Origin of the sequence: Streptomyces glomeratus (genome assembly GCF_021462825.1) — a bacterium.
In the GTDB taxonomy this organism is placed as follows: domain Bacteria; phylum Actinomycetota; class Actinomycetes; order Streptomycetales; family Streptomycetaceae; genus Streptomyces; species Streptomyces glomeratus.
This window is the reverse complement of record NZ_JAKEEB010000033.1, coordinates 1-55,602: the sequence shown is the minus strand read 5'-3', so window position 1 is coordinate 55,602 and position 55,602 is coordinate 1. Positions and strand designations below refer to the sequence as shown.

General features: G+C 71.1%; 56 protein-coding genes, 3 tRNA genes and 1 pseudogene (1 of these 60 only partly in view). 32 read left to right on the top strand and 28 right to left on the bottom strand.

Annotated features, from left to right (window positions below; all coding sequences use genetic code 11):
* The 3 genes from LZ604_RS28375 to LZ604_RS28365 form a co-directional block, all read left to right on the top strand.
* Positions 1-1,395: the 3' portion of a DUF445 domain-containing protein gene (locus tag LZ604_RS28375; protein WP_372482216.1), read on the top strand. Its footprint begins 30 nt before the window's first position; only the last 1,395 of its 1,425 coding nucleotides appear in the window; its start codon lies off the left edge, out of view; the stop codon is at positions 1,393-1,395.
* Between the two features lie 142 nt (positions 1,396-1,537).
* Positions 1,538-3,019: an MFS transporter gene (locus tag LZ604_RS28370; RefSeq protein ID WP_234518523.1), complete on the top strand. Its 1,482-nt coding sequence runs from the start codon at positions 1,538-1,540 to the stop codon at positions 3,017-3,019.
* Between the two features lie 148 nt (positions 3,020-3,167).
* A complete protein-coding gene (locus tag LZ604_RS28365; protein WP_234518522.1) occupies positions 3,168-3,623 on the top strand; it encodes a hypothetical protein in 456 nt (151 codons plus the stop codon).
* Positions 3,624-3,752: 129 nt separating this feature from the next.
* Here the strand turns inward: LZ604_RS28365 and LZ604_RS28360 are convergent, their stop codons facing one another.
* Positions 3,753-4,217, bottom strand: coding sequence for a DUF2269 family protein (locus LZ604_RS28360; RefSeq protein ID WP_234518521.1), 465 nt, complete (start codon positions 4,215-4,217; stop codon positions 3,753-3,755).
* A gap of 195 nt (positions 4,218-4,412) precedes the next feature.
* On the opposite strand from LZ604_RS28360, the gene LZ604_RS28355 reads away from it, so the two are divergent.
* Positions 4,413-5,405, top strand: coding sequence for a GlxA family transcriptional regulator (locus LZ604_RS28355; protein ID WP_234518520.1), 993 nt, complete (start codon positions 4,413-4,415; stop codon positions 5,403-5,405).
* A 6-nt stretch (positions 5,406-5,411) separates the two neighbouring features.
* Here the strand turns inward: LZ604_RS28355 and LZ604_RS28350 are convergent, their stop codons facing one another.
* Positions 5,412-5,714, bottom strand: a complete 303-nt coding sequence (locus LZ604_RS28350; RefSeq protein ID WP_234518519.1) for a hypothetical protein — start codon at positions 5,712-5,714, stop codon at positions 5,412-5,414.
* Between the two features lie 220 nt (positions 5,715-5,934).
* Between LZ604_RS28350 and LZ604_RS28345 the strand changes: the two genes are divergently transcribed.
* From LZ604_RS28345 to LZ604_RS28335, 3 genes are all read left to right on the top strand, one after another.
* On the top strand, positions 5,935-6,357 hold the full coding sequence (locus tag LZ604_RS28345; RefSeq protein ID WP_234518518.1) for an Hsp20/alpha crystallin family protein: 423 nt from the start codon (positions 5,935-5,937) through the stop codon (positions 6,355-6,357).
* Positions 6,358-6,608: 251 nt separating this feature from the next.
* Positions 6,609-7,058, top strand: a complete 450-nt coding sequence (locus tag LZ604_RS28340) for a DUF2267 domain-containing protein (RefSeq protein ID WP_372482218.1) — start codon at positions 6,609-6,611, stop codon at positions 7,056-7,058.
* A gap of 189 nt (positions 7,059-7,247) precedes the next feature.
* On the top strand, positions 7,248-7,721 hold the full coding sequence (locus LZ604_RS28335) for a carboxymuconolactone decarboxylase family protein (protein WP_234518517.1): 474 nt from the start codon (positions 7,248-7,250) through the stop codon (positions 7,719-7,721).
* A gap of 72 nt (positions 7,722-7,793) precedes the next feature.
* Here the strand turns inward: LZ604_RS28335 and LZ604_RS28330 are convergent, their stop codons facing one another.
* Together LZ604_RS28330 and LZ604_RS28325 are read right to left on the bottom strand one after the other, a co-directional pair.
* Positions 7,794-10,940, bottom strand: coding sequence for a DEAD/DEAH box helicase (locus tag LZ604_RS28330; protein WP_234518516.1), 3,147 nt, complete (start codon positions 10,938-10,940; stop codon positions 7,794-7,796).
* Between the two features lie 161 nt (positions 10,941-11,101).
* Positions 11,102-12,118, bottom strand: coding sequence for a tetratricopeptide repeat protein (locus LZ604_RS28325; protein ID WP_234518515.1), 1,017 nt, complete (start codon positions 12,116-12,118; stop codon positions 11,102-11,104).
* A gap of 342 nt (positions 12,119-12,460) precedes the next feature.
* Here LZ604_RS28325 and LZ604_RS28320 point away from each other — a divergent pair, with 342 nt between their 5' ends.
* Complete coding sequence (locus LZ604_RS28320; RefSeq protein ID WP_234518512.1) at positions 12,461-12,973, top strand: DUF6023 family protein; 513 nt, start codon at positions 12,461-12,463, stop codon at positions 12,971-12,973.
* A gap of 1 nt (position 12,974) precedes the next feature.
* Positions 12,975-13,505: a hypothetical protein gene (locus LZ604_RS28315; RefSeq protein WP_234518511.1), complete on the top strand. Its 531-nt coding sequence runs from the start codon at positions 12,975-12,977 to the stop codon at positions 13,503-13,505.
* Between the two features lie 12 nt (positions 13,506-13,517).
* Here LZ604_RS28315 and LZ604_RS28310 read toward each other — a convergent pair whose 3' ends face one another.
* Positions 13,518-14,906: an MFS transporter gene (locus tag LZ604_RS28310; protein WP_234518509.1), complete on the bottom strand. Its 1,389-nt coding sequence runs from the start codon at positions 14,904-14,906 to the stop codon at positions 13,518-13,520.
* Between the two features lie 164 nt (positions 14,907-15,070).
* Here LZ604_RS28310 and LZ604_RS28305 point away from each other — a divergent pair, with 164 nt between their 5' ends.
* From LZ604_RS28305 to LZ604_RS28290, 4 genes are all read left to right on the top strand, one after another.
* Positions 15,071-15,598: a winged helix-turn-helix transcriptional regulator gene (locus LZ604_RS28305; protein ID WP_234518507.1), complete on the top strand. Its 528-nt coding sequence runs from the start codon at positions 15,071-15,073 to the stop codon at positions 15,596-15,598.
* Between the two features lie 74 nt (positions 15,599-15,672).
* Complete coding sequence (locus tag LZ604_RS28300; protein WP_234518505.1) at positions 15,673-15,984, top strand: DUF6412 domain-containing protein; 312 nt, start codon at positions 15,673-15,675, stop codon at positions 15,982-15,984.
* A gap of 142 nt (positions 15,985-16,126) precedes the next feature.
* Positions 16,127-16,837: a YidC/Oxa1 family membrane protein insertase gene (locus LZ604_RS28295; RefSeq protein WP_234518571.1), complete on the top strand. Its 711-nt coding sequence runs from the start codon at positions 16,127-16,129 to the stop codon at positions 16,835-16,837.
* A gap of 242 nt (positions 16,838-17,079) precedes the next feature.
* Positions 17,080-17,937, top strand: a complete 858-nt coding sequence (locus LZ604_RS28290; RefSeq protein WP_234518503.1) for a fumarylacetoacetate hydrolase family protein — start codon at positions 17,080-17,082, stop codon at positions 17,935-17,937.
* A gap of 25 nt (positions 17,938-17,962) precedes the next feature.
* Here LZ604_RS28290 and LZ604_RS28285 read toward each other — a convergent pair whose 3' ends face one another.
* Together LZ604_RS28285 and LZ604_RS28280 are read right to left on the bottom strand one after the other, a co-directional pair.
* Positions 17,963-18,496, bottom strand: a complete 534-nt coding sequence (locus LZ604_RS28285; protein ID WP_234518502.1) for a heme-degrading domain-containing protein — start codon at positions 18,494-18,496, stop codon at positions 17,963-17,965.
* Positions 18,493-19,578 carry a Gfo/Idh/MocA family protein gene (locus LZ604_RS28280; RefSeq protein WP_234518501.1) on the bottom strand — a complete coding sequence of 362 codons (1,086 nt, stop codon included), beginning with the start codon at positions 19,576-19,578 and terminating at the stop codon, positions 18,493-18,495. The genes LZ604_RS28285 and LZ604_RS28280 overlap by 4 nt, the downstream gene beginning before the upstream one ends.
* On the opposite strand from LZ604_RS28280, the gene LZ604_RS28275 reads away from it, so the two are divergent.
* From LZ604_RS28275 to LZ604_RS28220, 12 genes are all read left to right on the top strand, one after another.
* A complete protein-coding gene (locus tag LZ604_RS28275) occupies positions 19,577-20,902 on the top strand; it encodes an ROK family transcriptional regulator (RefSeq protein WP_267971924.1) in 1,326 nt (441 codons plus the stop codon). The genes LZ604_RS28280 and LZ604_RS28275 overlap by 2 nt on opposite strands.
* Positions 20,903-21,294: 392 nt before the next feature.
* Entirely contained in the window at positions 21,295-22,245 is a 951-nt protein-coding gene (locus LZ604_RS28270) for a hypothetical protein (protein WP_234518499.1), read from the top strand.
* A gap of 52 nt (positions 22,246-22,297) precedes the next feature.
* A complete protein-coding gene (locus LZ604_RS28265; protein ID WP_234518498.1) occupies positions 22,298-23,053 on the top strand; it encodes a GntR family transcriptional regulator in 756 nt (251 codons plus the stop codon).
* Positions 23,054-23,196: 143 nt separating this feature from the next.
* On the top strand, positions 23,197-24,318 hold the full coding sequence (locus LZ604_RS28260; protein ID WP_234518497.1) for a TIGR03364 family FAD-dependent oxidoreductase: 1,122 nt from the start codon (positions 23,197-23,199) through the stop codon (positions 24,316-24,318).
* 8 nt (positions 24,319-24,326) lie between these two features.
* Positions 24,327-25,019, top strand: coding sequence for a phosphonatase-like hydrolase (locus LZ604_RS28255; RefSeq protein ID WP_234518495.1), 693 nt, complete (start codon positions 24,327-24,329; stop codon positions 25,017-25,019).
* Positions 25,016-26,065 carry an ABC transporter ATP-binding protein gene (locus LZ604_RS28250; RefSeq protein ID WP_234518494.1) on the top strand — a complete coding sequence of 350 codons (1,050 nt, stop codon included), beginning with the start codon at positions 25,016-25,018 and terminating at the stop codon, positions 26,063-26,065. Before LZ604_RS28255 ends, LZ604_RS28250 begins: the two co-directional genes overlap by 4 nt.
* Positions 26,058-26,876: a 2-aminoethylphosphonate ABC transporter permease subunit gene (locus tag LZ604_RS28245; protein ID WP_234518493.1), complete on the top strand. Its 819-nt coding sequence runs from the start codon at positions 26,058-26,060 to the stop codon at positions 26,874-26,876. Before LZ604_RS28250 ends, LZ604_RS28245 begins: the two co-directional genes overlap by 8 nt.
* On the top strand, positions 26,863-27,660 hold the full coding sequence (locus tag LZ604_RS28240) for an ABC transporter permease (protein WP_234518492.1): 798 nt from the start codon (positions 26,863-26,865) through the stop codon (positions 27,658-27,660). Before LZ604_RS28245 ends, LZ604_RS28240 begins: the two co-directional genes overlap by 14 nt.
* Before the next feature lie 57 nt (positions 27,661-27,717).
* Entirely contained in the window at positions 27,718-28,779 is a 1,062-nt protein-coding gene (locus tag LZ604_RS28235; RefSeq protein ID WP_234518491.1) for a 2-aminoethylphosphonate ABC transporter substrate-binding protein, read from the top strand.
* A gap of 48 nt (positions 28,780-28,827) precedes the next feature.
* Positions 28,828-29,607: an HAD-IIA family hydrolase gene (locus LZ604_RS28230; protein WP_234518490.1), complete on the top strand. Its 780-nt coding sequence runs from the start codon at positions 28,828-28,830 to the stop codon at positions 29,605-29,607.
* A 142-nt stretch (positions 29,608-29,749) separates the two neighbouring features.
* The gene (locus tag LZ604_RS28225; protein ID WP_234518489.1) at positions 29,750-30,385 is read left to right on the top strand and encodes a hypothetical protein; all 636 of its coding nucleotides are present in this window, start codon (positions 29,750-29,752) and stop codon (positions 30,383-30,385) included.
* 45 nt (positions 30,386-30,430) lie between these two features.
* A complete protein-coding gene (locus LZ604_RS28220) occupies positions 30,431-31,054 on the top strand; it encodes a class F sortase (protein WP_234518570.1) in 624 nt (207 codons plus the stop codon).
* Between the two features lie 98 nt (positions 31,055-31,152).
* Here LZ604_RS28220 and LZ604_RS28215 read toward each other — a convergent pair.
* Positions 31,153-31,226: transfer RNA gene (locus tag LZ604_RS28215), tRNA-Lys, on the bottom strand.
* A 217-nt stretch (positions 31,227-31,443) separates the two neighbouring features.
* On the opposite strand from LZ604_RS28215, the gene LZ604_RS28210 reads away from it, so the two are divergent.
* The 4 genes from LZ604_RS28210 (at position 31,444) to LZ604_RS28195 (ending at position 35,249) form a co-directional block, all read left to right on the top strand.
* On the top strand, positions 31,444-32,601 hold the full coding sequence (locus tag LZ604_RS28210) for a peptidoglycan-binding protein (protein WP_234518488.1): 1,158 nt from the start codon (positions 31,444-31,446) through the stop codon (positions 32,599-32,601).
* 122 nt (positions 32,602-32,723) lie between these two features.
* Positions 32,724-33,869 carry an SPFH domain-containing protein gene (locus LZ604_RS28205; RefSeq protein WP_234518486.1) on the top strand — a complete coding sequence of 382 codons (1,146 nt, stop codon included), beginning with the start codon at positions 32,724-32,726 and terminating at the stop codon, positions 33,867-33,869.
* A 151-nt stretch (positions 33,870-34,020) separates the two neighbouring features.
* The gene (locus tag LZ604_RS28200; protein ID WP_234518485.1) at positions 34,021-34,644 is read left to right on the top strand and encodes a lytic polysaccharide monooxygenase auxiliary activity family 9 protein; all 624 of its coding nucleotides are present in this window, start codon (positions 34,021-34,023) and stop codon (positions 34,642-34,644) included.
* Positions 34,645-34,784: 140 nt separating this feature from the next.
* Positions 34,785-35,249 carry a DUF3592 domain-containing protein gene (locus LZ604_RS28195; protein WP_234518483.1) on the top strand — a complete coding sequence of 155 codons (465 nt, stop codon included), beginning with the start codon at positions 34,785-34,787 and terminating at the stop codon, positions 35,247-35,249.
* Positions 35,250-35,395: 146 nt separating this feature from the next.
* On the opposite strand, the gene LZ604_RS28190 is transcribed toward LZ604_RS28195, so the two are convergent.
* The 7 genes from LZ604_RS28190 to LZ604_RS28160 all read right to left on the bottom strand — a co-directional run bounded on the left by LZ604_RS28190 (position 35,396) and on the right by LZ604_RS28160 (position 40,627).
* A tRNA-Lys gene (locus LZ604_RS28190) sits at positions 35,396-35,472 on the bottom strand.
* Positions 35,473-35,549: 77 nt separating this feature from the next.
* A complete protein-coding gene (locus tag LZ604_RS28185) occupies positions 35,550-36,308 on the bottom strand; it encodes an IclR family transcriptional regulator (RefSeq protein WP_234518482.1) in 759 nt (252 codons plus the stop codon).
* A 204-nt stretch (positions 36,309-36,512) separates the two neighbouring features.
* Positions 36,513-37,289: an ectoine/hydroxyectoine ABC transporter ATP-binding protein EhuA gene (ehuA, locus tag LZ604_RS28180; RefSeq protein ID WP_234518481.1), complete on the bottom strand. Its 777-nt coding sequence runs from the start codon at positions 37,287-37,289 to the stop codon at positions 36,513-36,515.
* Positions 37,290-37,299: 10 nt separating this feature from the next.
* The gene (gene ehuD / locus LZ604_RS28175) at positions 37,300-37,950 is read right to left on the bottom strand and encodes an ectoine/hydroxyectoine ABC transporter permease subunit EhuD (protein ID WP_234518480.1); all 651 of its coding nucleotides are present in this window, start codon (positions 37,948-37,950) and stop codon (positions 37,300-37,302) included.
* On the bottom strand, positions 37,947-38,645 hold the full coding sequence (gene ehuC / locus LZ604_RS28170; RefSeq protein ID WP_234518479.1) for an ectoine/hydroxyectoine ABC transporter permease subunit EhuC: 699 nt from the start codon (positions 38,643-38,645) through the stop codon (positions 37,947-37,949). The genes ehuD and ehuC overlap by 4 nt, the downstream gene beginning before the upstream one ends.
* Positions 38,642-39,547: an ectoine/hydroxyectoine ABC transporter substrate-binding protein EhuB gene (gene ehuB / locus LZ604_RS28165; RefSeq protein WP_234518478.1), complete on the bottom strand. Its 906-nt coding sequence runs from the start codon at positions 39,545-39,547 to the stop codon at positions 38,642-38,644. Before ehuB ends, ehuC begins: the two co-directional genes overlap by 4 nt.
* A gap of 120 nt (positions 39,548-39,667) precedes the next feature.
* Positions 39,668-40,627: a D-2-hydroxyacid dehydrogenase gene (locus LZ604_RS28160; RefSeq protein ID WP_234518477.1), complete on the bottom strand. Its 960-nt coding sequence runs from the start codon at positions 40,625-40,627 to the stop codon at positions 39,668-39,670.
* Between the two features lie 323 nt (positions 40,628-40,950).
* Here LZ604_RS28160 and LZ604_RS28155 point away from each other — a divergent pair, with 323 nt between their 5' ends.
* Entirely contained in the window at positions 40,951-41,712 is a 762-nt protein-coding gene (locus LZ604_RS28155; protein WP_234518476.1) for a maleate cis-trans isomerase family protein, read from the top strand.
* A gap of 108 nt (positions 41,713-41,820) precedes the next feature.
* Positions 41,821-42,903 (top strand): LLM class flavin-dependent oxidoreductase, encoded by a 1,083-nt coding sequence (locus LZ604_RS28150; protein WP_234518474.1) that lies wholly within the window; start codon positions 41,821-41,823, stop codon positions 42,901-42,903.
* On the opposite strand, the gene LZ604_RS28145 is transcribed toward LZ604_RS28150, so the two are convergent.
* Positions 42,882-44,837 (bottom strand): putative bifunctional diguanylate cyclase/phosphodiesterase, encoded by a 1,956-nt coding sequence (locus tag LZ604_RS28145; protein ID WP_267971929.1) that lies wholly within the window; start codon positions 44,835-44,837, stop codon positions 42,882-42,884. The genes LZ604_RS28150 and LZ604_RS28145 overlap by 22 nt on opposite strands.
* A 473-nt stretch (positions 44,838-45,310) precedes the next feature.
* Here LZ604_RS28145 and LZ604_RS28140 point away from each other — a divergent pair, with 473 nt between their 5' ends.
* Positions 45,311-46,681 carry a M6 family metalloprotease domain-containing protein gene (locus LZ604_RS28140; RefSeq protein WP_234518471.1) on the top strand — a complete coding sequence of 457 codons (1,371 nt, stop codon included), beginning with the start codon at positions 45,311-45,313 and terminating at the stop codon, positions 46,679-46,681.
* Positions 46,682-46,893: 212 nt separating this feature from the next.
* Here LZ604_RS28140 and LZ604_RS28135 read toward each other — a convergent pair.
* The 12 genes and pseudogenes from LZ604_RS28135 to LZ604_RS28080 form a co-directional block, all read right to left on the bottom strand.
* Positions 46,894-46,967: transfer RNA gene (locus LZ604_RS28135), tRNA-Lys, on the bottom strand.
* Positions 46,958-47,566, bottom strand: a complete 609-nt coding sequence (locus LZ604_RS28130; RefSeq protein ID WP_234518469.1) for a bifunctional DNA primase/polymerase — start codon at positions 47,564-47,566, stop codon at positions 46,958-46,960. The genes LZ604_RS28135 and LZ604_RS28130 overlap by 10 nt, the downstream gene beginning before the upstream one ends.
* Before the next feature lie 133 nt (positions 47,567-47,699).
* Positions 47,700-48,065 (bottom strand): DUF8844 domain-containing protein, encoded by a 366-nt coding sequence (locus tag LZ604_RS28125; RefSeq protein WP_234518467.1) that lies wholly within the window; start codon positions 48,063-48,065, stop codon positions 47,700-47,702.
* 683 nt (positions 48,066-48,748) lie between these two features.
* Complete coding sequence (locus tag LZ604_RS28120; RefSeq protein WP_234518465.1) at positions 48,749-49,234, bottom strand: hypothetical protein; 486 nt, start codon at positions 49,232-49,234, stop codon at positions 48,749-48,751.
* An 83-nt stretch (positions 49,235-49,317) separates the two neighbouring features.
* Positions 49,318-49,542, bottom strand: a complete 225-nt coding sequence (locus LZ604_RS28115; RefSeq protein ID WP_234518463.1) for a DUF397 domain-containing protein — start codon at positions 49,540-49,542, stop codon at positions 49,318-49,320.
* A gap of 104 nt (positions 49,543-49,646) precedes the next feature.
* Entirely contained in the window at positions 49,647-49,895 is a 249-nt protein-coding gene (locus LZ604_RS28110) for a hypothetical protein (RefSeq protein WP_234518461.1), read from the bottom strand.
* A gap of 256 nt (positions 49,896-50,151) precedes the next feature.
* On the bottom strand, positions 50,152-50,967 hold the full coding sequence (locus LZ604_RS28105) for a helix-turn-helix domain-containing protein (protein ID WP_234518459.1): 816 nt from the start codon (positions 50,965-50,967) through the stop codon (positions 50,152-50,154).
* A gap of 25 nt (positions 50,968-50,992) precedes the next feature.
* Positions 50,993-51,529: a DUF6879 family protein gene (locus LZ604_RS28100; RefSeq protein ID WP_234518457.1), complete on the bottom strand. Its 537-nt coding sequence runs from the start codon at positions 51,527-51,529 to the stop codon at positions 50,993-50,995.
* Positions 51,510-51,728: a hypothetical protein gene (locus tag LZ604_RS28095; RefSeq protein WP_234518455.1), complete on the bottom strand. Its 219-nt coding sequence runs from the start codon at positions 51,726-51,728 to the stop codon at positions 51,510-51,512. Before LZ604_RS28095 ends, LZ604_RS28100 begins: the two co-directional genes overlap by 20 nt.
* A gap of 200 nt (positions 51,729-51,928) precedes the next feature.
* Positions 51,929-53,275 (bottom strand): AAA domain-containing protein, encoded by a 1,347-nt coding sequence (locus LZ604_RS28090; protein WP_234518569.1) that lies wholly within the window; start codon positions 53,273-53,275, stop codon positions 51,929-51,931.
* A 2-nt stretch (positions 53,276-53,277) separates the two neighbouring features.
* The gene (locus tag LZ604_RS28085; RefSeq protein WP_234518454.1) at positions 53,278-54,936 is read right to left on the bottom strand and encodes a hypothetical protein; all 1,659 of its coding nucleotides are present in this window, start codon (positions 54,934-54,936) and stop codon (positions 53,278-53,280) included.
* A pseudogene (locus LZ604_RS28080) lies at positions 54,927-55,602 on the bottom strand (hypothetical protein); the annotation flags it as partial. The gene LZ604_RS28085 and the pseudogene LZ604_RS28080, both read right to left, overlap by 10 nt.

The window sequence follows — 55,602 nt, the reverse complement described above, 5'->3', positions numbered from 1 at the left end:
ACCATCGGGCGATCCGCCCGCGCCGGGCGGTCCGTGGGCGGCCCGTCCGCGGGCGCCGGGGGATCCGCCGGCAAGGACACCGCCGCCACGGGCCGAGCGGCCGCCGTGAGCGCGGCCGTTCCGAGCCGCGCGATGACCTCCTTCAGCCCCGCCGACGAGGAGAAGCGCCGGGGCGTGCGCCGTATGAAGACCACGGCCACGGGACTGCTGCTGCTCGTCGCGCTCGTGTACGCCCTCGCCACCTGGGGGCGGCACGCCGGCGCGGGCCCCTGGGCCGGTTATCTGGCGGCGGCCGCCGAGGCCGGCATGGTCGGCGCGCTCGCCGACTGGTTCGCGGTCACGGCGCTCTTCCGCCACCCGCTCGGCCTGCCCATCCCGCACACGGCGATCATCCCGAACAAGAAGGACCAGCTCGGCGTGTCCCTGGGCGAGTTCGTCGGGGAGAACTTCCTCTCCGAGGAGGTCGTACGGCTGCGGCTGCACGCCGTCGGCATCAGCAGCCGCCTGGGTGCCTGGCTCGCCCGGCCGGAGAACGCCGACCGGGTGACGGCCGAGCTGGCGACCGCTCTGCGCGGGGCCCTGACCGTGCTGCGCGACTCCGACGTCCAGGCGGTGGTCGGCGAGGCCATCACCCGCCGCGCCGACGCCCAGGAGATCGCACCCGGGCTCGGCAAGATGCTGGAGAGGGTCGTCGCGGACGGCGGCCACAAACGGATAGTCGACCTGGTCTGCATCCGTGCCCACGACTGGCTCGTCCTGCACGACGACCAGGTCATGGCCGCCGTCCAGGGCGGCGCCCCCGGCTGGACCCCCCGGTTCGTCGACAAGAAGGTCGGCGAGCGCGTCTACAAGGAGTTGCTGCGGTTCGTCACCGAGATGCGCGACTCGCCCTCGCATCCCGCACGCGGCGCCCTCGACCGGTTCCTCGGCGACTTCGCCTCCGATCTGCAGTCCGACACGGACACCCGGGCGCGTGTGGAGCGGCTCAAGGGCGAGGTGCTGGGCCGCGGCGAGGTCCAGGACCTGATCGCCTCCGCCTGGACCGCCGTCCGCTCCATGATCGTCTCCGCCGCGGAGGACGAGCGGAGCGAGCTGCGGGTGCGGGTTCGGGCGTCTCTGCTGTCGCTGGGCAGCCGTATGGCGGACGAACCGAGGACCCAGGCCAAGGTGGACCGCTGGGTGGAGGGCGCGGCGGTGCACGTCGTGACGACGTACCGCAAGGAGATCACCTCCCTGATCACGGACACGGTCGCGAGCTGGGACGCCGGACACACCACGCGGAAGATCGAGGCGCACATCGGCCGGGACCTGCAGTTCATCCGGATCAACGGCACGGTGGTGGGTTCGCTCGCGGGACTGCTGATCTACACGGTGTCGCGGCTCCTCGGGGCGTGAACCGCCGACGGGCGCGGGATCCGGCGCGGGTCCTCCGTCCGGGGACCTGCCGTAGGCCGGTGCGGCAGCCGCAGGGCGTAAGGCGCTGGTGAGCGGGCACTCGGGCCCGTGCGGCGTCACCCGGCGTCCCGAGGAGGAAACCATGCCCATCACCGCGCCACAGCCCGGCACGGTCACCACCGCAATACCCGCTCGACTCGATCGGCTGCCCTGGTCACGCTGGCACTGGACGATCGTGATCGGACTCGGCACGGTATGGATCCTCGACGGCCTGGAGGTCACGGTCGTCGGCAACATCGCCAGCCGGCTCTCGGAGCCCGGCAGCGGGCTGCCGATCAGTTCCGGCCAGGTCACCGGCCTGGCGGCGGCGCTGTATGTCGCGGGCGCCTGCTCCGGCGCCCTTTTCTGGGGCCGCCTCACCGACCGCTACGGCCGCAAGAAGCTGTTCATGATCACCCTCGCGGTCTACCTCGGTGCCACCGCCCTGACCGCGGTCTCCTTCCAGCCGTGGTGGTTCTTCCTCTTCCGCTTCCTCACCGGCTTCGGCATCGGCGGTGAGTACGCGGCCATCAACTCCGCGATCGACGAACTGATCCCGGCGTACTACCGCGGCCGTGTCGACCTGGTCATCAACGGCAGCTTCTGGGTGGGCGCCGTCGGCGGCTCCCTGCTGTCGATCCTCGCGCTGAACACGGGCATCCTGGCGAAGGACGTGGGCTGGCGGCTGACGTTCGCGCTGGGAGTCGTCCTCGGCCTGGTCATCCTCCTGGTGCGGCGGCACGTACCCGAGAGTCCCCGCTGGCTGCTGATCCACGGCAGGGAGCAGGAGGCGGAACAGGTGGTGTCCGCCATCGAACGGCAGGTCGTGGAGGAGAAGGGCGAGCCGCTGCCGCGGCCCCTGGGCGAGATCACCATCCATCAGCGCCAGAGCATCGGCTTCCTCACCATCGCCCGCACGGTCTTCTCCCGGTACCGCAAGCGCGCCGTTCTGGGCTTCGCCCTCTTCATCGGCCAGGCGTTCCTCTACAACGCCATCACCTTCGGCTTCGGCGCGATCCTCACCAAGTTCTACGACATCCCGGCCGACCACACCGGCTACTACTTCGCAGTCATCGCGGTCGGCAACTTCCTCGGCCCGCTGCTGCTCGGCAAGCTCTTCGACACGGTCGGCCGCCGGGTGATGATCTCCTCGACGTATCTGCTGTCCGGGCTGCTCCTGTTCGGCACGGCATGGCTCTTCGGCCGGGGCTCGCTGGACGCGGGCACGCTGACGGCCTGCTGGTGCGCGGTGCTGTTCTTCGCCTCGGCGGGCGCCTCCAGCGCCTATCTGACCGTCTCCGAGGTGTTCCCGATGGAGACCCGGGCCATGTCCATCGCCTTCTTCTACGCCATGGGCACCGCCGCCGGCGGAGTCAGCGGCCCCCTGCTGTTCGCGGATCTCACCGGCACCGGCAAGGTCGGCGACACGGTCCTCGCCTTCCAGATCGGCGCGGCCCTGATGTGCGTGGCCGGACTGGTCGCGGCCCTGCTCGCGGTCCGTGCGGAACGCCGCTCGCTGGAGGACATCGCCCAGCCGCTGACGGCGGTGACGGGCGGCGCCGCGAGCGCGAGCGCGACACCGTAGGCGCCCCCCGTGCGTCCATAAGGCCTCCGGAATTTGCAGGCCATCCGTAGGCCATCCGTACGCCATCCATACGCCGGGCCGAATGAGTACGGGTACTTGAGTACCCGTACTCTCCCGGCTCCGCCGCTCCACCGGGACCCTCGTACGCATGACCGAGAAGCTGCTCCGCCCCATGCGAACGCGGCCCTGGCCCGAGCGCTGGCTGATCCGCCTGCTCGGCGCGGCCCTCTCCGCCACGGCCTACCTGCTGTGCCTGCCCTGGGATCTGCGCAACCGGCCCGCGACCCCGGGAGCCACCGAGGAGACGACCCCCGTGACAGCGGTCGGCGTCGTCCTCCTAGGGCTGGCCCTGCTGCTCCTAGCGGCCTACTTCGGCCACTGGGACCGGCTCGGCTGGCCGCTGCTGCTGGTCGCGGTACCCCCCGTCACGCTGATGCACGTCTCCTTCCGCACCCACCCGGAACCCGACGCCTCGCTGTGGCCGCTGGCCTGGGGCTTCTTCACCCTGCTGATCGCGGCCGGGGTGCTGGTGGCGGCCGCCGTGGCGCACGCGCTCCGGGGGGAGTGGGCCCGAGAGGACCTGTCCCTGACGAACCCGCTCTGACCCCCGAGACAACGTGCTGGTCCCGGCGAAACGTGCTGATCCCGATGACGGAGTTCTGCTCCAGGCGGCGTTCTGCACCAGACGGCGTTCTGCTCCCGGAGACAACGTCAGACCCCGGCCCTCGTGCGGCTAGGCCCCCGTGGTGGACCCGGGACGCACGATCATCAGCACGGTGACGGCTGCCCACAGAAGGTTGAAGACCCCGGTCACCATGGCGAGCCGCACGGTGGCCCGCGCGCCGGCCGTCCCCCCGTCTCCCTCGTCGACGCCCGCGAGGATCCTGCCCTGCCAGGGCAGCACCAGCGCGGCGAGGACGACCGCGGCGAGGGCGGTCAGCACGATCGACACGATCAGCCAGGTGTCACCGAGTACCCCCATGGTGTTCGCCGTGGCCAGCCCGAACACCGGGACGACGACCCCGGCGACGGCGTACACCCGGCAGATGCGGTGCAGGAGCGCCAGGTGGTGCCGGCTCTCCCCCGGCGCGGCCAGCGCCTTGCGGGCGGTGGGCGGGAACAGGCTCGTGGCGACGGTGACGGGCCCCACGGCGACGATGGCGGCGAGGACATGGACGGTGAGAAGGAACTTGGTCACGGACCGACGCTAGAGGGCGGACGGATCTTGAGACAGTGGCGAAAACGCCACGGTCCAACGGATTCTCGCCAGGGCCCTACAGCGGCTCGTACGATGGCTCGCACGGCGGCTTGTACGGCTTCGACCTGCGCGTTTCCCACCCCTGACTCACCTGCCCGGCTTGGCGCGGGTCCGGCGCACCCCTACCCTCTCGCCATGCACACCGTCGCGGTCCTGGCTCTCGACCAGGTGATCCCGTTCGACCTCTCGTCCCCGATCGAGGTCTTCTCCCGCACCCGGCTGCCCGACGGACGCCCGGCGTACCGGGTGCGGATCTGCGCGCCCCAGGAGGAGGTGGACGCGGGAGTGTTCCGGATCCGGGCGCCGTACGGGCTGGAGGCGCTGGCGGAGGCCGACACGATCATCCTGCCCGGCACGGCGGACCCGACCCTGCCGCTGCCGGAAGGCGTGAAGGAGGCCCTGTGCGCGGCCGCGGCCAACGGCACCCGCATCGCCTCCGTGTGCGCGGGCGCGTTCGTGCTCGCGGCGACGGGCCTGCTGGACGGGCGGCGGGCCACGACGCACTGGGTCGCGGCGCCGCTGCTGGCCGAGCGCCACCCGGAGGTGACGGTCGACCCGGACGTGCTCTATGTCGACGAGGGCCAGTTCCTCACGTCCGCGGGCGCGGCGGCGGCGCTCGACCTGTGCCTGCACATGATCCGCAAGGACCATGGCTCGGCGGTCGCCGCGGACGCGGCCCGGCTGTCGGTGATGCCGCTCGAACGCGAGGGCGGCCAGGCCCAGTTCATCGTGCACCCCCGGCCGCCGGCTCCCGCCGGGACCCCCCTGGAGCCGCTGCTGCGCTGGCTGGAGGAGAACGCCGACCGGGACCTCACCCTGGACGACATCGCGGCCCACGCGGGCATGAGCGCCCGCACCCTCAACCGCCGCTTTCGCGAACAGGCCGGTACGACGCCTCTGCAGTGGCTGCACCGGGCGCGCGTCCGGCGCGCCCAGTACCTCCTGGAGACCACGTCGTACCCTGTCGAACGCATCGCGACCCAGGCGGGCTTCGGCTCCCCGACGGCCTTCCGGGACCGTTTCAAACGAGTGGTGGGCACGAGCCCGTACGCGTACCGGAGGGCCTTTCAGGGAGCACGGGCGTCGAGCGGCGCCGCGGCCCGACGGCCCGCCGGCGCCAAGCCCTAGCGGCCGCTAGCCCCGCCGGTCCGCCACGGCCCAGGAGGCGAGGGCGACGGCACCGGCCACCCCGAACACGGCCGGCCACGCGCCCACCTTCTTGGCCAGCGGATGCGACCCGGCGAACGCGGCGACGTACGCCGCCGTCAGCGCCCCGGCCGCCGCGCCCCCGGCCTGCCGCTGCCACTGCCGCGCCGCCGCGGCCCCCGCGACAGCCAGTACGGCCCCGCCGAGCTGCCGCTTCTTGCTCCAGCGGGCGACGCCGTACCCGCCGACGAGCCCACTCGCGGCCACCAGAGCCGTAGGAACCTTCGCCATCGCTGTCTGCCGCCTTCCACCGATACGTCCTTGGACCGGACTCGGCGGCCATGTTCGCGACCGCACGCCCCGGCGTAACGAGGCTATCTCCGCAGGCGGACACCACGGGCACCCGGTCTGGGCCCCTACTTGAGTCGAGGCTTGTCAACTTTATGCCTGAGCGCTATATAAGAAGCCGTAGGGCATCGCACCCAGTGCCTCAGGAAGGGAGTGACCCGTGATGCTCATGCGTACTGACCCGTTCCGTGAACTCGACCGACTCACGCAGCAGGTCCTCGGTTCCGCGAGCCGCCCCGCGGCGATGCAGATGGACGCCTACCGTGTCGGTGACGAGTTCGTCGTCCACTTCGACCTCCCCGGCGTCGACCCCGAGACGATCGAGCTGGACGTCGAACGTCACGTCCTCAACGTGCGCGCCGAGCGCCGCCCCCCGGCCCCCGAAGGCGCCGAGATGGTCGTGGCCGAGCGCCCCGCCGGAACCTTCACCCGCCAGCTGTTCCTGGGCGACACCCTGGACACGGAGCGCATCGACGCCTCGTACGACGCCGGCGTCCTGACCCTCCGCATCCCCGTGGCCGAGGAGGCCAAGCCGCGCCGCATCCAGATCACGGGCGGCGACCGGCCCCAGCAGATCACCGGCTGACAGCCGCCGAGACCGCCCCCGTCCCACACGTACGAAATCGCGTGGGACGGGCACGGCGATCGGGGTACCCGGGAGAGGACCGGGTGGGGAATGGAAAACGGAGGAGTACCCGCACGATGAGCACGACCACGACGAGCGCGGCGGCGACGAGCACGATCGACGGGACGGTGGCGACCGACGACGTGGCCACGCGCAGGGAACCGGCCGCGCACGACGAACTCGAGGCGGCGGCAGAAGAACCGGTGACGGCGGTGCACGACCTGCCGCCCGCCGGTAAGCCGGCCACGACCTCGCCTGGCGTGGACTGGCCCCGGCTGGTCGAGGCGGTCAAGGAGTCCGGCCAGTACACGACCACGAACGAAGCCGAGCGCACCACGCGCCTCGTGCTCTCCGCCCTGGGCGCCCATGTGGTCGGCGACGAGCGGGTGGAACTGGCCCGCCGACTGCCCGAGGAGGCGGCGCGCCTGATCGCGTCGCAGATCCCGGTGACGTGCCCGCTGACCGCCCCGGAGTTCGTGGACGCGGTCGCGGCCCGTATCGAGGGGGCCACGCGCGCGACGGCACGCTGGGACGTGAGCGCGGTTCTCTCCACTCTGCCCGCACTGGTCGGCGACGACCTGACGTCCCGTATCCTCGCTCAACTCCCCACCGGTTACGCCCTGCTGTTCGGCAAGGCGGACCTTCTGACACGAGCGGCCTGATCCCGATCCATGTCGGCGGAGACAGGGGCCGGACCCGGATGGTCCGGCCCCTTCGCGCGTACCGGAGGGCGAGCGAACCGGCATGAGACGCACGTCACACGCCTCTCGCTGCCCGGACCGTCACATCCCCTCGAACCGCTCCGTCAGTGCTGTGTAACGGACAACACGGCAAGGATCGAGGAGATCACCATGGAAGCCCGTCTCAACTTCTTCACCAACCCGGTCGCGGCCAAGTTCGCCAGGTACATCAACTCGGCCGGGAAGGTCATCAGCGACTCGACCCTGCCGGCGGCGACCCAGGAGCTTGTGAAGATCCGCGCCAGCCAGATCAACGGTTGTGGCTTCTGCACCGACATGCACACCAAGGACGCCGTGGCCGCCGGGGAGACCCACCAGCGCCTCCACCTCGTCGCCGCCTGGCGAGAGGCCACGGTCTTCACGGACGCCGAGCGCGCCGCCCTGGAACTGGTCGAACAGGGCACCCGGATCGCCGACGCGGCAGGCGGCGTCCCCGACGAGGTCTGGGCGAACGCAGCGAAGTACTACGACGAGGACCAGCTCGCCGCGCTGGTCTCCCTCATCGCCCTGATCAACGCGTACAACCGCATGAACGTCATCGTCCAGCAGCCGGCGGGCGACTACCAGCCGGGCCAGTTCGGCTGAGGCCGAGAGTGCGCGAGGGCCCGGAGACCGCACAGGTGTTGTCCACGAGCGGCACCGCTCTCCGGGCCCCCGTCACCTGCTGGCGATGGCCGAGTACGTCCACACATCGGCCGGGAGCTCGTGCTGGAGCTCCCAGGTGATCGCCATCGGCTTGCTGCCGGTGTGCGCCTTGTACGTGGCCGGCCCCAGGAGCATCCACGGTTCCGACTTGCCGATGCTGTTGTTCTTGTAGCGGCGCAGGAAGAGCAGAACATGGCTGCCTTCCTTGGCATGCCGCTGATAGCGCAAGCCAGTCGGGGAGTTTTCGGGCGTGGTGCCCTGCGACTCCCAGTGGAAACGGGTTGGGCTGAGCGCGTAGTCCTTGTAGCGGACACTGGGTGAGAAGTCCCGCTCGTTCTTCTCCTGGGTGATGAGAAGGGCGTCGGTCTTGATCTCCTCGACCCAGGCCACTCCTTGGCTGAAGACGCCGGGCATCTGACCGCCCAGCCGGGCCACTCCGAGGGAGGCGAGGATCTCGGAGCGGTTGTATGCGCTGTGGATCTTCAGCGGGAGGTGGTTGAGCGGCCCATCCAGCGGAATCGGGTAGTGGTCGGACCGGTCGAGGACGTGGGAAAGGACCTGCTGCAATTCGCTGCGGAACACGTGGTGGGAGCGCAGCGACTCGAGGCCTTCGCGGTAGCTGGAGAACCCGCCCGCCTTGTCCCACAGATTGAAGAACAGCATGCGGGCGTATATCTGATCGGTGGGCGAGAGCGAGTCGTAGTCGGGGGCGTCATCTGCGAGAAGGCGTAGATATGCGTGGGCTCGCTCGGGGTCGTCCACATGGAGGAAGGCGTGGACACGCTTGAGGAGTTCCTCTTCGCCGGGTACTTCGGCTTCCTTGACAAGCCCCGCTCTGCGGAGGACCGCTGTCCAGGAGTTCTTGCTCTTGTAGAGCTCCTTGATCTCCCGTCTGCTCTCGCGCAGGTAGTCGGCGAGCTTGGGTGTGCTGTAGTCCCTGACTTCCTTCGCCAGCGTGTTGATCGTGGCATTGAGCTGCGTGCGGATGTTGTCGAGGACCAGGTCCTTGGACTTGCCTTCCAGGAGGATCTGGCAGCCGGAGGGCAGTTGGGGGAAGCCGCGCTCGATGGCGTCGACCAGGCGGTTGCGGGAGAGGTTGGTCAGGGCGCGGAACTGCTCCTCGAAGCGGAACTCCGCCCGGTGCTGGCCGATGAAGTCCAGCACCGTCAGGACCGGCTTGTTCTGCGTGCGGCGTAGCCCCCGTCCCAGCTGCTGGAGGAAGACGGTCGCGCTGTTCGTGGGGCGCAGGAGGAGCAGGGTGTCAACGTCCGGGATGTCCAGGCCCTCGTTGAACAGGTCCACGGAGAAGATCACCTGGATCCGGCCGGCCTTGAGGTCGTTCAGCGTGCGGTCGCGCTCGGCGGGAGTCGAGTCGCTGTCGAGCGCGGCGGCCTTGAATCCCGCCTCGCGGAAGCGGTCCGCCATGAAGTGCGCGTGCCTCTTGGTCACACAGAAACCCAGGGCGCGCATGGCGGCCGGGTTGGCGATCTTGTCCCTGACCTGCTTGATGACGATCAGAGCTCGAGCGTGGCTGGCCGTGTAGAGGTTGCCGAGCTCGTCTTGATCGTAGGACCCCGCTCGCCAATTGAGCTGAGACAGGTCGGTGCCGTCCGGGATTCCGAAGTAGTGGAAAGGGCAGAGCAGGTCGTTCTCCAGGGCTTCCCAGAGCCGCATCTCGGCAGCGATCCGGCCGCCGAAGAACTCGTCCTGCACATTGTGCCCGTCCATCCTCTCCGGCGTCGCGGTGAGGCCGAGCAACTCGGTCGGTGTGAAGTGCTCAAGGACGCGGCGGTACGTGTTCGCCGTGGCGTGGTGGAACTCGTCGATGACGATGACGTCGAAATGGCCCGGATCGAACTGTTCCAGCCGCTGGAGATTGAGGGATTGGACACTGGCGAAGACATGCGCCCACTCGCGGGGTTCGTGCCCGTTGAAGAGAAGCTCGCCAAAGGAGGCGTTGCCGAGTACCTCCTGATACGTACGCAAGGACTGCCGCAGGATTTCCTTGCGGTGTGCCACGAACAGCAGCCGAGGAAGCTCTCCACCGCGCTGGTCACGCAGTGCGCGATAGTCCAGAGCCGCCATGACGGTCTTGCCGGTGCCGGTCGCAGCGACGAGGAGGTTCTCGTGATGGCCGCGGATCTCACGCTCGACTCGCAGACGCTCCAGCATGTCCCGCTGGTGCGGGAACGGCTGGACTTCGAGCCCAGAGAGATTGATCTTGAGCTCGTTCCCCGGCCCCTTGCCACCTGCCTGGGCCAACGCGTCGGCCAACCGGTCCCCGTCGGTGTCGGGGTCGTATGACTCGAAGGCGGCGTCGTCCCAGTACGCGTCGAACGTCGCCTCGAACTTGTCGATCACCCTGGGGGTGGCGATGGACGACAGCCGTACGTTCCACTCCAGACCATCGAGCAGCGCGGCCTTCGACAGGTTGGAGCTGCCTACGTAGGCCGTGTCGAAGCCGGTTTTGCGGCGGAACAGCCAAGCCTTCGCGTGCAGTCGCGTCGATCGGATCTCGTAGTTGATCTTCACCTCGGCGCCGAACTCCCGGACCAGGCGGTCCAACGCGTAGCGGTCGGTGGCGCCGATGTACGTCGTGGTGATGACCCGGATGTGTACGCCTCGCCTCTTCGCCGCGCGCAGAGCGTCTTCGAGCACCCGTATGCCATGCCACTTCACAAAGGCGCACAGCAGATCGATGCTGTCGGCCGTGGCCAGCTCGGCACGCAACTCGGCACCCAGATTGGGGTCGTCCGGCGCGTTGGTGATCAACGCCGTTTCCGAGAGAGGCGTCAGAGGACGGATCGCGTAGGCACCGGGTGCTTCTTGTTCCGCGAGAGCCAGCAGTTGCCGTGGGCCATCGACGATGGAGCCGAGGGTGCCGTCCGTCTGCGGGTCCGGAGCGCTGGCCGACAGCGACCGCATGATCTGGTTAGCGGCGGCCACCTGCTCCCTGTGCGGCAATTGACTCAGCCGGCGCCCCACCACCTCGCCGATGTACCGGGCCAGCACATGAGGAGTCGACTCCTTGCTGACCTCCTCGTCGATGGCCTTCCAGCCCGCGGCTTCGAGCCTTTGTATCCGATGGCGCAGACTTTCCGTGAGGAGTTGCTCGTAGACGCCCGCGACCGGCTGAGCCCCGTCCCCCGATTCCGTCACGACTGCTCCCTCGATCCCCTGTGGGCCCTCGCATACGATCTCTCGAGCCGATGGGAATCTGTTCTAACAGCAGTCACTGACAAGCGACTGTCCGATGACGAAAGTTGATTACTTGCGGACAGTCATCGGCTTGAGAGGTGAAGCCGTCGCGCGGTCGTGGCTCACACCCCTACGCCATGGCACCCGTCATAAACCCGCTCTGAGCCGCACCAGCACACACGGCCCTGCTCCGGCGGCCAAGCCACGGCCCGTCCTCGCGCCGCCAGGGTCGTCGCGTACTGGGGAAGCAGGGACGTGTCCTCCGGGTGCGTGCCCTCCGACGCCGCGAAGGCCTCGTACGACGGGACCGTGCCCGTCACGATGCCCAGGTTCGGGGTGCCGGAGGCGGCCAGTTCCCTCAGGGAGGCCTCTATCGTCGACAGGTGCTCCTCGTGGGAGGAGTACTCGGTGGCCAGCGACGGGTACGCCGACACCAGCTCGTGCAGTTCGGGCGCCGGCCAGTGCAGGATCGCGACCGGGAACGGGCGGGACAGGGCCTCCCGGTACGCGCCCAGCTCCGCCCGCAGGCGGCCGATCTCGGCCTGGAGCTCCGCCGGGTTGTCCGAGCCCAGGGACCAGATCCGCTTCGGGTCGTGGAGTTCGTCCAGGGACACCGAGGAGGAGTGGAGGGTGTCGGCCAGGGTGTCCCACTGGTCATGGGCCGCGCCCAGCATGCGGCGGACCCGGTGGCGGCCGTAGAGCAGCGGGTGGGTGGACTGCGGGGGCTCCGCGGTCTCGCCGACGAGGAGCCGCAGCCCCTCGGTGAACGTCGCCTCCGCCGCCTCGAGCTCGTCGTGCGACTCCAGCGACTCCGCGACGATCAGCCAGGGCGCCGGGTGGCGGGGGGCGGACGCACGGACTCCGTCGATGATCGCCCGGGCTTCCGCCTCGTGGTCGTACTCCCACAGGTTCGATGCCTTCAGGGCCCGTACGAGGTGGGGGTTCTCCAGAGGGTCGGAGGACGACAGCAGGCGGTCGTACAGCGCGGTGGCGCCGGGGCGGTCACCGGCCAGTTCCCGGTGGGCCGCGGCCTGGAGCAGCAGGTGTTCCGCGTCCTGGGGGTACAGGCCGGCAGTCCGCTCCAGGCGTGCTGCTTCGGCGTTGTGGTCGACGTTCTCGGCAGGCGTGTCGGGGCGCATGGGGGACACCGTACTGCCGCCGACCGACAAACGAGAGAGATTCGCAGGCCAGGGGCAGGGGGCGGCGGAGGCCCCGGTCGGGGACCTCACGTCTTGCTCAGAAGATCCGGGAGCGAAGCAGACAGGTGGCAGAGAGCCACTACGGTGCCTGAGAACACCGGGAGACGGTGCCGGGAGAGCGCCGGGAGACGGTGCCGGGAGAGCGCCGGGAGACGTGTGCCCGGAGAACACGGGGAGACGGTGCCGGGAGAGCGCCGGGAGACGTGTGCCCGGAGAACACGGGGAGACGGTGCTGGGAAAACACCCGGACCGGGTACGGCTGGAAGACGGGGGAGACCGGTCATGACCTCTGCGCGTACGGGCGCCGCCGCGCGCCCGCGGGTCTGGATCGCCGGTGGTGTGGTGCCGGCGGCGGTGCTGCTGCTCGCCGCGTGCACTGCGTCCGGACGGCACGAGACCCCGGCGGGTGCCTCGCCCCCGCCGAGTTCCCGGACGGCGGCCCGCCTCTCCGGGCAGACGCTGACCGAGCAGGCTGAGGCGGCCCTTTCCGCCGTCGGCAGCGGGTCGTTGGTGGAGGCGGGTACGGAGCGCGTCGCCGACGGCATCCACACCGAGCACTTGTTGCGCGTGGGCGGGAGATACCTGCTCGACCTGGTGTGCGTCGGCCGGGGCGGTATCCGGGTGGGGTTCACGCCGTCGGGCGCCGGTACGAAGGCCACCGTGCCGTGCGACCGGTCGGTGGTGTCGCAGCGGATCACCCCGCACGGGCACAGCCGGAACAGCTCCGTCCATATCGATGTCGACGGCGCCGAGGGGTCGACCGGTGTGGTCTCCTGGGCCGTTCGGGAGGTGTGAGGTGTCCTCGAGAACGCTTGCGGGATGGGGCACCGCCGCCTGTGCCGTGCTGCTGCTTCCGCTCGCCGCCTGCACGACGGGCCACTCCGGCGCCGGGCCGTCACGCGCGGTACCCGAGCGGTCCAGCGGCTCCGCCACGCCAGGCGAGGTCACGGTGACCGCCACCGCCGCCCCCGAACGGCCCGTGTTCCGGGCGCCGGAGCTCGATGACGGCGAGACCCTCGCCGGCCGCCGGCAGCCGACCAGCGGCAACGCGAGCTTCGAGTTGGGCAAGGGCAGGAGGGGTGACGCTCTGGTCGTCCATGTGCGGTGCGAGGGCCGGGGGAGCATGTACGTCGTGGTGCGGTCGGTGGGTGTCTCCTTCCCCGTGGACTGCCTCGCCGGCCAGATCAGCTCCTACGAGAACCAGTTGGCGCTGACAGGCGCGGACCGCGGCGGCACCGTGTCCGTCTCGGCGCCGCCGGCCGTGCGATGGTCCGTGACGGTCGGCCGGGGCGCACCGGCACCGAAGGGCACGGACGGGGGCGGGTGACCGGCCGATGCCTCAGGCGCCCCGCTCCCGCAGTGCCAGAACACCGGCCGCACCCACCAGGGCCAGACCCGCCGAGACGATCAGGGCGATGTTCGCGCCGTGGGCCGGCGCGCCGCCGCCCGAGGTCACCAGGGCGATGGTGAGGGCCACGCCCGCGCAGGAGCCGATGTAGCGGAACGTCTGCTGGGCGCCCGAGCCCATCGCCGCCCGTGCCATGGGAACCGACTCCACGGCGACCAGCGGTAGCGCGGCGTTCAGCAGACCGCTGCCCACGCCGCCGATCACCAGGCCGGGCAGCATCCGCCCCCATGAGTGGGCGCCTATCGCGCCGAGCATGGTCAGGACGGCGACGGCGTGCAGCCCGAAGCCGAGGGCCAGTTGGTGGCGGGGCGAGACGCGGCCCGCGAGCCGCTTCGCCTGGAGGGCGACCGCGAAGGACAGGCCGGACCAGACCAGGAACAGCCATGCCGTGTCCATGGCAGAGAGGCCCAGCGTCCGCTGGAGCAGGGCCGGCAGGAAGCTGAACAGGCCGATCACCCCGAGGCCCGTGAACAGTCCGGCCGCCGAGGAGCCGAGGAAGCGCGGGCGGCGCAGCAGGGTGAGGTCGATCATCGGGGTGCGGGTGCGGTGCTCGACCAGCGCGAAGACCAGGATCAGGAGCACGGCAGCGGCGAACAGCAGAAGAACCGGTGCTCTCAGCCAGCCGTCCCGGCCCAGGGTGAGCGCGGCCACCAGGGAGACGAGGGCCAGGCTGAAGACGGTTGCCCCCACGAGGTCGGGCCGGCCGGCGCGGGGTGCGCGGGACTCCGCCAGAGTGCGCACCGACAGGACCGCGATCACGAGCGCAGCGGCGCCGAGAACGCCGTAGGCGGCCCGCCAGGTGGGCATCGCCCCGGCGATCAGGGGGCCCGCCGCGATACCGCCGCTGACGAACGCGCCCCACACGCCGGTCGCGTGCAGCCGGCCGCGCGGGCTCGGGTAGGCGTGCACCAGCAGGCCGAGGCTGCTGGCGAGGATGGCCGCGCTCGCTGCGCCCTGGGTGATGCGGGCGAGCGTGAACAGCCAGGTCGAGGTGGTGAAGGCGCCGAGCGCGGCGGTGAGTCCGAGGGCGACCGTGCCGGCCACGAAGATCCGGCGGCGGCCGTAGTCGTCGGCGAGGCTGCCGGCCACCAGGAGCAGCGCGGCCAGGCCCAGCGGGGTGCCGTTGAGGAGCCAGGCCTGAGCGGAGACCGGGGTGTGCAGGGCGGCGACGGTGTCGGGGAGCGTGACCACCGGGGCGGTGTAGTTCATCAGGGCCACGGCCGTGGCCGCGCTGGTCAGGGCGAGGGTGGGGGTGGCCCGTGGGGCCTTTGGGGGCGCGGGTGCGGTGACGGTGGCTGCGGTGGTTTCCAACTGGGACATGGCCTGCGCTTCCGGAGCGGATGGGAGGGGCGGGAGCGGTAGGTTCGTTCTTTGAACTTGCTCGCGCCCCGAACGTAACACGTCGGTTCGCTCATTGAACCAATAAGAGGCAAAGTCGATTCGTTCAATGAACCCGTGGGCTGAAAAGTGGTTACAGTGGGGTCATGGCTCTCGGTAAGGACTACGCGACACAGGAGTGCTCGATCGCCCGGGCGCTGGAGGTCGTGGGCGAGCGCTGGACGCTGCTCGTCGTGCGTGACGCGTTCTACGGCGTACGGCGCTACAACGACTTCCTCGTCCACCTCGGCATCCCGCGCGCCGTTCTCGCGGCCCGTCTCCAGACCCTCACCGCCGAGGGCGTCCTCGAGAAGCGCCGCTACCAGGACTCGCCGCCCAGGGACGAGTACGTGCTCACCGACCGCGGCATCGCCCTGTGGCCCGTCCTGCGCGCGCTGAGCCTGTGGGGACGTGACCACTTCACCGAGAACCGGCTGCGTATCTTCCGGCACGCGTCCTGCGGGACGGAACTGGGCTCGTACGGCGAATGTCCCGCCTGCGGAACCGTCGTGCCCGCTCCGGACGTCGAAGTAGTGCCGGGACCCGGGCTCGACCCGAACCCGGCCGATCCGGTCAGCCGAGCGATCCTCAAGCCGAGGAGGCTGTTGCAGCCGATCGAGATCGAGCATGGGTGACGGCTCTGTGTGACGGGCCTGTATGACGGGACCGAGCCTGTAGGAGGGTGAGACGTGTGAGGGGAGGGCAGTCCATGATCCGTAGCCGGGTGAACCTGTGCCCCGCCGCCGTTCTGCTCGTCCTGCTCCTCGAGGTCGCCGTCCTCGGCACCGGCAGCCTGCCCGCCGCCGTCGCCTTCGCCGCGACCGCCGCGGCCGGCTCCGCACTCGCCGTCTGTGCGCTGATCGCCGCCCGCAGCGTGCCCGCCGTGCCACCGACGCGGGTGCGCACGGCCCTGCGCGACCGCGAGCACCGCACCGCCTTCCTGCCGCAGCGGGACCCCGACGCTCCGGGCCGCAGCCGGCCCCGCGCACCGGGGCGGGCTCTCCCGGCGACCACCGCGTAGGGCCCACACCTCTTCTCTTCGTTTCCAAGCGCTCGCCGCACGCGTGCGCAGACGTGTGACCCCGCGCGGGTCGTCATGCCGACACCTTTTTTCTCCTCCCGGCACGACGAGACCCCCGGAGGGCTCATCCATGTCCACGTTCATGTCCGTGTTCGCCGACCTGGTCGAGTGGCTCGCAGACCTGCTTCAGCCGCTCTTCCACACCTCCGCGACGGCCGCCGCGATCGTCCTGTTCACCGCGCTCGTACGACTTCTCGTCCACCCCCTGTCCCGGGCCGCGGCGCGCGGACAGCAGGCCCGCGCCAGGCTGCAACCCGAGATCGCCGAACTGCGCAGGAAGCACGCGAAGAACCCCGAGAGGCTCCAGCGGGCGGTTCTGGAACTGCACGCCCGCGAACGCGTCACTCCGTTCGCGGGCCTGCTGCCGAGCCTGCTCCAGGTGCCCGCCTTCTTCCTCCTCTACCACCTGTTCTCGAGCACCACGATCGGCGGCGAGGGCAACGATCTGCTCACCCACACGCTGTTTGCCGCGCCGCTCGGTGACCGCTGGGCGGACGCGCTCGGCCACGGCGGACTCCTCGGATCGGCCGGACTCGTCTACCTCGGGCTGTTCGCGTTCGTCGCGGCAGTCGCCGCCTTCACCTTCCGGCGTGCGCGGCGGACGACGGCCGAGAGCGTGGCTCGGGCGGGGGAGGGGGAGCAGGTGCCCGGGCTCGGCGCGGTCGCCAAGGTGATGCCGTTCCTGTCCTTCCTCACCCTGGTCACCGTGGCGGTGGTGCCGCTGGCCGCCGCGCTGTACATGGTCACCAGTACGACGTGGAGCGCGGTCGAGCGGGCGGTGCTCCACCGCTGAGTGTGGTGGCGCTCGGGTCGGGGCCGGTCCGCCGGGCGGTCCGTCGGCCTGGTCGCCGGGCCGGTCGCCAGCCGGTTGCCGGGCGGGTCGCCGGGCCGGTTCGGGCGGTCCAGTCCGTGAACGGGGTGTTGCGGGCCGGACCTTGGCCTTGGAGGATCGACCGGTCCTCCGATGGCTGCGACCCGGCCGCACTCCTGCCGTATCCGTCGGTCGGGCCGCCGCGATCGAGGGAGATTGTGATCATGAAGCTGCTGCGCGTCGGTACCGCGGGAGAGGAGCGGCCCGCGCTGCTCGACGCCGAGGGGACCCTGCGCGATCTGTCGGGTCTCGTCGCGGACATCGACGGGCCGCTGCTCGCCGACGACGCGGCGCTCGACCGGATCCGCACCGCCGCCGCGTCGGGCGAACTCCCGGAGCTGGACGCGGAGGGACTGCGCGTCGGACCGCCGCTCGCCCGCATCGGCAAGATCGTCTGCATCGGCCTCAATTACCACGACCACGCCCGCGAGACCGGTGCCGAACCGCCCGCCGAGCCGGTGATCTTCTTCAAGGCGGCGGACACGGTGGTCGGGCCCCATGACACCGTGCTCGTGCCGCGCGGGTCCGCCAAGACCGACTGGGAGGTCGAACTCGCGGTCGTCATCGGGCGAACGGCCCGCTATCTGGAATCGCGCGAGGAGGCGCCGGCGTACATCGCCGGGTACGCGGTGGCGCACGACGTCTCCGAGCGCGAGTTCCAGATCGAGCGCGGCGGAACGTGGGACAAGGGCAAGAACTGCGAGACGTTCAATCCGCTGGGACCGTGGCTGGTGACCGCGGACGAGGTACCCGATCCCCAGAACCTCGGTCTGAGGCTCTGGGTCAACGGGGAGCTGAAGCAGAACGGGACCACCGCGGAACAGATCTTCCCCGTCGCCGAAGTGGTGCGGTACGTCAGCCGGTTCATGACGCTGTACCCCGGTGACGTCATCAACACCGGGACGCCGGCGGGGGTGGCCATGGGGCGGCCCGAGCCCAAGCCGTATCTCCGGGCCGGGGACGTGGTGGAGTTGGAGATCGAGGGGCTCGGCCGGCAGCGGCAGGAGTTCCGCGACGCGTAGGCGTTCCGCCGGGACAACCGGGGAACTACGGGAGTTCGGCGGCCGCGGGCCGTCCCTGGCCGCTCGCGCAGTTCCCCGTGCGCCCCTGACGGGCCTCTGTGAACCGTTCCAGAGCCTCGACCACCAACGCGTGGTCCTCCAGCTGCGGCAGACCCGACACCACCACCGTGCCGATCACGCCCGCGCCCTCCACCGCGATGGGGAACGCGCCGCCGTGGGCCGCGTACACGTCGGGGTCCAGACGGGAGGACTCCTCGAACGTCGTCCCCTTGGCGCGGAAGCGGGTGCCGACCAGCAGGGAGGAGCAGCCGTAGCGCTCGACCACGCGGCGCTTGCGGTCGATCCAGGCGTCGTTGTCCGGCGTGGAGCCCGGCAGCGCCGCATGGAAGAGCTGCTGGCCACCGCGCCGGATGTCGATCGCCACGGGCGCGCTGCGGGCCCGCGCCAGCTCCACCAGCAGGGTGCCGAGGGCCCATGCGTCGTCGTAGGAGAAGTGGGGGAGCGTCAAGCGGCGCTCCTGGGCTTCGAGTTCGGGGATTCCCGGAGCGGTCGTCGTCACAGTGCCACCGCCACACCCTCGCGGGCCGAGCGCCGGGCCGCCTCGAGGACATCGAGGGCCGCGGCGGCTTCGTGTGCGGTGACCGGGTTCGGACCGCCCTCGCGCAGGGCCCTGGCGACGGCCGCGTAGTACGCCGGGTAGTCGCCGGGCAGGGTCGGTACGGGGCGGCCGCCGCCGCTCAGCGGGGACTCCCCGGCACCGATGCGGCCCCACAGGGACTCGGGCTCCCGGCCCCACTCCGGGCCGGGACGCAGGCCCTCGCGCAGGGCCGCCTCCTGTGGGTCCAGGCCGTACTTCACATAGCCCGCCTCGGAGCCCAGGGCGCGGAAACGGGGGCCGAGTTGGGCCGCCGTCGCGGAGACGTACAGGTGGGAGCGGACGCCGCTGGTGTGCGTGACGGCGATGAACGTGTCGTCGTCCGTCTGCGCACCCGGGCGGCGGACGTCCGCCTCGGCGTACACGGAGGCGGCGGGGCCGAAGAGGACGAGCGCCTGATCGACGACATGGCTGCCCAGGTCGTACAGCAGACCTCCGATCTCCGCGGGGTCGCCGGACTCGCGCCAGCCGCCCTTGGGCTGCGGACGCCAGCGCTCGAAGCGGGACTCGAAGCGCCACACGTCGCCCAGCTCGCCTTCGGCCATCAGCTTGCGGAGGGTCAGGAAGTCGTTGTCCCAGCGGCGGTTCTGGAAGACGGAGAGCAGGAGGCCGCGTTCCTCGGCGAGGGCCGCCAGCCCGCGTGCCTCGGCCGCCGTCCCCGCGATCGGCTTGTCGACCACGACCGGCAGGCCCGCCTCCAGGGCGGCCGTCGCGATCGGGACGTGCGTCCTGTTCGGGGACGCGATGACGATCAGGTCCAGTTCCCCGGCCCGGGGCCACAGCTCGTCCGTGGTGGCGGCGATGCGCACGTCCGGGTACTCGGCGCGCGCCTCCTTCTGCCGCTCGGGGCTCGAGGTGACCACCGTGTCGAGGACCATGTTCTCGGTTGCGGCGATCAGCGGGGCGTGGAAGACGGAGCCCGCGAGGCCGAAGCCGACGAGGCCGACGCGCAGGGGGGTGTCAGTACCAGGGGCTGTGGCAGTCATGGCTCTACTTTCGCAACGCTGTTGCCAAAGTGCAAGCGCGGGGGAGAATGGGGGTGTGGACAGGACGAATGCGGGACCGGGTACAGGCAGGCGTGGGGTCGGGGGAACCGTGGCGGGGGGAGTGAACCTGCTGGGGCTGCGCAGCCACAACGCCGCGCTCGTGCTGGACCTGCTGCGCACGGCGGGGGAGGCCGGGATCAGCCGGCTGGAACTGGCGGAGCGGACCGGACTGACCCCGCAGGCCGTCAGCAAGATCACCGCCCGGCTGCGCGCGGACGGCCTCGCGGTGGAGGCGGGCCGCCGCGCCTCCACCGGCGGCAAACCGCGGACGGTGCTGCGGCTGGTGCCGGAGGCGGGGTATGCGGTGGGACTCCACCTCGACCGGGACGAACTGCGGGCCGTGCTCTGCGACTTGACGGGTGCGGTGGTCGCGGATCGGCGAGCGCCGCTGGACCTGGGCGCCGGCGCGGAGGCCGTGCTGGAGGGAGCCGCCCGGGAAGTGGAGGCCCTGCGCGCCGGGGCGGCGGGAGCGGCGGGAGCGGCGGGAGCGCCGGGGTTGAACGGGGGGAGCCCGGGGCCGGTGGCGAGCGGGAGGAACGTGGGGGCGGAGGTCACCGGGAGGACCACCGGCACCCCCGCCCCCACCCCCCTGCCCATCCTCGGCGTCGGCGTGGCGCTCCCCGGCCCCCTGGACCATCTGCACGGTGTGCTGCACCGGGTCACCGGGTTCCCCGAGTGGGACGGGTTCCCGCTGCGGGACGCGCTCGCACGGCGGCTCGGGATGCCCGTGGTCGTCGACAAGGACACGAACGCCGCGGCGCTCGGGCTCGCCCTGGACGGGGCGGTCGGGGGCGCGTACGCGTCGTTCGCCTATCTGCACCTCGGGACCGGACTCGGTGCCGGACTGGTCATCGGCGGGGCCGTGCACCGGGGCGCGCGGACCGGAGCCGGGGAGTTCGGGCATCAGGTGATCCAGCTGGACGGGCCGCCCTGCGACTGCGGTGACCGGGGCTGCATCGAGGCGCTGTGCCTGGCCGCCGTCGCACGCGGTGACGTGGCCGAGGCGGCGCGGGTCCTCGGCGCGGGCGCCGCGAACCTGGCCGGGCTGCTCGACATCGACCTGGTGCTCCTCGGAGGCCGTACCGTCGCCGCGCACCCCGAGTCGTTCCTGCACGGAGTGGGCGCCGTCCTCGACGCGCGGGCCCGGCGGGAGGGCTCGACCGCGGGTGTCCCGGTGGGCGTCGCCCCCGGAGGGGCGCGCGGGGTGGCGGAGGGTGCGGCCCAACTCCTGCTCGCGCCGCTGTTCGGGCGGGCGGAGGGCTGACACCCGCAAGGTGCGGGTCCGGAGTGACGCCCGGGGAGGGTACGGAGTGGCGCCTGGACAGGGTGCGGAGCGACACCCGGGGAGGGCGCAGGGTGGCACCCGGGGAGGCGGGGTGGCACCCGGGCAGGGGGCAGAGGTGGCGCCCGGGCAGGGCGTGGAGTGGCACCTGGACAGGGCGTGGAGTGGCGCCCGGCAGGGTGGGGAGCGGCACCCGGGCAAGGCGCGGACCGACACCCGGGCAGAGCCCGAAGTGGCACCCGGGCGGGGCGCACGTCGACACCCTCCACAAGGGTGGGCCCACTGCGCTGATCGGGGGGACTTGCCCCTGCCGAGTGCCGCTCTCCAGGCGTGGCGCGCCCCGGAGGGCGCCCCCTATGGAAGCTCATATGTTCATGCGACTGTCTCGACCTTCTCGACTGTCTCTGTTCCTGCCCTGTGCGCTCGCCGCCGTCCTCCTCCTCAGGCAGGCGCCCGCCGCGGCGCTCGTCGCCGACGCGCGGCCCAGCTGCTCCGGTACGTCCGGCCACGACTTCCCCCTCACCACCCGCATCCACGGCGGCCCCGGCAGCTACAAGCCCGGCGGCGCCGACCAAACCTGGTACATCGACCTCCACAACGCGACCGAACAGTCCTGCGAGAACATCCACCCGGTGGTCGTCCTGGCCGACCAGCAGCGCAAGCTGAGGGACGCCGAGGCCAAGCTGGAATTCTTCGGGGACGGCCGCTGGCACCCGGTGACGTTCACCCATACCGACCGGCAGGAGCTGGTCGGCCCCTTCGACGACGGTTTCCCCGGCTTCACGGTGGCCCCCCACGGGCAGCTCACCGTGAAGGTGCGCCTGGCGCTCAGCACGAAGGCCCGGCCGAACGACGTCTTGGTGAGGGCCGCGATCGTGCGGAAGGACGGCAACGACGGCGACTGGGTAGGCGAGTCGAACAACTACTGGTTCCAGATCGAGTCGGCCCCCGCCCCCGCCGCCCGACACACGGACAAGGCGGCCGAACCGGGCAAGGTGGCCGAGGAGTCGGGCAAGGGCCAGTCCGCCCGGCCTGCGGGCGAGGACGAGTCGGCCAAGCCTGCGGGCAAGGACGAGTCGGCCAAGCCCGCGAGCAAGGACCGGCCGGCCAAGCCCGCGAGCAAGGACCGGTCGGCCGAACCGGCGCACAAGAGTGCGGCGGCCAAGCCCCCCGCCCCGGAGCTGACCCCCACCGCCCAGACGCTGGCCGTCACCACGCCGCAACCGCCGCGCGACCTCATCAAGTTCGTCAGCGGACTGATGATGGCCGCGGCAGGCCTGCTCGTCGCGGGCGGGTCCCTCGTGATGGCCCGCAGACGCCACTGACACCGGCCGCCCGCCCCCGGGTGCCGTACGGCCGGTCTGCGACGATCACCCCGTGGACTACCCGAACGACCAGGACCCCGGCGCCCCCGTCCGCTCCGGCATCCCCGAGCACGGCCGCATTCCCAAGTACTACGCGGTGAAGGCGCAGATCGCCGCACTTGTGAAGGAGTTGGGCGAGGGCGGGCTGCTGCCCACCGAACGCGACCTCTCCGAGCGGTACGACGTGGCTCGTGAGACCGTGCGGCAGGCACTGCGCGACCTGCTTCTCGAGGGCAGGCTGCGGCGGCAGGGGCGGGGCACGGTGGTCGCCGGCCCCAAGCTGGAGCAGCCGCTGTCCCTGGCCAGCTACACCGAAGGTGTGCGCAGGCAGGGCCGCACCCCTGGCCGCAGCCTGATCACCCTGGACCGCTTCCCCTGCAACGACGCCCTGGCCGCCGAGACCGGTCTCACCCGCGGTGAACCGGTCTGGCACATGGAGCGCGTGCTCCTCGCCGACGACGAGCGGGTCGGCCTGGAGAGCACCTATGTGGCGGTGGCAAGGGTCCCGCGGCTCGGCACCGACTTCGACCCCGACTCCTCCTTCTACGGCTATCTCCACGAGCAGGGCATCGCCTTCGGCGAGGCCGACGAGCGCATCGAGACCGTGCTCGCCGCACCGCGGGAGGCGTTGCTCATCGGTACGCCGCCGGCCCTGCCGATGCTGCTGATCCACCGCGTCTCCCGGGACACGCAGGGGCGGCCGCTGGAGCGGGTGCGGACGCTGTACCGGGGAGACCGGTTCTCCTTCACCGCCCGTCTGGGCGATTGATCGGCGCGATGGGCGGGTCCTCTTGGACCCGCCCGCTTTTATTACGGATGGATAACAGGTCTAGCCCAAACTTGAAGGGCGGTTCACCATCTGGATGCCGACCGGATCCTTCCGGTTTTCCCGTCCCGAGGAGCGTGGCCGTTGTGAGAGTGACAGTCGTCGGAGCCGGCGTGGTGGGCACCATGCACGCCTGGCAAGCAGTGGAGCGCGGCCACCAGGTCGTGCAGATCGAGCGGGAGGCCGAAGCCCGGGGCGCCTCGCTGCGCAACTTCGGACAGATCTGGGTGAGCGGCCGCGCGGGCGGCGACGAGCTGGAAACCGCCCTGCGGGCACGGGAGCTCTGGGAGCGGATCGGTGCCGTCGCGCCGGCGCTCGGCTTCCGCGCCAACGGATCGCTGACTCCCGTCCGCACCGACCTCGAACGGGCCGTCGCCGAGGCCGCCCTGTCCCGCCCGGACGCGGCCGCGCGCGGCTACAAGCTGCTCACCGCGGCCGAGGCGCGCGCGGTGAACCCCGCCCTGCGCGGCAGCTACCAGGCGGCCCTGTACTGCGAACGCGACGCCGCCGTCGAACCCCGCACCGCCCAGCTCGCCCTGCGCGCCGAGCTGCTGAAGTCCCCGAACTACACCTTCCTGCCGGGCCGCGAGGTCCGCGAGGTCACCGGGCCCGGCACGGTCCGCGACGACCACGGCGACGTACACCGTGCGGATGCGGTCGTGCTGTGCACGGGCGCCTGGCTCGGCGGGCTGGTGAAGGAGCTGGCGCCCGATCTGCCCGTGCGCCGTGTGCGGTTGCAGATGATGCAGACCGACCCGCTCGGCGAACCCCTGCCCACCTCGGTCGCCGACGCCGACAGCTTCCGCTACTACCCCGCCTACCGCGGGGAGGCCCTCGACCGCCTCGAAGCCGCGCAGCCGCAGACCGCGGTCGCCGCCGGCCACCGGATGCAGCTGCTGATGGTGCAGCGCGCGGACGGCGGCCTGACCATCGGCGACACCCACGAGTACGAGCACCCGTTCGCCTTCGACACGCTCGAGGATCCGTACGAGCACCTGGCGGAGGTCGTCGAGGGATTCCTCGGCCGGCCGCTGCCGAGGATCCGCCGCCGCTGGGCCGGGGTGTACGCGCAGTGCACCGACCCGGGGCGGGTCGTGCACCGGCAGCGGGTGGTCGACGGGGTGTGGCTGGTCACCGGGCCCGGGGGGCGCGGCATGACCTGCGCACCCGCGATAGCCGAGAAGACCGCGAACGAACTGGGCTGGTGAACCACCTCATGACCGACATACGTCTCATCGTGCTCGACATGGCCGGGACCACCGTCGCCGACGGCGGACTCGTCGAACGGGCCTTCGCCGCGGCCGCCGCCGAACTGGGCGTGGAGCCCGGCTCCGCCGAGCACGCGGAGAAGCTCGCCTACGTCCGCGCCACCATGGGCGAGTCCAAGATCTCCGTCTTCCGGCACCTGTTCGGCGCGGAGCACCTCGCCCGGCGCGCCAACTCCGCGTTCGAAAAGGCGTACGCCGAACTGGTCGACGGGGGACACGTCACCGAGATACCCGGAGCCCGCGCGGCCGTCGAGGAACTCCGGGCCGGCGGACGGACGGTCGTGCTCACCACCGGGTTCGCCCGCGTCACCCAGGACGCGATCCTCGACGCCCTCGGCTGGCGGGACCTGGTCCCGCTGACCCTGTGCCCGGCGGACGCCGGAGGCCGGGGGCGCCCCTACCCGGACATGGTGCTGACGGCCTTCCTGCGCACCGGGGCCGCCGACGACGTACGACGGGTCGCGGTCGTGGGCGACACCTCCTACGACATGCTCAGCGGGGTGCGCGCCGGGGCCGGCCTGGTGGGCGGGGTGCTCACCGGTGCCCACGAGGAGGCGGCGCTGCGCACCGCCGGGGCCACCCATGTGCTCGGCTCGGTGGCCGGACTCCCCGCGCTCCTGAGCGAGGTCGACCCGGCATGACCGGCATTCGCTTCGACCGGGTCTCGGTCGCGTACGGCGGGACCACCGTCCTGGACGCGCTCGATCTCACCGTCGAACCCGGCGAGGTGATGGCGCTGCTCGGGCCGTCCGGTTCCGGGAAGACGACCGCGCTGCGCGCCGTCGCCGGGTTCGTACGCCCGGCCTCGGGGCGGGTGTACGTCGGCGAGCGCGACGTCACCGGGCTGGCGCCGCACCAGCGCGGCATCGGGATGGTCGTCCAGCAGTACGCGCTCTTTCCGCATATGCGGGTCGCGGACAACGTGGCCTTCGGGCTCAGGGCCCGGAAGGTGCCCCGGCGGGAGATCCCCGCGCGGGTCGCCGAGGCGCTGGAGATGACCGGAATGGGGGAGTACGGGCGCCGGTATCCGCGCGAGCTGTCCGGCGGGCAGCAGCAGCGGGTGGCGATCGCGCGGGCGCTCGCCGTACGCCCCGGGGTGCTCCTGCTGGACGAGCCGCTGTCCGCGCTGGACGCCCGGCTGCGCTCCGGAATGCTGGCCGAACTCGCCCGGCTGCACCGCGAACTGCCGGACGTGACGATCCTGTACGTCACCCACGACCAGGTCGAGGCGCTGACGCTGGCGGACCGGATCGCGGTCATGGACCGGGCGCGGCTGCAGGACGTCGGAACGCCACGGGAGCTGTACCGGGCGCCGCGCACCGGGTTCACGGCGTCCTTCGTGGGCAACGCCAACCTGCTCCCGGTGACCGTGGGAGCGAAGGGCGTGGCCTTCGGCGGGGTCGAGCTGGAGGTGGACACGCGGGGAGCGGCGAAGGGAGCCGCGGCGACCCTGTGCGTACGGCCGCACGTCGTGGGCCTCGGCCCCGGGCCCAACCGGCTGGCCGGAGTCGTCGGCGAGATCCAGTGGCGGGGCGCCACCCACCGGCTGTACGTCGACGTGGCGGGCCACCGGGTCATGGCCGACGTACGGGAGCTGAGGCGCCCGCCGGCGCCCGGGGACGCGGTGGAGGTGCACTTCGCCCCCGAGGACGCGGTGCTGCTGGAGGCGGGGGTGTCCGGTGGTTAGGCGGCTGGCCTGGTCCCTTCCGCCGGCGGTCCTGCTCGCGGCCGCCTTCCTCTACCCTCTGGCGCTGGTCGTCCGGCAGTCCTTCCAGTCCGACACCGGGGGCACCTCCCTCAAGCCGTACACCGCTGTCTTCGCCTCGGCCGCGTTCCGCCAGGCCCTGTGGACCACCGTCTGGCTGGCGCTCGCCGCCACCGCCTGCTGTCTGGTCCTCGGGTTCTTCCTCGCCCTCGTCATCGCCTTCGTACCGTTCCCCGGGGCGAAGGCCGTCGCCCGGTTCGTCGACGTCTTCCTGTCCTTCCCCTCCTTCCTCATCACCCTCGCCCTGCTCTTCCTCTACGGCAGCGTGGGGATGGCCAACGGGCTGTGGACCGAGGCGACCGGCGAGGCCTCCGGGCCCTTCCACTTCCTCACCACGCCCTGGGGTGTCCTCCTCGCGGAGGTCACCTACTTCACGCCCTTCGTGATGCGTCCCCTCCTCGCCGCGTTCTCGCAGCTCGACACCGCGCAACTGGAGGTCGCCGCGTCGCTCGGCGCGCGGCCCGCGCGGATCGTGCGCCGGGTGATCCTGCCCGAGGCGCTGCCCGCGCTCGCGGCCGGCGGCGGACTCGTCCTCGTCCTCGCCCTCAACGAGTTCGGCATCGTGCTGTTCACCGGCGCCAAGGGCGTCAGCACCCTGCCGACGCTCGTCTACTCCAAGGCGATCCTGGAGTCCGACTATCCGGGCGCCTGTGTCGTCGCCGTCGTCAACGTCCTCGTCTCCGTGGGCCTGTACGGCCTCTACCGGGTGGTGAGCCGCCGTGCTGGTGCATAACCGCGCGGGGAAGTGGGCCGTGTGGGGTCTCTTCCTCGTCCTCTTCCTTCCCCTCTTCGCCCTGCCCCTGCTCGTGATACTCGCCGCGTCGTTCGCCGGCCACTGGTCCGGCGCGCTTCCCTCCGGCTTCACGACCGCCCACTACACGGCGGCCACCCGCGGCGACTCCCTCCAGGCACTCACCACCAGCCTGGTCACCGCGGTCACCGCGAGCCTGCTGGCCCTCGCCGTCGGCACCTGGGGCGCGCTCGGCGCGCACGCCCTGCCCAGGCCGCTGCGGCGCGTGCTCGACGCGCTCTTCGTGCTGCCCGTCGCCGTGCCCTCGGTCGTGGTCGGGCTCGCGGTCCTGGTGGCCTTCTCCCAGCCGCCCGTGCTGCTCAACGGCACCCGGTGGATCGTGATCCTGGCCCACACCGTGCTCGTCACGGCCTTCGCGTACCAGTCCGTCTCCGCGGCCGTCCTCCGGCTCGACCCCGCGTACGAGCAGGCCGCGGCCTCCCTCGGCGCCCGGCCCGCCTACGTGCTGTGGCGGATCCGGCTGCCGCTGCTGCTGCCCTCGCTGACGGCCGCCGCCGGCCTCTGCTTCACCCTGTCCATGGGCGAGTTGAGCGCCACGATGATGCTCTACCCGCCCGACTGGACCCCGCTTCCGGTCCAGATCTACGCCGCCACCGACCGAGGCCGGCTGTTCACCGGCTCCGCTCTCGCGGTGGTCCTCATGACGGCCACCCTGCTCGTCCTGTTCGCCGTGGCCCGGATCCGTACCCGGGCCGCATACCGCTGACCTCCCGACCGGCCCTTTTCCTCACCGTCCCTCACCACGCAAGGAGTTCGTCTCGCCATGCACAGAATCCCCGCCAAGCCGCTCGCCGCCGTCCTCGGCAGCCTCGTTCTCGCCGGATCGCTCACCGCCTGCGGCGGCGACTCAGGCGCCGCCGAAGCCAAGACCGTCACCGTCTACAGCGCGGACGGCCTCAAGGGCGAGAACGGAGACGGCTGGTACGACCGCGTCTTCAAGGACTTCGAGAAGCAGACCGGCATCAAGGTCGACTACGTGGAGGGCGGCTCCGGCGAGATGGTCCAGCGCGCCCTGCGCGAGCGGAGCAACCCGCAGGCCGACGTGCTCGTCACCCTGCCCCCGTTCATCCAGCAGGCGGACAGCAAGGGCCTGCTCGTGAAGTACGCGCCGCAGGGCTCCGGCGAGGTCGCCGCCGCCGACAAGGCCGCCGACGGCACCTGGACCTCCGTCGTCAACAACTACTTCGGGTTCGTCTACAACAAGAAGGAGCTGAAGAAGGCGCCCACCACCTGGGAGGAGCTGCTGGACGCGAAGTACCGCGAAAAGCTCCAGTACTCCACCCCTGGTGTCGCCGGTGACGGAACCGCCGTGCTGGTCAAGGCGATGAACGACTTCGGCGGCAAGGACGCGGCGCTCGCGTATCTGAAGAAGCTTCAGGCCAACAACGTCGGCCCGTCCGCCTCCACCGGCAAGCTCGCGCCCAAGGTCGACAAGGGAGAACTGCTCGTCGCCAATGGTGACGTCCAGATGAACTTCGCCCAGTCCAAGACCATGCCGAACCTGGGCATCTGGTTCCCGGCACGGCAGGGCGGCAGGCCGACCACCTTCGCCCTGCCGTACGCCGCCGGGCTCGTCACCAAGGCCCCGCACTCCGAGAACGGCCGGAAGCTGCTGGACTACCTGCTCGGCCGCACCGCCCAGCAGCAGGTCAGCGAGATCGGCGGCGGATTCGCGGCCCGCAAGGACATCGGGGCCACCGACGCCAACGCCACCGCGCTGACTCACCTCATGGACGGCGTCCAGGTCTTCGAGCCGGACTGGAACGACATCGACAAGAACCTTCAGACGTACGTCGATGACTGGAAAACCGCTACGAACAACTGATCGCTAGGCTGGGACTCACGCAGCACGACGCACGGCAGGAGATCGCACATGGCAGAGCGCAGGCCCATCGAGTCGTGGCTCACCGACATGGACGGTGTACTCATCCACGAGGGCGTTCCGATCCCGGGTGCCGATTCCTTCCTGAAGAGGCTGCGTGAGTCCGGCAAGCCCTTCCTCGTGCTCACCAACAACTCCATCTACACCCCGCGCGATCTGCACGCCCGGCTGAGCCGCATGGGTCTGGATGTCCCGGTGGAGAACATCTGGACCTCGGCGCTCGCGACCGCCCAGTTCCTGGACGACCAGCGGCCCGGCGGCTCGGCGTACGTCCTGGGAGAGGCGGGGCTGACCACGGCGCTCCACGACATCGGCTACATCCTGACCGACCAGGAGCCCGACTATGTCGTCCTCGGCGAGACCCGTACGTATTCCTTCGAGGCCATGACCAAGGCGGTCCGGCTGATCCAGGGCGGTGCCCGCTTCATCTGCACCAACCCCGACGAGACCGGCCCGTCCCCCGAGGGGCCGCTGCCCGCCACGGGCGCGGTCGCCGCTCTGATCACCAAGGCCACCGGGAAGAAGCCGTACTTCGCGGGCAAGCCGAACCCGCTGATGATGCGGACCGGACTGAACACACTGGGGGCGCACTCCGAGACCAGCGCCATGATCGGCGACCGGATGGACACCGACGTGCTGGCCGGCATGGAGGCCGGGATGCAGACGTTCCTGGTGCTCACCGGGCTGACCACGCCGCAGGACATCGACCGGTACCCCTACCGGCCCTCCCACGTGGTGAACTCCATCGCGGACCTCGTCGACCTCGTCTGACGCCCCGGCCCGCGCCCGGCGGCCGGGCGCGGCGGGTCCGGTGCCCGGACGGTCCTGGACCCCCCATACGGAGTAGCGGAGGTCCCGTCCGGATGCGCCGGAGTGTCCGGGATGTGAGCCTCCTGGTATCGGGAGGTTCACGATGGGTTCACTACGTCTCACTCTGTGTGCGGGTGCCGTCGTCGCGGCCGTCCTCGCGCCCACGGCATCCGCGGCGGACGCGCAGGGCGTCTTCCTGACCCCTGCGTTCCCCACGCCCGGCACCGACATCCGGCTGTCCGTGCGGGGCTGTGCCGGTGCGACCGGCAGCGCGGCGTCCGACGCGTTCGTCGCCGATGCGCGGCTCGTGGGCAGGGACGGCATGCTGACCGGCGACACCCGGGTCCGCTCCACGGCGCGTCCGGGCCTGTACTCGGTCACCGTCGGCTGTGACGGCCGGGAGGTCAAGGGCGTACTCAACGTCGGCGGAGCGGTGCCGCTCGCGCCGTCCACCTCGCTCGGCCCGGCCTCCCCGACCGCCTCCGCTTCCCCCGCCGCCTCCCGCTCCGGCGGCCCCGCGTCCCCGTCCGCCCGCGTCTCCGCACGTGCTCCCGCCGCGCCCTCCTCGCCGGTCGCGCCCGTGCACGCGGGCGGCGGCGCCATCGCGTACCGCTCGTCCACAGACGCCCGCAACGCCGCACCGGACACCCGGCAGGCGATCGTCGGACTCGTCCTGGTGAGCGTCGCCGCCGTGGTGATCATCGCGCGGAGCATCCGCCGGGGTCGTGGCCGGGAGTGAACCGTGTCCAGTGACGAACATTCCTCCGGTACCGGCCGCCTGCTGATGGGCGTCGCCTGGGTGGTCCTGCTGCTCGGTCTGTGGATGTGGGGGCGCGAGGTCACCGATGTGCACCCGGGGGTCTCCGCACCGGCGACCGGGGACATGGCCGCCGCCGGCCGGCCCCCGGACACCGAACTGCCGCCCGCGGCCCATCCGTTGGGCAAGGCCAAGCCACTGCGCGTGGACATCCCGGCCCTGGGGGTGCAGGCCCCGGTCGTGGCACGCGGTCTGGACCCCGAGGGGGCGATCGATCCGCCGCCCTTCGACCAGCCGGGCGTGGCCGGGTGGTACGGGGGCGGGGTGATGCCGGGTGCCGTCGGGGCGGCGCTGTTCGTCGGACACGTCGACACCGAGACCGGGCCCGCCGTCTTCTACAAGCTGAGCAGCCTGCGGCAGGGCGCGAAGGTGCGGGTGACGCGCGACGACGGCCGGGTCGCCGAGTTCACCGTCGAGGGCGTCCAGGTACTCGCCCGCGACCGGTTCGACGCCCACGAGGCGTACGGGACGCGGCAGTCGGGCCGGGCGGAGCTGCGGCTGATCACCTGCGGGGGCACCTTCGACCGGGCGAGCCGTACCTACACGGCGAACGTGGTGGTGTCGGCGTATCTGACGGGCGTGAAGCGGTGAGGACCACCGGGCTGTTTTCCCGGAAAGAGGTTTGATCCGGAACCATTGAGTGTGCATGCGGAAGGGCCCCTCGCCACGGCGAGGGGCCCTTCCGGTCGTGCGCCGCCAGGGACTCGAACCCCGGACCCGCTGATTAAGAGTCAGCTGCTCTAACCAACTGAGCTAGCGGCGCCTGCTGACCCGGAGAACTCTACCCGATCCCGAGCGGTGCTCCCGGCGGGCCGCCCGTCCGGGCCTCCGTCCGGGCGGCCCGTACCCCCGGGTGATCGTCCGCTATGCATCTTTCTGGGCGTCATTGGGCGATTTGAGTGGACAGTTGGAAAGCTGACACATTTACATAAATAGGACAAATCCGCCAGGGTTCGGCCAGGGAGTGTGAGGGGAATCGCATGAAGACTCCGGTATGCGAGGACATCGAGCCCGCAGGCGACTGCGACTGCCCCCGATGCGCCCGCGGACGAGGTGCCCTCCCCCGTTCCCGCCCCTGCGGGCGGACCCTGCGTCCGGCCGTCGGGGGAGTCCTCGCGCTCGCCGCCGTCGGTGCCGTGCTCGTCGGCCCCGGCGAGGCGGTGCCCGCCGTGGCGGCCACCCGGGGCACTCCCTGGCCGATCGTTCCCACCGGTGAGGAGCCGCCGTCCACGCCGCAGGGCCACACCTCACCGCTGCACGGCACGGGCGTGATGCCGAGCGGGGGGTCGATGCCCACGACGACCAGGGCCGAGATCATCAACCGGGCCAAGAAGTGGGTCGCGGCCAAGGTGCCGTACAGCATGGACGACTACTGGACGGACGGCTACCGGCAGGACTGCTCCGGCTTCGTCTCCATGGCCTGGAACCTCGGCAGCAACGAGTGGACGGGCAGCCTGGATCAGTTCGCGGTCCGCATCTCCAAGGACGAGCTGCAACCCGGCGACATCCTCCTCTTCCACAACGTCGACAATCCGGAGAAGGGCTCCCACGTCGTCATCTTCGGGGGCTGGACCAGCTACACGCACCGCAGCTACACCGCCTACGAGCAGACCCCGCCGCACGCCCGCCGCAAGACCACCCCCTACCCGTACTCGACCAATCCCACCCGCTATGTGCCCTACCGCTACAAGGGCGTCGTGGCCGGGAAGGCCGCCGAGGAGGGCAAGGACACCCCGCTCCCGGCCGGCGGCGCGCACATGCCGACGGTCGGCATTCCGGGGCTCGCCTCCGTCGGCAAGGGTGCCGACGGCACGTATGCCGCCGAGCTCGGTGGCCTGCTCGCCGTGCGCGGCCGGTCCCTTCTCCCGAGGGCCTTTGCGGGAGCCTTCCCGTCAGGGGTGCCCGCCTACCCGGGCCGGGACGCGTTCCGGCCGGGTGTCACCGGTTCCCACATCACCCGGCTGGGACGGCAGTTGGCCGAGAAGGGGTTCGGCGGGCACTACACCGAAGGGCCGGGCCCGCGGTGGAGCGAGGCCGACCGGCGCGGCGTCGAGGCGTTCCAGCGCGCCCAGGGCTGGCGCGGCAGCGAGGCCGACGGCTACCCGGGGCCCGAGACCTGGCGGCGGCTGTTCTCCTGACCCTCCGGTTCGACCCGGAGACCCTGTCCGTAATCTTCCGGCCCGGCCTCCCGGCCCGGCCCCGGTCCGCTGTCCGGCACATCCCGGCACGACACCTCCTGGCGCGGAGGGTGGAGGCAGTTATGAGCACGACGTCATCGCCGGTCCCGGAGCCCGAGGGGGCGCCGCAGGACATCGGCCCCTCGTCCGCCCGGCTCATCCACGGTGAGTCGACCACCGAGATCCCGGTCCATCTGCTGTTCCGGGAAGTCCCCGAACGGGCATCCGTGCCGCCGGCCGCGACCGTGGTGGGGCGTCGGCTCGGCACCGGTGAGCAGCCGTGCGTGCGCGGCAGCGCCGAGCCGCTGCGGCGGTCGCCGGTCTCGGATCCCGAACTGTCCGAGCGGCCGGCCCGGGTGCTGCCCGGGTCGGTGGGCGTGCTGGCCGGGCTCGGCGGCCTGTGCGGCTGCGGGGTCGTCTCGTGGTGGGCGGGCGTCCTGTCGCCGGTGGCGATGCGGGTGCTGGAGCTTCCGGCGAGCGCGGGCACCGGGATCGGGCTGGCGCAGCTGGCCGGATACGCCGGGGCGGGGTCGCTCGGCCTGCTCGGTTTCAGCGGGCTGATGCGGGGGCGCACCGGGTACGCCTGGGTGCTCGGTGTGTTCGGCCGCTACCGGGGCACGGCCCGCCGGACCGGACTGATGTGGGTGAATCCGCTGGTGGTGCGCCACCGGGCCGATGTGCGGCTGCGGCACTGGCGCAGCGAGCCGATCCCCGTGGTCGACGCCAACGGGGTCGCGTTGCGGGTGGTCGTGCTGGTGACCTGGCGGGTCAGGGACACCGCGCGCGCCGTGCTCGGCATCGACGACCACCAGGCCTATCTGCGGGAGTGCGTGGAGTCGGCCCTCGCGCGGCTGGTGCCTCAGGTGCCGGCCGACGCGTCCGCGGCAAAGGACATGGTGAGCCTGCGCAATGTCGAGGCGATCGGTGACGCGCTCACCCGGCTGGTGGCGGCGGACGTGGAGTCGGCCGGGCTGGAGGTGTTCGCGGCGCAGCCGATCCGGCTCGAGTACGCGCCCGAGGTCGCCGAGCGGCTGCAGCGCCGCCGTATCGCGGCGCTCGACGCCGAGCACCGGGACACGGTGCTCAGCACGGTGGTGGACTCGGTCGAGGACACGGTGACCCGGCTGACCATGCGGGGCCTGGTGGAACTCGACGACCTGGAGCGCAAGGCACTGGTGAAGGACCTGACGGTCGCGTTCTACACGGGGCGTCCGGCCGATGGAGGGTGAAGGAGAGGAGGAGGGGCGAAGGCCAGGGCGAAAACGGGTCGCGATTGGTATGGACATGTTCAACTCGCGACCATAGTCTGAGACTTGGTCTAGACCTGAATGTGCGCGCGCACGGCTCGAGGAACTCCCCACATCCTTCAGGAGCGGCAGCATGCGCATCCGTACGACCAGAAAGGCCAAGTGGTACGCGGCCGTGGTCGGCCTCGCCACCGCGGGCACGTTCGTGCTCTCCACCGGTGGCGCCAGCGCCCACGGCTACACCGACCAGCCGCTCAGCCGGCAGAAGATGTGCGCCGCGAACGGCGGCATCGTCACCGGCTGCGGCGACATCCAGTGGGAGCCGCAGAGCGTCGAGGGTCCGAAGGGCTTCCCGGCGGCGGGGCCCGCTGACGGCCGGATCTGTTCGGCGAACCACACCAACTTCGGCGCGCTCGACCAGCCCAGGACCCCCTCGGGCACGGCGTGGCCGACGACCAGGGTCAGCGGCGGGCAGAGCTACACCTTCCGCTGGCAGTTCACCGCCGCACACGCGACGACCGACTTCAAGTACTACGTCACCAAACCGGGCTGGAATCAGAACCACGCCCTGACCAGGGCGGACCTGAACACCACCCCGTTCCTGACGGTCCCGTACAACGGTCAGCGCCCGCCGTCCACGCTCACCCACACCGGCACCCTGCCGAGCGGGCTGAGCGGGCACCACCTCATCCTCGGGGTGTGGACGATCGCGGACACGGGCAACGCGTTCTACTCGTGCGCGGACGTCACCTTCTGAGCACCACCCTGTCCCGAATCCGTCCCGGGCCGGTTTCTGAGCTTCGCTTGAGGGGCCACGGCGACCCGGCCGGGTACGTTCCACGCACGTCGGCATGACCAGGTCGGCGTGCGTGGAGTCGTACCGGACTCGGGGGAATCATGGACTTCTTCTTCTATGCGATGCCGGGCCTGATCATGGCCGGGGCGCTGGCCATGGCGGCGAAGGTGGTCCGCCGCTCGCTCCAGTTGCGGAGCAACTGGACCAGCGGGCTGACCGCCGAGGCGCGCTGTCTGCGGACGTACTCGACGACCAGCGGCGGCGGCGACACGTCCGTCACCACCACGCTGCACCATGTCTACGAGTTCTCGACCCGCGAGGGCCGCACCGTCCGCTTCGAGGAGGCGAACGGTCCCTCGACGACGGTGGAGGGCGACATCGTGCCCGTCCACTACACGCAGGCCCACCCCGAACGCGCCACCGCACACTCCCCGGCTCCGGGGAAGGCCCTCGCGGGCACGGTCGGCATCCTCGTCTTCCTGTCGGTGATCGTCGCCTTCTGTGTCGGATTCATGGTGACGTACCACGCCTTCACGACGGACGGCTTGTTCGCGAACATGCCGTAGGCAGGAGCTCGTGACCCCGATCAGCACAGCGCGCGGCCAAGCCGCGCGTCATGCGGCGATGGCGAACGACGCCCGGCAGGACAGGACGCACATACGACGATGGCGGGTTCGGTCGCGCTCTCGCGCGAACGAACCCGCCATCATCATGGTGCGCCGCCAGGGACTCGAACCCCGGACCCGCTGATTAAGAGTCAGCTGCTCTAACCAACTGAGCTAGCGGCGCAGACTCCGTCGCTTCGCGCTCTCGCGCCCGGCGACATAAGAAATACTACCTGGTCCCGAGGGGTGCTTGTGACCACCTCAGATCGCGAGGGAGAGCAGCACCGGGGCGGCGCCCTTGTTCAGCCGGTCCGCCGCCTGCCGCAGCCGGTGTGCGTGCTCCACCGGCAGGGACAGCGCCAGGCAGCCGACCGAGGAGCCCGCGGTGATCGGGACGGCCGCGCACACCGTGCCCACCGCGTACTCCTGGAGGTCGAGCACCGGAACCGTCGGCGGATGGGCGTCGAGCCGGGACAGCAGCACCTTCTCGTTGGTGATCGTCCGCGAGGTGAGCCGCGCCATCTTGTGCCGGGAGAGATGGTCCCGCCGGCCGTTGACGTCGAGCTGCCCGAGCAGGCTCTTGCCGACCGCGCTCGCATGCGCTGAGGAGCGGAAGTCCACCCACTCGTGCACCGCGGGCGTCGCCGGTCCCTCCGCGCACTGGGTGACCTGCACCTCTCCGTCGATGTACCGGCTGATGTAGACCGCCGCGCCCACCGAGTCCCGCAGCAGGTCGAGGGTCTGCTGGAGCTTCTGCCGCAGCGCCTCCTCGTGGCCCTGCGCGGAGCCCAGCCGGCTGAGGGCGGCACCGGTGACATACGCGCCGTCGGCGGTCTGTTCCACGTAGCCCTCCCGGCGGAGCATCCGCAGGAGGGAGGTCAGCCGCTCGGAGCCGAGGCCGGTGCTGCGGGCCAGGACGGCGTCGGTGACGCCGGCGGAGTGTCGCGCCACCGTCTCGAGGACGCGCAGCGCGTCCTGGGCCGAGTGGTACGGGGCGGTCGGCTCATGGGTCAGCGCCACGATCTCCCCCTGCGCTTTTCGGGCCATTCTCGGGACAGCTCTCGGGACAGCTTGGCTGCCTCCACGATACGGCTCAAGGGCACGCCGGGGAGCGGGTGTTGACGAACTTTGTGCCGCTCAGCAGGAACGGGCCACCTCCGCATATGCCAAGGTCATGCCCCCTCGCGCTGGGCGCGGCCGGATCAGCGCATTCACCGTCCGTAGTCACAGCACTGCGCTGAGGAACTCCCGCGTGCGTGTGTGCTCGGGATCGTTGAAGATCTTCTCCGGCGCGCCCGCCTCGACCACGTGGCCGGAATCAAACATCAGGACACGGTCCGAGATGTCGCGCGCGAAGCTCATCTCGTGGGTCACGCACAGCATGGTGATGTCCGTGCTGCGGGCGATGTCACGGAGGACGTCGAGGACACCGGCGACCAGTTCCGGGTCGAGCGCCGACGTCACCTCGTCGAGCAGCAGCACCTGCGGGCGCATGGCCAGCGCCCGGGCGATCGCCACGCGCTGCTGCTGGCCGCCGGAGAGCTGGCTCGGGTACTTGTCGAGATGGTCGCCGAGCCCCACCAGGTCCAGCAGCTCACGCGCCCGCTGCTCCGCCTCGTCCCTCGACAGGCGAAGGACGGTGACCGGCGCCTCGGTGACGTTCCGCAGCACCTTCATGTTCGGGAACAGGTTGAACTGCTGGAAGACCATCCCGATGTTCTTGCGGATCTCCCCGACCTGCTTCTCACCGGCCGGGAACAGCCGCTGTCCGCCGACCGTGATCGTGCCCTCGTCGGGCTGGTCCAGGGTCATCAGCAGCCGCAGGATCGTGGTCTTCCCGGAGCCGGAGGGACCGATCAGCGTGACGTGCCGGCCCGCCTCGACCGAGAAGTCGAGCTCGTCGAGAACCGTGTGGTCGCCGAAGCGCTTGGTGACCTTCTCGAAGCGGATCAGCTCGCCGGTGGCCGCCGGCGGACGGGCGTGGGCGTCGGGTTCCTTCATCAGCGGAATGTCAGCGGGCAAGACGTCGCTCCAGGGCTCGCAGGAGGAGAGAGGCGGGATAGGAGATCAGGACGAAGGCCACACCGATGACGGTGAGCGGCTCGGTGAACTGGAAGTGCTGCTGGGAGAAGAGCCGTGCCTCGCCGAGCATGTCGAGGACGGTGATCGTCATCAGCATGGGCGTGTCCTTGAGCATCGCGATCACGTAGTTGCCGAGCGCCGGCACGACCCGGCGGATCGCCTGCGGCAGGATCACGGCCGTCCAGGTGCGCCGCGGCGGCAGGCTCAGCGCGGTGGCGGCCTCCCACTGGCCGGGGGGCACGGCGTCGATGCCGGCCCGGTAGACCTGCATCGTGTACGTCGAGTAGTGCAGGCCGATCGCGACGACCCCGGTGGTCAGCGCGGAGAAGGCGAGCCCCCACTCGGGCAGCACGTAGAACAGGAAGAACAGCTGCACCAGCAGCGGCGTGTCCCGGATGAACTCGGTCACGACCCCCACCGGCCAGCGCACCCACCGGGTGGGAGTGCGCATCAGCAGCGCCCACACCAGCCCCAGCGCGAAAGAGATCAGCGATCCGAGGGCCAGCGCCTGCAGGGTGACGAGCAGGCCGTCGAAGAAGTGCGGCATGAAGGCGCGTACGGCGCCCCAGTCCCAGGTCACGAGACACCACCTCCGACGGGCAGCGGGGCGGAGACACCCGGCCGCGGCGCCTTCCCCACCCTGGCCTTGAGCCGGCGCTCCAGGCTCCGCATGAGCCGGGTGAGCAGGAAGGCGATGAGGAAGTAGATGATCAGGACGTACGCGTAGATCTGGGCGCTCTCCTGGAGCGCGAGCCGTACCAGGTTGCCGCTGAACGCCAGGTCTCCCATGCCCATCACGGAGACCAGCGCGGTGCCTTTGAGCAGCTCCACCAGCAGATTGCAGAACGACGGGATCGTCTCCGGCACCGCCTGCGGCAGCAGGATCTTGCGCATCCGCTGCCACGGGGTGAAGCTCAGCGCGATCCCGCCCTCGCGCTGCGCCGGGTCCACGGAGTTCAGGGCGCCGCGCACGATCTCGGCGCCGTAGGCCCCGTAGGTCAGGCCCAGGGCGAGAGTGCCCGCCCACATCGGCACCAGCTGCCAGCCGAAGGCCAGCGGCAGCACGAAGAACACCCAGAAGATCATGATCAGGGCGGAGGTGCCGCGGAACACCTCGGTGTAGAAGCCGGCGAGGAAGCGGACGATCCACCGGCGATGGGTGCGTGCGATGCCGACGGCGAAGGAGACGGCCGTCGCGAGCAGCGCGCCGAACACGAGGAGCTGGAGCGTGGTCCAGACGCCTTTGAGTACGAGTTCCCACAGGCCCGTGGTCATCCGCGGCACAGCTCCTTCGCGGTCATGTCCGTCATCTCGGCCCGCGTGAAGCCGAACGGCCGCAGGACGCGGAAGAGTTCGCCGTTCGCCCGCATCTTCTTCAGCTCGGCGTTGAAGGCGTCCCGCAGCGCGGTCTCGGTGCGCCGGAAGGCGAACGCGCCTCCGTCGACGTGTGGTTTGCCCTTCACCAGAGGCGCGAAGGGCTTCGTGGCCTCGGCCGTACGGGACTTCTCGACGACCGCGCGCGTGGTCAGGGCGGTGCCGGCGAACACGTCGACACGGCCGGCCTCCACCGCGTTCAGACCCGCGACCTGGTCCGGGACGATGAGGAGGTCGCTCTCCTTGTAACCGGCCTCGACGGCGTACTGGATCTCGGCGTATCCCGTCCCGGTGGCGAGTTTCGCCTTCTTCTCGACGACGTCCCGGTAGTCGTGCAAACCCTTCGGGTTGCCTTTGCGCACGATGAAGGAGTCGAGCATCTGGTAGTCGGGATCGGCGAAGACGACCTGCTGACAGCGGTCCGGAGTGACGTACATCCCGGCGGAGACGACGTCGAACTGCTGCGAGTTGAGCCCGGGTATGAGCGAGCCGAACTCGGTCGGCACGGGCTGGACCCGGTCGACCCCGAGACGTCGGAAGACGACTTTCGCCAGCTCAGGGGCCTCGCCGGTGAGCTTGCCGTCCTTGTCGATGTAGCCGAAGGGGATCTCACCGGCGATGCCGAGGCGGACGACGCCCTGGGCCCTGAGACGGCCGAGCAGATCCCCGCCGCGGGCGCTCGACGCCTCGGCCACGCGGCTGCAGCCGACGGCGCCCAGCGCGCCGGACGCGGCGATGCCGGCGAGCAGCGACCGTCTGGTGAATGCGGGTTTCCCTGTGTGATGCGTCCGTGGTGCGGCCATGGGCGCGCGGCTACCCGGGACCAGGCGAGGTATGCGGACGAATTCTCTCGCCGCGGCCTGTGCCGCACCGGACCCGTCGGCCCGGCGCCGCGTCCCGAGGCGCGGGCGTGCGGTGCGGGCTCAGTAGCCGGGGACGTAGCCGCGTTGCTTGTCGACCACGTTCGGCAGGGACTTGCCGGCCTCCCAGCGGTCGTACAACTCGACGAACTGGCGGCCGAGTTCGTCGGACCGGCCGACCGTGTTGCCGGCCATGCACGGGGACAGCAGCAGCCCCGGGACCTGCCACAACGGGCTGTCGGGGGCGAGAGGTTCACGTCGGAGCACGTCCAGTGCCGCCCCGGCGATCCACCGCTTCGACAGCGCCCCGACGAGCGCCTCCTCGTCCACCAGCGCGCCATGGGCGACGTTGATGAAACGGGCCGAGGGCTGCATCATCCCGAAGCGGCGGGTGTCGAACATGCCGTACGTCCGCTCGGTGAGCGGTGCCGCCGCGATCACCCAGTCGGCGCGGGCGATCAGCCGGTCGAGATCCGCCGGACCGTGTATGCCGGTGCGCGGGACGCGTCCCACGACCGACGCCGTGACGCCGAGCGTCTTGAGCGTACGGGCTATCGCGCGCCCGATCGGCCCGGAACCCACCACGCACGCGCGTGTGCCCCCGACCCGTGTCACCTCACGCGGCCGCCACTCCCTTACCCGTTGCAGGTCCCAGGTGCGCGGCAGGTCCTTGGCCATCGACAGGACGAGCCCGGCCACGTACTCGGCCACGGGCCGGTCGAAGACTCCCCGCGCGTTCGTCACCACGGTGTCGGAGGCGGTGAGTTCGGGGCACATCAGATGGTCCACGCCCGTGCTCGCCGTGTGCACCCAGCGCGGCCGCGGGCCGTCACCCGGCCAGGCCTCGCGCACCGCGTCCGTGGGGAAGTCCCACACCAGCAGAACGTCGGCATACGGCAGCCGGCCGGCCAGCGCGGAGGCGTCCACGTGCTCGATCCGCGCCCGCCCCGTGAGCCGGCCGAGCCGGGGCAGCGGTTCGGCGTCGAGGACGAGCAGCGTGGGGCCCGGTGGGGGAGCGGTCATGCGGGAACCGTTTCTCCCTTCGGCGACGGCCGCCCGAGCGGCCGACCGGGCGTCTGACATGCACCGATTGACCACACTCGCACCCGATGCCGGCGCCGTCAACACGGTCGGTACGCGCCGTCCGGCACCCCCGTGCCCAGGTTCGTCCGGCACCGCCGCCCGGTGCGCGGCCCGGCGCCTGGGCCGACCGGGTTCGGCCAACCGGGTGAGGAGGGGAAGGCCCCCGCGCTACCTGGGTACCCGGGCCGTGGGTCCGCTCCGGACCCTGCCGAAGGAGGCGGCACACCGGGACCCGTACCGCCGGAAGAACAGGAAGGTTGGGCATGACCGCACTCGGATTCCTCTACCCGGGCCACCACGCCGAGGACGACTATCCGCGCATGGAGCAGTTGCTGGGCAGCGACATCCGGGTGGACGTCGTGCACACCGACGATGCCGAGGAAGCACGCCTGGCGCAGGCGCTGACGAGGGGCGCCCTCCTGGGCGGGGGCGAGCGCCCGGAGGACGGCGTACCGCGGCTGCTCGCGGCGGGCGTCGAGGAACTGCGGCTCGCGGGGGCGGAGACGGTGGTGTGGGCATCCACCGGCGGCAGCTTCGTCCACGGCTGGGAGGGCGCCCACGAACAGGTGCGCGCCCTCGCGCTCGCTGCCGGAATGCCGGCCTCCGCCACCTCCTTCGCCTTTGTGCACGCGGTGCGCGAGATCGGGGCGCGTCGGGTGGCGGTCGCGGCGACGTACCCGGACGACGTGGCGGAACTGTTCGCCGGGTTCCTGCGGGCGGCGGGCGTGGAGGTGGTGTCGGTGCACGGCGCGGGCGCCACCCGGGACGAGGTGAGCACATGGGGCGCGCGGGAGGTGCTGGCGCTGGCCCGCGAGGGCGACCACCCCGACGCCCATGCGGTGCTGCTCCCCGACACGGCCCTGCACACCGCCGCGTGCCTCACGGAGCTGGAGAAGGTGCTGATCAAGCCGGTTCTCACGGCGAACCAGGTCACGATGTGGGAGGCCCTGCGCCTGGTGGACCGCCGGGTGAACGCACCGACCCTGGGGTCGCTGTTCACCAAGGAGCCGGTGATCCAGGTCTGACGGGCGTCCCGAGGCCGGCCCGGGAACCGCCGCGCCGCCCGGGAATAACCGGGGACTGCCTCCTGTTCTGCACCGGAAGATGCGCCGCACAACTCAGGAGGCAACCCGGTGGACGAGATCCGAGGCACGGCACAGGGCACCGCTCCCGTCCCCCTCTCGGTACTGGACCTGGTCACGGTCGGAGCGGGCCACACCGCCTCCGACGCCCTGCGCACCAGCGTCACCCTCTCGCGCCTCACGGAGTCCCGCGGCTTCCACCGCTACTGGGTCGCCGAACACCACTCCATGCCGGGCGTGGCCTCCTCCTCGCCCGCCGTGATCCTCGCCCATCTCGCCGCCCACACCGACCGCATCCGCCTCGGCTCCGGCGGCGTGATGCTGCCCAACCACGCCCCGCTGGCCATCGCCGAGCAGTTCGGCACGCTGGAGGCCATGGCCCCCGGCCGTGTCGACCTCGGTCTCGGCCGCGCCCCGGGCACCGACGGCGCCACCGCCGCCGCGCTGCGCCGCACGGACCGGCTGAACGAGGGCGCCGACGATTTCCCCCAGCAGCTCGCCGAACTGACCCGCTTTCTCGACGACGACTTCCCGGACGGCCACCCCTACGCCCGCATCCACGCGGTCCCGGGCCCGGTGCAGGCCACCTCCCCGGGCGGCGTCCAGTCCCCGCACCGACCCCCGATCTGGCTGCTGGGCTCCTCGGGGTTCAGCGCCCGCCTGTCCGGCATGCTCGGCCTGCCCTTCGCCTTCGCCCACCACTTCTCGGCGCAGAACACCATCCCGGCGCTCGATCTGTACCGCGAGTCCTTCCGTCCCTCCGAAGTTCTGGACGCCCCCTACGCCCTCATCGGCGTCAGCGCGCTCGCCACCGAAGAGGAGAAGGAGGCCCGCCGCCAGGTGCGGGCGGGTGCGCTGAGCATGCTGCGGCTGCGCAGCGGCCGGCCCGGTCTCTTCCCCGCCCCGGAGGAGGCCGAGGGGGAGCAGCTCGGGCCGCTGGAGGAGGAGTTCATCCGGTCCTGGTCCGCCAACGTCGTCCACGGCACCCCGGACGAGGTGCGCGCCGGCCTGGACGACCTCCAGAAGCGCACGGGCGCGGACGAGTTGATGATCACCTCCCACGCCCACCGGGGTGAGCTGCGCGTGCGCTCGTACGAACTGATCGCGGACGCCTACGGGCTGCCGGTTTCCTGAGCGCGGCGGGATGTCGTCGCTCGGGCGACGGCATCCCGCCGGTCAGGGTGTCCGCAGGCCTCCGCCTCCACCAGCTCCGAGATGCGGTCCGGCGGCACGGGCCGCGAGTACAGCCAGCCCTGACCGGTGTCGCAGCCGATCCGGCGCAGCCGGCTGGCCTGCGCGGAGGTCTCCACGCACTCCGCGGTGACCGTCAGACCCAGCCGGTGGGCGAGACGGATCATGGCCTCGACGACGACCTCGTCGGCGGGGTTGGGATGGGCGTCCGTGCCCTCGTACTGGAAACCGCGGACGAACGAGCCGTCCAGCTTGAGCACGGACACCGGCAGCCGGCTGAGGTAGGCCAGGTTCGAATAGCCGGTGCCGAAGTCGTCGATGGCGATGCGCACCCCCATGTCGCTGAGTGCCTGGAGCGCCTGGAGCGGCCGGCCGGCCGAGCCCATGACGGCGGACTCGGTCAGCTCCAACTGGAGCAGGTGCGGGGCGAGTCCGGTCTCCGCGAGGGTTCCGGCCACGTCCGTCACCAGGTCGGAATCCCATACCTGACGCACCGCCACGTTCACACTGACGAAGATCGGCGGTTCGTCCGGGCGTTCCAGCTGCCAGCGGCGGGCCTGGCGGCAGGCGGTCTTCAGCACCCAGCGCCCGAGCTGCACGATCGAGCCGTCCTCCTCCGCCAGTCCGATGAACCGATTCGGCGTCAGCGTGCCGAACTGGGGGTGATGCCAGCGCACCAGCGCCTCGACCCCGCGCACCCGTCCGTCCTCCATGCCCACGAGCGGCTGGTACTCCAGGGCGAACTCGCCCCGCTCGATGGCCGGACGCAGACCGGAGGAGAGGGCCTGGCGGGTCATGCGATGGGCGTTGCGCTCGGGGTCGAAGAGGGTCCAGCGGGACTTTCCGTCGGCCTTCGCCCAGTACAGCGTCGTATCGGCCGCCTGCATCAGACCGGTTGCCGTGGTCCCGGTCGCATGCCGCTCCACCACCCCGATGGACGCGGAGACCGACAGCCGCTGCCCGGCCAGATCGAAGGGCGCCTGCAGCGCCTTGAGCACCGACTCGGCCAGCTCGGCGAGTTGGTCGGTACCCGTCGAGTCCTCGACGAGCAGGGCGAATTCGTCGCCGCCGAGCCGGGCCACCAGGGGAGTGGTGGTCCGGGCGCGTCCCGCCTCGTCCGCGCACTGCGTCAGACGGTCCGCCACGGCCGCGAGCAGCCGGTCGCCGACGCGGTGGCCGAGGGTGTCGTTGACCGCCTTGAAGCCGTCGAGGTCCAGGTAGCACAGCCCGATCCGGCCGGTGCCGCTCTCCTCGTAGGACTCCGCCTCCAGCGCGGCCGACAGACGTTCGAAGAACAGGGTGCGGTTGGGCAGCCGGGTCACCGGGTCGTGCATCTGCAAATGGCGCAGCCGGGACTGGAGTTCACGCCGGGCGCTGACATCGGTGACCGAGAGCAGGACGGCCTTCTCGGCCTCGGGCAGTGGGGTGACGGTCACCTGCACCCACAGCGAGTGCCCGTCGGGATGCTTGATGCGGCGCGTGCAGCGCAGCCGGGCCTGGCGTCCGCGGAGCACCTCGCGGTACGCGTGCCAGGTGCGGGCGTCGGAGGACAGGTCGACCAGGTCGGCGGCGACCTTGCCGGGCAGCCCGTCCGTGCCGGTGCCGAGCAGCTCGCCCAGCGCCTGGTTGGCGGTGACCACCTGGCCGTCCCGGGCGACGACCGCCATCGCGAGCGGCGCGGCGGCGAACACGGCGTCGAAGGAGGTGGATCGGGGATCCGGGGAGAGGGAGAGGGGTGGCGGCGCGTCCGCGGGAGGCGAAAGCGGATACCCCCCGAGGAGGGGCGGTGGTGCGGGCGTACCGGATGACGTGCTGTCGTGACCCTCTGTGACGACCGGGCCGACGAGGTCTGCCGCGGGCGTCGGCCCTTCGGACATTCCGCTCACCGCTCGCTCCCGCAGTGCACTCGTTCTTCGTACGGATCTCGTGGGTCTCGTCGGGGTCGACGGCCGCGTGGTGAGCGGCCGTACAAGCCGTGTTCGTGCAGGAAAGTGTGCCGATCATAGAGGCTGACCCAGGGGCCTTCCAGCCGCTGTCCAGTCTTCCGGAACGAGCACATGTTCTGACAGATCGTTTCTGCTCGCACCTCACGCGGGTCCATCAGGCCGCCTACGACTGTGACGTTCCGTGAGTATTCGGGGCGTCGGCCCACGTCGGCCGCCCCCTCCGTGCTCGTGCGCCCTTGCGTGCTCCCGCCCCGCACTGCGCCTCCCCCCGCCGTCACGGTTCCCTTCTGGGCTTTCCCCCGACTGACGGCCTCTCACCCTTCTGGGGCAGGCAAACAGGACGTAGTAATACAAGTAGGACAAGGCTGGGTGCGGAGTTGCCCAAAACGCACCCGGAGGTCGACGTGCCGTGTCCGCTCCCCAGCAGGGGCCTCAGTCACGAGGCCCCGCGGCGACGTGTCCGGAGCCGGGCGCCCCTTCTGCGCAAGACGGTGGCCGCGGCCACCTCGATGACGGCGCTGGCCGCGACCTCGCTCGTCACGGGTCCCGCGGTGTTCGGCTCCCTCGGGGCGGCCTGCCAGCTCACCCGCAGCCAGGCGCACCACTCGGAGGGTGTCGACACCTGGAACGCCGCCTACACACGCCCCACCCGGCCGCTGGACGCGGTCCTGGTGTTCCTGTCCTTCCCGGACTCCACGCCGACGACCACGCCGGCCGAACTGACCTCCGACTACTTCCCGGCGACCAGCCGCTTCTTCGACCGCGCCTCCTACGGCCGGTTCACGGTGCATCCGCATCCGCTGGACCACTGGATCCGGATGCCCCGCCCGTCGCCCTCGTACGCCGTACGACGTGACTGGGACCCCGAGCACCGGAGCGCGTACCTGCGCGACGCACTCGCGGTTTCCGACAGGGAGGTCGACTTCTCGCGGTACGACGTCGTGTACTTCGTAGCGGATCCGGACGCGCCCGGCATCGACTCCGACGCCACGAAGGTGGTCAATCTGGAGACGCCGCTGCACGCCGACGGCGCGGACGTCCGCCGGGTGGTCACGGTCTTCGAGAAACATCCGCCCGACCATCTGGTGCTCGCCCACGAGACGGGGCACGTCTTCGACCTGCCCGACCTCTACCACCGGCCCGTGGACGGCAAGGGCGACTGGGACACCTATGTCGGCGACTGGGACCTCATGGGCAGCCAGTTCGGACTGGCTCCGGATCTTTTCGCCTGGCACAAGTGGAAGCTGGGCTGGCTCGACGACCGGCAGGTGGTGTGCGTACGGGGCAGGGGCAGCAAGCGGCTGACCCTGGAGCCGCTGGCGGCGGGGGAGCAGGGGGTGCCGGAGGTGGCGGTGAACGCGGGTGCGCCCCCGGCCTCCGGGACTACGGGGGCTGCGGGGGCGCCGCCCCTGGGGCCCGGCGTGCAGGCGTTCGGGTCAGGGCACGGCACCAAGCTGGCGGTCGTCCGCACCGGGGTCGACAGTGTGCTCGCCCTCGAGGCCCGCGATGCCATGGGGAACGACAGCGCGACCTGCACCCAGGGCGTCCTCGTCTACCGCGTCCACGGGGACACGGCCTCGGGCGGCGGCCCGATCGAGGTCCTCGACGCCCATCCGCACTCGGCGGCCTGCTGGAACACCTCGGTGTACCCGTCCCTCGCGGACGCCCCCCTGGACGTGGGGGAGAGCTTCACCGTGCCCGACGACAGGGTGCGGGTGGATGTGGAGGACCGAACGCCCACGGGCGCGTGGACGGTACGGGTCACCAGGGAGTGAGCGGCGGAGCGGGGTATGGGCGGAGTCGCCATGGCGGGCGACGGGGCACGGGGCACGGGCCACGGGTGGCGGATGGCGGGGGAGTGGGCGGTTCCTGCGCCGTTTGGGGGGTGTGGGTGGCGGAGCCCCCACTGCGCGCGGCGGAGCCGCGCAAAAACGACGATGGCGAGCCGGTTCGCGCTTTCCGCGAACACGACTCGCCATCGCCATCGTGCGCCGCCAGGGACTCGAACCCCGGACCCGCTGATTAAGAGTCAGCTGCTCTAACCAACTGAGCTAGCGGCGCCTGCTGACGTCGTAGACATTAGCACCCTGGTCGGCGGGAGGAAAAATCGATATCCGTACGGCGGTGGAGGCCGCGGCGCGGGCCGCCCGGACCGCGGCCCACAGGACGACCTCGGGCCCGGGAAGCCACGGGTGACGGGTGTCGGGCGCGACGAGCCAGCGGGACTCGGCGCGGCTTCCGGAGCCACCGCGCACAGGGGCCGGGAGGCTGATCGCGGGGACGGTGACGGCGTCCCCGGGGCCATGGCACAGCAGCGGCGGTACCGCATGGGCGCGGCCGCCCCACTCCTCCCAGTCCAGTAGTGCGGGCAGTCGCCGGGCCGCGCCGGGCGCCGCGAACAGCAGGATGCGCCCCCGGTGCTCGGCCACCGGCCCGGAGCCCGGCCCCTCGCCCCAGAGCCGGTCGAGCATGCGCCGCCCGAAGATCGCGGGGGCGCTGACGACGTCGAACGCGGTACCGCAGGGCAGTACGACCCGGCCGGTGGGCCGTTCCCCCCAGTACACCGACGCACTACGCGGATACGTTCCTGCGGAGGCGAGCCAGGCGGCGCCCTCCGAGGTCGGGAGGGAGGGTTCGGTGAACGGCGTGCGACTGCTCATGAAAGCCAGATGTACCCGGAGTGAGCGGTGGGTTCCGTAGGGTTGCGGAAAACCGGGACGGCCGGGGGCGGAGCGGCGTATCGTGCCACCGCATATGCCAGAAGATCATTCTTTCGAGCCGCGTGGCGGACGTTCAGCCCAGGCTCTCCGGCCCGCTCGTCTCCTTGCCCCGCAGCAGGTCCTGTCCGAACTCCACCATCTTCTTCGCGTAGTCCTCGGTCCACTCCGCCTGCTCGGCGATCGCCGCCGGTGTCAGCCGGTCGAAGCGGCGCGGATCGGCGAGCTGGGCGGCGGCGATCGCCTGGTACTCCACGGCACGGTCCGTGGCCGCGCGGAACGCCTGCGTCAGCTCGGTCGCCCGCGCGAGCAGCGCCCGCGGGTCGTCGATCGACTCCAGGTCGAAGAAGTGCTCAGGGTCGGAGGCCGCCTCCGCGGGCTCGAAGAGCAGGGGCGCGGGGCGTAGCCGCGGCTCGTTCCGACGCGGCGTGGGCTCCGCCATGTCTTCTCCTCCTCATACGGTTCGGATGGCGCCCCCTTCGGGTGGGCCACCGTCCATTGTCTCGCGGCGGCGCAAGGGCGCGGGAACGAGCGGGACGCGCCCGCTCGCGCCCCGCGCGCCGCACCGCTTCCCATGTCTCAAGGCCGCCGGGCCGGGCGATGTTCCCCCCTGGTCACCGGGCCGCCGTCGCCCGACCGGTCAGGGCCGCCACGTCACCCGTTGCTCGGACAGATGTACAGCACCGCGTGATCGGCCTCCCGGCCCTGGGGAGACATGCGGGTCCCGGACGTGCGGCGTATCAGCCGTGACACCGAGGACGGCTCCTCCCCCGGCGCAGCAGGGCGGAGCCGGGACGTGCGCGCCCTCGTGGTCGAAGAGGTGTGGACGGAAGCACTCCGCAGGGTGAGGCGGGGCGGGACCTGTCCGATGCCTACGGCGGGGCGACGGTCCGGCCGCGTGTGATCACGCTTGCGGAGGACGCCCCGCCGCCGTGGCGGATCGTGCGCCGATACGCCCGCGGGTTGCGGCCGGCCCGGCAGCGCCCGAGTGCCCGGAGACGGTGGATGCCGTCCGCCGCCTCAGGTACTCCGTACGTGGGCGCGACGGCCGCCGAGGTCAGGGAACTGCTCTGATCAACCGAACGAGACCCGGCCTTTGTGGCCGGGGCTTCTTTGTTGCTTCGGCTAGGTGACTGGGCAGGGCAGTTCAGCGTTCGCCCGATTCGGGGAACAGGTCACCACTGCCAGGGACAGATACGACGGACGTTCCAGGTAGAAGCCGTACGACACATCAGCACCTGAGTGCAGTTGTTCGGCAGCAGCGTTCACCAGCCGAGCCAGCCGCGTAGTGTCACCGTCCCTCTCTGACGCGAACCGAGGCGCGTACTCGGCCAGCCGCTCACCGAGCCATGACGCGGCCTCCTTCGCCTCACCCCATGTGCCACGAACCAAGGAACGCGGCTTGATCAGCCAGTACGCCGTTTCGATGGGCGGTAGGTCAGATGTCGGAAACTCCGCCACCACTTCCCGATAGCGCTTGAGCAACTGCTCTGCCTTCACGTCCTCATCGGACACTGGAGCCGGTGGGGGCTCGGGGTGTGGGGGCCGTCGTAGCGCTTCCTGGTCGAAGCGCTCTTTCGGGCCGGTCCATAGATAGCCGTGATGGTGCACGAGTCGTTCCCGTTCGACGGGTGCCAGCCGGGCCGGACCCAGGGACGGGGGATGGACCCGGCCCGGCTGGGGAGGGGGGAGGATCAGACGTTCAGGCCGAAGCGCGCCAGGTCGATCCCGGCCGCGTCCAGCTCCTCCGTGGTGAACCGCAGCGGCTGTGCGTCCGGCCGCTTGCTGTCACCGAGGGCCCACGCGTCGTCGCCGATGCGGGCCAGGGTCACGCACCCTTCGGTGCAGGGGCCACCGCACGCCTTCACGAACGAGGCCCCGTCGATGTCGAGTGCGTACAGGTCGGTTCCGTTCAGCATCACTGCACCTTCCTGCTCAACTGATCGCGGCCATGGCTGACCGCCGCCGCCCATGTCAGACGGGAGTTTCAAGGGGGAGAGGCAGGCGCGAGATACGCCGGGAACTACGACCGGGTTCCGCTGGACGCGGCTGCCAGGCTCGGAGCCTCAGCCGCGATGCGCAGCGCTTCCGCTATCCGCTCGACGTGCTCGGCAGAGAGCATCCTCACATGCACGAACGGCGCGCCCTGATGGGTGAGCATCGGCTGGAGGTGCCGCCGCACACGTTCAGGAAGGCCGAGAGCGGCCAGTGCTTCGCGGAGTGGGTTGGTGGCGTTGTCCGCCCGGCTGCGGCTGTCTCGCCACGTCTGCATTTCCATCAGTGCGCCTCCGCCTGGTGCTCGCGCAGCCTGACGTTGCTGTCGGACACTGCGCTGTAGTCACCTGTGGAACGGGCGTTCTCCCTGGCGACCGAATGGGAAAGGCAAGTCGGGCACCCGGGAACGGCAGACGGCTCGCGCGGCAACTCGGTCAGGCATGACCATTCAGCAGTAATGCCCCTGCGCTCCGAGTTTTTCGGTTTACTCTCCATAACGCCATCATTGCCCTTCAATGGGCCTGTGTGGAGCGCTAGTTACGTTGACGCATAAAGTGGCCGGCTGTCTGTTCCAGGAAGGAAGAAGCGTCGTCACCGGTCAGTGCGTGCGACCAGAAGAGTTCGAACAAGCCAAGGTGCTGGGTTATGTCCCGAGGGTCGCGCAATACGACTTCACCGGAGAATAGTTCGACGGTCACCAGGCGGTCGTCGTAGACCACGAAGATGTTCATGGGGGTACCGGGAACTTGCACCCCCTGCGGAAATATCCCGATCTCGACGTTGGGTTTCCTGTTGACCTCGGCCATGTGTGAGCACTGAGCCGCCATGGCCTTGATACTCGCCCGTTGCCACTTGACGGCTTGTTCTGTCATGAGGAACCGAAACGAGCGCGATGTGTCGTCCAGGATGGCCTGACGGTCCATGCGAGCCTGCACGGCCCGTGTAACGTCCCTGGCCGGGTCACTGGCCACCGTGGGGGAAAGTGTCTCGACGGCGTACTCACGCACGTGCAGCAGACCGGTGGGGATGGCGGGGAGGAAGTGCCGCATCACCCGGGAGGAAGACTCAAGGGCTCGTAGCTCGGCCTGCTTGTGATACAGACCAACGCGCGCATAAGCGCGCCAGGATGCATAGTCGACGTTGGCTCGGCGTGCCAGTCGAAGAAGTTCGTCAGCCACCTCGTCAGGCACTGCGAGCGCTTTGAGGATGCGCTCAACGTCGATGACCGTCGGGAGAGCGCGGCCGGTTTCAATGCGACTGATCTTCGTTTGGCTCATGTTGCAGCGCAGCGCCAGGCGTTCGCCGCTGAGACCGGAAGCACGACGGAGACCCCGAAGGGCCTCCGCCAAATCCTTCCGTTCCCGTGCTTGTGTCTCAGGTTCGATAGGCACTGAACGGTACGGCACTTTCTAGCGCGAGATCCCGCCACGCGAGATACTTGTCGATGTCCGGGTTCTGGATCAGTTCCCGATTGATCTGCGTTCCGTCGGGACGGTAGTTGAGATGCACCACGGTCGATTCATCGAACAGCCAGAAATCCTGCTCAGGCAGTCCGGGGTTCGGTCGCTCGGTCAAATCAACTATTTGGTAGTTCTCCCCGGCGGCGACGTTTCCGGGGATGCACCACTCGAACAGATAGCGGCTGTACGGCGTGAGCGGTCGGCGCACGACCTTGGCGCGGGTCATCGTCCGACCGGCTGCCGCATGGCCGCGAATCGTCTGGTGCCATGGCGCATTGAAGCCATCGGGCATCGAAGCACCGGCGAGGAAGTCACGGACCGTCTCAGCCTCTGCGGGCATGGTGTAGGTCTGGTGGACTTCCAGCCGGAACGCGGAGCGCTTGAAGTCGCGGAAGTACGCTTTCCACTCGTCGCCGTCCAGCAGCACGGGGCTAGAGCCATCCACGGGCACGCGCAGCCTCCTTGAGGATGTTTTCCGGGATCAGTACGACCGACTCACCTTCCGGCGTCGGGTGGGCCACGTCGTAGCCCTGGATGGCCAACATGTCCGGCTCGGGAGTGGCGTACACGGTCGGGCAGTCGCCGTTCCCGCACTTGTCGTCGCCGCCGCTCCTGCACGGCCCGCCGGCAATCATCCGCAGTTCGTCCACTGAGACCCCTCCGGTCTGTGTGGTCAGCAAGCTACGAACCGTGATACCCGACGGGCAAGGGTGACCCCTCGGCTAGTCACGAAGTCGCATAGACCCGTGGGTGTGAGTCACCCGCCGACACGCCTTGAGCAGGGGAGACGGCGCCCGGTCACACGCCTTGTGCATGGCCGGCCACGGCAAGCCCAACGTTGCGTAGAGCGTCAGGGCCGCCACGTCACCCGGTGCTCGGACAGATGTGCAAGCACCGCGTGGTTCGCCTCCCAGCCGTCCGGGAACCTCACCGTCACCCCCAACTGCACCGGCTCCGTCGAGGGGTGGTCGTCCAGCAGTTCCGTCACTCCCGCCCGGCACACCACGATGCACGCGTGCCGGTGCCGAGAGGCCAGCACGCACAGCCGCCCGGTCTCGAGGTGGAACGCCGTCGCGTCGGGGCGCCCCGACAGCGGATGCAGCACCACCGTCACATCGAACTCCCGGCCCTGCAGCCGGTTCGCCGTGTCCACCGTCACATCCGTCACCCCGAGGTCCGCCAGCGCGGAGCGCACCGCCGCGGCCTGGTCGCGGTGCGCCGTGCCGACCGCGATCCGGTCCGCGGTCAGCGGCACCGGATCCGCGGCGCGCTCGGAGACCGCCGCCCCGCCCCGGTCCAGCAGCCGCCGTACGACCGCCGCTACCGCCCGCACCGCCTCCGGGTCCGTGCGCGGGGTGTGCCGAGCGGGCAGCTCGAGCAGTCCCCAGCCCGTCTCCGCCGCCTCGTCGATCACCCGGTCGGGACCCGAGCCGTCCGAGGGCACGCCGAAAGACAGCCTTCGATCCCCGTGCCCGGTGCCACTGCGGAACGGCGTGTACGGATAGAACGCGTCCGACACCAGCGGCGCCGCCGACGCCGGCAACCGCCATGACACCGGCAGCCGGTGCTGCGGCAACTCGGGATTGTGAGCCAGAAGTGTGGTCACGGCCGACGCCGACGGGTCGTACGACAGGCCGGCCCACTGCTCCGCGCCGACGATCGCGAACGGGTCCAGCTGGCCCGGATCACCGACGAACAGCGCCCGTTCGAACAGGCCCGCCACCGCCAGCAGCGCGTCCGAGCGCATCTGGTACGCCTCGTCGACGATCGCGTGCCGCCATGGTTCGACGTCCTTGACGTGCGCCCACTTGGCGGCGGTCGAGATGACGACGTCCAGGCCGGCCAGATCTTTCGCCTTCGCCGACTTGCGGACGTTCGGCAGGTCGTCGAGGGCCTTGTCGTAGGGGTCGGGATCGCTGCTGTGCAGCCGGCCGACCGGGAGGCCGGGCTCCTTCTCCGCCAGCCGCAGCACCAGGTCGTCCACCTGTGCGTTGGTCTGCGCGATGACCATCAGCGGGCGCCCGGCGGACGCGAGTTCGAGTGCGGCCCGGACGACGAGCGTCGACTTCCCGGCGCCCGGCGGCGAGTCGACGACGACGCCCCGGTGTGCGCGGTGCAGCGTGTCGTTCAGGATCGCCTCGGTGGCCCGTGCGGCCGCGGCCCCGGGATCGAAGGCACTGCCCGGCCGGGCGAACACGGTCACAGCACGTCCTCCTCGGTCACCGGGTCCGGCTGGGGCGGCGCATCGGCCTCGCCCGGCGGCCCGCCATGGGTCCAGGGTGTCTCCTCCGGCTCGGGCAGCTTCGCCCCGCCGCGCTGCTCGTGCTCGAACAGCGTGAAGCAGACGCGGTCGCCCTTCTCCGGCACCGATCCGGCCTCCGGCTCCCTGCCGCGGCCCATCTTGTCGACGATCCGCAGCACCACGAGATCGGCCCCCGCGCCGCCCGGGTCGCGCCCCGCGCCGTTCCCGCCGTGTCCGCCCGGTCCCTCGCCGATCCACCCCTCGTATCCGACGAACTCGGCCGCCTGCGGCTTTCCGCCCAGCGACCGGTACACCTTCGCGCGCTCCCCGAGATGCGGCCGGTCCTCGGTCCGTACGGTCACCAGCGGGCGCGGGCTCGGACGCTTGCCCTCGCTGTACGCCATCACCACATCCGTGACCTCGCCCGCGAACGCCTCCCCGGCCAGTCTCCGCCCGGCCATCACGAGCGGGTCGTCGAGCGCCTCCTGGGCGTCCAGCCGGGACTGCTCACGCTCGCGCGTGGCGAGCTTGTTCGCCGCGGTGACCGCGTCGTCGCGGCGCGGCTGGGGCGGCTCCCCGGCGGCCACCCGGTCCCGGTGGCCGGTGAACGACCAGCGGTCGCGGGTCCACCGTTCCGCGACATGGGCTCCCTCCGGCAGCGCACGCAGCAGATCGAGCCCGCGCCACACGGCATCCCACGTCGGACGCATACGGCTCTCCACCAGCGCCCGGATCTGCCCTTCGGCGGCGGAGAGTTCACCGAACCGGTCGTCCGCCTCGACGCCGTCCTCCGCGGCGGCGAGGCGGGCCCGCGCGCGGTCGTAGCGCTCGATGGCGGGGGCGAGCAGCTTGTTGTCGAAGGCCGGGTCGGTGGCGGGTCCGGCCGGCGGGCACAGCAACTGGCCGTCCGCGTCCCGCGCCAGTTCCGCCCGCAGCGCCGCTCCCGCGCCCGAGATGCCCTCCGGCGGGTCGATCCAGGCGAGCAGCGCACCCAGGTGCTGGTCCTCCAGGCTCGACTGCCCGGTCGTCCAGTGACGCGCCAGCACCTCGGTGACGGCGAGCAGCAGCGAGGAGCCGGGCACCCGGGCGCGCTCCCCGAAGTGGGTGAGCCAGCGCCCGAGGAGTGGCACCCGTGGGGGCGCCGGATACGGGGCCTCGGGGTCCTGCTCGGCGGTGCGGCGGAACCGCATGGAGCGCCCCAGGAGCCGTACGAAGTCGATGCCGGCCCGGCTCGGCACGATCAGCTGCGGGGCGTCCGCGCACAGCTCGACCTCCACCTTGACCCGTTTGCCGGTCTCGGGATCGGTCTCGGTGCGCTCGGCGGCCTCGACCGCTTCGGCGTACCCGTCGACGTAGGGCAGGACGATGTCGGCGAGGGCGGCGAGGAACGCGAACCTGAGGTCGCGGTCGCGTGGCTGGGGTACGACGAGCAGCCGGGGCGTGTCCCGGTCGGTGCCGACGAGTGCGCCGAGCGGCGCCCCGGCCTCGCCGGCGGTGGTGAGCGGCACGAGGACGAGGGGGCGCTCGGACAGATGCCGGTGCCGGACGGTGGCGGCGGGCTGGGCACGCCCGGACCGCACGGCCTCCAGACGGGCGAGGGTGCCGATCAGTGACATGCGGCGTCCTCCCGGGTGGCGAGCGCCTCGGCACGCAAGCGCGCCGCCCGGCGCAGGGCCGCCACCGCCGGGTCGTCCGGGTCTCCGGCCGTCCCGTGGGCGGCGGCCAGGACGTCGTCCACCGTCCCGAGGCCGCCCAGCTCGGCGCGCAGCGAGCGCCCGTAGGACGTCACCGCGCCCTCGTCGCGGGCACGGGCGCGGCAGTGGAAGGCCATTTCGCAGGCGGCCAGGCACTCGGGCGCATAGGTCGCGGGAACCGAGTCGACGGCGGCGGCCAGCTCCTCCCGGGGAAGGTCGGGCGCGAAGCACGTGCCCTCGGGGAGGCCGTCCGCGATCTCCTCGATTCGCGTGAGGCGCGCCAGCTGGCGCCGGGTGACCGCACGCTGCTTGCGGATGTCCACGGGGGAGGCGGCAGGCAGATTGGAGAAGCCCTTGGGGCAGACCAACAGGATCCGGTGGCGCACCACGGGCCCGGGGGTGCCGTCGCTCCGCTCCGGCTCCGTTCCGCCTTGGGACCTCCGGGGCGCCTCAGCCGGCGTCGAGGGGGCGACCGTGCTCGACCCTCCGGGCCTCCGCGCGCTCACCCCCTCGACACCGTCGCGCCCCTGCGGCTCCGCGCCGCCTTCTGCGCTCCGCCTCCGGAGCGCCTCAGCCGGCGTCGAGGGG

Coding starts and splice junctions, on each gene's coding strand:
- ehuC (WP_234518479.1), bottom strand. CDS start 38,645: ATGACCACGGGCCTGTGGGAACTCGTACTCAAAGGCGTCTGGACCACG.
- LZ604_RS28110 (WP_234518461.1), bottom strand. CDS start 49,895: ATGCAGACGTGGCGAGACAGCCGCAGCCGGGCGGACAACGCCACCAAC.
- LZ604_RS28305 (WP_234518507.1), top strand. CDS start 15,071: ATGGCTCTCGGTAAGGACTACGCGACACAGGAGTGCTCGATCGCCCGG.
- LZ604_RS28345 (WP_234518518.1), top strand. CDS start 5,935: ATGCTCATGCGTACTGACCCGTTCCGTGAACTCGACCGACTCACGCAG.
- LZ604_RS28115 (WP_234518463.1), bottom strand. CDS start 49,542: ATGCTGAACGGAACCGACCTGTACGCACTCGACATCGACGGGGCCTCG.
- LZ604_RS28255 (WP_234518495.1), top strand. CDS start 24,327: ATGACCGACATACGTCTCATCGTGCTCGACATGGCCGGGACCACCGTC.
- LZ604_RS28280 (WP_234518501.1), bottom strand. CDS start 19,578: ATGACTGCCACAGCCCCTGGTACTGACACCCCCCTGCGCGTCGGCCTC.
- LZ604_RS28310 (WP_234518509.1), bottom strand. CDS start 14,906: ATGTCCCAGTTGGAAACCACCGCAGCCACCGTCACCGCACCCGCGCCC.
- LZ604_RS28235 (WP_234518491.1), top strand. CDS start 27,718: ATGCACAGAATCCCCGCCAAGCCGCTCGCCGCCGTCCTCGGCAGCCTC.
- LZ604_RS28195 (WP_234518483.1), top strand. CDS start 34,785: ATGGACTTCTTCTTCTATGCGATGCCGGGCCTGATCATGGCCGGGGCG.
- LZ604_RS28335 (WP_234518517.1), top strand. CDS start 7,248: ATGGAAGCCCGTCTCAACTTCTTCACCAACCCGGTCGCGGCCAAGTTC.
- LZ604_RS28220 (WP_234518570.1), top strand. CDS start 30,431: ATGGGCGTCGCCTGGGTGGTCCTGCTGCTCGGTCTGTGGATGTGGGGG.
- LZ604_RS28295 (WP_234518571.1), top strand. CDS start 16,127: ATGTCCGTGTTCGCCGACCTGGTCGAGTGGCTCGCAGACCTGCTTCAG.
- LZ604_RS28225 (WP_234518489.1), top strand. CDS start 29,750: ATGGGTTCACTACGTCTCACTCTGTGTGCGGGTGCCGTCGTCGCGGCC.
- LZ604_RS28230 (WP_234518490.1), top strand. CDS start 28,828: ATGGCAGAGCGCAGGCCCATCGAGTCGTGGCTCACCGACATGGACGGT.
- LZ604_RS28155 (WP_234518476.1), top strand. CDS start 40,951: ATGACCGCACTCGGATTCCTCTACCCGGGCCACCACGCCGAGGACGAC.
- ehuA (WP_234518481.1), bottom strand. CDS start 37,289: ATGAAGGAACCCGACGCCCACGCCCGTCCGCCGGCGGCCACCGGCGAG.
- LZ604_RS28145 (WP_267971929.1), bottom strand. CDS start 44,837: ATGTCCGAAGGGCCGACGCCCGCGGCAGACCTCGTCGGCCCGGTCGTC.
- LZ604_RS28210 (WP_234518488.1), top strand. CDS start 31,444: ATGAAGACTCCGGTATGCGAGGACATCGAGCCCGCAGGCGACTGCGAC.
- LZ604_RS28085 (WP_234518454.1), bottom strand. CDS start 54,936: ATGTCACTGATCGGCACCCTCGCCCGTCTGGAGGCCGTGCGGTCCGGG.
- LZ604_RS28250 (WP_234518494.1), top strand. CDS start 25,016: ATGACCGGCATTCGCTTCGACCGGGTCTCGGTCGCGTACGGCGGGACC.
- LZ604_RS28355 (WP_234518520.1), top strand. CDS start 4,413: ATGCACACCGTCGCGGTCCTGGCTCTCGACCAGGTGATCCCGTTCGAC.
- ehuB (WP_234518478.1), bottom strand. CDS start 39,547: ATGGCCGCACCACGGACGCATCACACAGGGAAACCCGCATTCACCAGA.
- LZ604_RS28200 (WP_234518485.1), top strand. CDS start 34,021: ATGCGCATCCGTACGACCAGAAAGGCCAAGTGGTACGCGGCCGTGGTC.
- LZ604_RS28290 (WP_234518503.1), top strand. CDS start 17,080: ATGAAGCTGCTGCGCGTCGGTACCGCGGGAGAGGAGCGGCCCGCGCTG.
- LZ604_RS28320 (WP_234518512.1), top strand. CDS start 12,461: ATGACCTCTGCGCGTACGGGCGCCGCCGCGCGCCCGCGGGTCTGGATC.
- LZ604_RS28350 (WP_234518519.1), bottom strand. CDS start 5,714: ATGGCGAAGGTTCCTACGGCTCTGGTGGCCGCGAGTGGGCTCGTCGGC.
- LZ604_RS28125 (WP_234518467.1), bottom strand. CDS start 48,065: ATGGCGGAGCCCACGCCGCGTCGGAACGAGCCGCGGCTACGCCCCGCG.
- LZ604_RS28325 (WP_234518515.1), bottom strand. CDS start 12,118: ATGCGCCCCGACACGCCTGCCGAGAACGTCGACCACAACGCCGAAGCA.
- LZ604_RS28275 (WP_267971924.1), top strand. CDS start 19,577: ATGGCTCTACTTTCGCAACGCTGTTGCCAAAGTGCAAGCGCGGGGGAG.
- LZ604_RS28130 (WP_234518469.1), bottom strand. CDS start 47,566: ATGAGCAGTCGCACGCCGTTCACCGAACCCTCCCTCCCGACCTCGGAG.
- LZ604_RS28160 (WP_234518477.1), bottom strand. CDS start 40,627: ATGACCGCTCCCCCACCGGGCCCCACGCTGCTCGTCCTCGACGCCGAA.
- LZ604_RS28205 (WP_234518486.1), top strand. CDS start 32,724: ATGAGCACGACGTCATCGCCGGTCCCGGAGCCCGAGGGGGCGCCGCAG.
- LZ604_RS28370 (WP_234518523.1), top strand. CDS start 1,538: ATGCCCATCACCGCGCCACAGCCCGGCACGGTCACCACCGCAATACCC.
- LZ604_RS28300 (WP_234518505.1), top strand. CDS start 15,673: ATGATCCGTAGCCGGGTGAACCTGTGCCCCGCCGCCGTTCTGCTCGTC.
- LZ604_RS28270 (WP_234518499.1), top strand. CDS start 21,295: ATGCGACTGTCTCGACCTTCTCGACTGTCTCTGTTCCTGCCCTGTGCG.
- LZ604_RS28365 (WP_234518522.1), top strand. CDS start 3,168: ATGACCGAGAAGCTGCTCCGCCCCATGCGAACGCGGCCCTGGCCCGAG.